Source organism: Streptomyces sp. NPDC001634 (genome assembly GCF_040298185.1).
Lineage (GTDB): Bacteria > Actinomycetota > Actinomycetes > Streptomycetales > Streptomycetaceae > Streptomyces.
The window spans coordinates 75,230-132,900 of the sequence record NZ_JBEOZU010000014.1 but is presented as its reverse complement, the minus strand read 5'-3'; the positions used below and the strand labels follow the sequence as shown (position 1 = coordinate 132,900).

Here is a 57,671-nt window from a genome sequence, read left to right as displayed (position 1 = left end):
CCCCCCAGGTCGCCGATGCCGATGACCGACAGACCGTAGTGTGCCGAGACCCGGGCCACCAGGCAGATCATGAGCACCGTCAGCACCAGCGCGACCGCCATGTGCACGGCATGCTGCCGGAGACGCGTCCGCGCAGGTGAACGCGCCGCCATCACGAACGCGGCGGCGAGGAGCAGTACCGCGTCGACGACCACCAGCCACCACACCCGCCCGTCGTGCTCGGCGAGCGTTCCGAGGTTGAGCGTCGAGACGTCCTTGGTGCGCAGCACCTCGTCGAGCAGATGCGGCATGGGCAGCCCGAACGGTCCGTCCACCCGTCCGTTCCAGGTGGCGCCCAGACCGATGGTGAGCACCGGCCACATCAGATTGGGCAGCCCCAGAAGGATCACCGCCAACGTCTCGGCGGGATGCCCGCGCGTCGCCGCGACCACAAGGGCGATAACGACGCCGATGGCGACATAAGCAAGGAGCAGGGCCACCATGGCGTAGGCGGCCGGGCGCACCGACTCCTGGAAGCGCAGCAACCGGGCCGGGAGTGGGGCCCCGCGCGACACCAGCAGGGCGAGGACCAGCACGCCCGCCAGCCACAGGAGCCCGAAGAGCACGGTCGGTGGCAGGTCCGTCGTGTAACCGATCGTCGGCCGGATGCCGAACAGGTCACCGATGTCGCCGATGGTCCCGTTGCCGAGCGGGACCGTGAAGGTCTGGCGGGCTGCGAGCGCGAGTCCGACGAGCGCCACCAGCCACAGGACGGCGATCCGGGCGGCCCAGCCCGCCAGTTCGGGCGCGCCTGCGACGGCCCGGTGCCGCAGCGGGCGCAGGAATCCGGCGGCGATCACCAGCGCTCCGGCGAGCGTCACCGACAGCGGCATCGCCGTGAGGCCCGCCCGGGTGTCGGCGAGCGCACCGGCGTCGCCCGCCAGCTTCACGGTGCCGCCGACGGCCACGACGACCGTGGCCACGACCACGCGGGGGAACCCGTTGTCGGGGATGTCGGTCCCGCCCGCCGCCCACAGCCCGAGCGCGGCGAACACTCCCATGACGACCAGCCCGGCCAGCACCGTCGCGACGGCCTGGACCCAGCCGTGGGCGGCGACCGGCGGGCCGCCGGTGCGGGCGACGTCCGGGGGGAACGAGGTCGGGGCACTCACCCTGCCACGCTAAGCAGCCCTCCCGCACTCCGCCTGCCGGACGGGCCGACCGCGTGCGGCGCCTCCCTCCGCCGACAGGACCGTCTCCGCTTGCGAGCGGTCTCCGACTCCGGCACACAATGGGCTCGTTGTGCAGGTAAGTAGTGCATGTCGACTCAAGTGCCGCGTGCCTCCACGCCGGGAAGAAGTGCTCGTGAGTGCCGAACCGCCGCCTTCCGGCCGCCCCAAAGGACCTCCCCCCGGCCCTTTGTCGGGCCGTGCGGAACCGCCGCCTTCCGGTCGCCCCGCAGGACCTCCGCCGGGCCCCTTGTCGGGCCGCCCGGAACCGAGCCCCACGCAGCCCGACGGCCGTGTGCCGCCCGGCCCTCCCGGCGGCCCCTCAGGGCCCCCGCCGGGCGCCGGTGAAAACGGCGGCGGCCCGCACCGCCCCTGGTGGAAGTCGGCGCCCCGTGTGGCCCTGATCACCGCACTGGCCGTCGCCGGTGTGGCCCTCGGCCTCGTCCTCACCCGTTCCGGCGGCGGTGGCGGCACCCCCGCCAGGGGCGAGGTCTTCCTTCAGGCCGCCGACAAGACGGGCCCGGACCCGTTCACGGAGTCGTCGGCGACCAACAGCTCGGCGGCCCCCGAAACCCCGACCCCGGCGGGCCCGACTCAGTCCGCCAACGTGACGCGCGCCGTCGACGGCGCCGCGCCCGGCCTCTACGGGGGCACCCGCAACTCCGCGAGCTGCGACACCGACAAGCAGATCAGGGCGCTGCAGGCCGACCCGGCGAAGAACGATGCCTTCGCGTCGGTCCTGGGAATCCGGCCGTCAGCCGTCCCCGCCCATCTGCGCTCGCTCACGCCGCTGCGGCTGCGTATGGACACCCGGGTGACCAACCACGGCTACCAGAACGGCAAGGCGACCAGCTACCAGGCGATCCTGCAGGCCGGCACCGCGGTCCTCGTCGACGGACGCGGCGTGCCCCGGGTGCGGTGCGCCTGCGGCAACCCGCTCACCCCGCCGGTCGCGCAGAAGTCCACGCCGAAGCAGACGGGCGACCACTGGGCCGGGTTCCGGCCGCAGAACGTGGTGGTGGTCGATCCCGCCGCCACGGTCGTCGACGTGTTCGTCCTGTTCGACGTCGACCACAACGACTGGTTCGACCGCCACCGCGGCGACCACACGGGCCGGCACGACCAGAAGACGCATCCGCCGGTGAGCGCGACCCCGTCGGTGAGCGTGTCGACCCCGGCTCCCACCACCTCGCCCTCGCCTTCTCCCACGTCCTCGTCCCCCACCGCACCGTCGTCGTCCCCGCCGCCGACCTCTCTGTCCCCGTCCGCGTCGACGACGCCGCCGCCCACGGAGTCCGCGACCACGTCGCAGCCGACGACCTCCTCCGCCGCCGGGGCACCTCCCACGGCGCAACCGACGACTTCCTCGGCCGCCGGGTCACCCCCCACCTCCGCGTCCGCGGGCACCACCACCCAGTCGGCCTCCTCCCTCGGCACGGCCACCGGTGCCTCCGAGCTGTCCGTGACGACTTCCGGGACCTGATGGCCACGCGGACCTCCGCTTCACCCAGGGCAGAACGCCGGCCTCTTCCCGTGGCGCCCGGTGTCCCTAGGCTGAGGAGGTGAGCAATCATGCGCCGAACGAAGCCCGCGTCATTCCCCTGCGTCCGCAGAGCGCCCCGCCCCGCACAGGCGGCGTGACCCGGCCTCCGGGGACCCCCGCGCCCAAGGAGCCCCTGTGGCGCGACCTCGTCGGTGACGTGCTGCGCCGCGAGCGGCTCGCCCAGGAACGTACGCTCAAGGACGTCGCGGAGGCGGCCCGGATCTCGATGCCGTACCTGTCCGAGCTGGAGCGCGGCCGCAAGGAGGCCTCCTCCGAGGTCCTCGCCGCCGCGGCCCAGGCACTGGGACTCGGCCTGTCCGACCTGCTCTCGCTCGCCCAGGACGAGCTGGCACGGCACGCGCGCGCCGGGATGGTCCGGGGCCGGACGTCGCCGACGTCGCAGTACGACGGTCTGTGCCTCGCCGCCTGACCGACTCGCGGACGTCCGGCCCCGGCGCGCCGGGGTCAGACGAACGCGAGCCGTCGGCTCAGCACTTCGTCGGCCAGCCCGTACGCCACGGCCTCCTCGGCGGTGAACACCTTGTCCCGGTCCATGTCGGCCCGCAGGGTCGCCACGTCGTGGTGCGTGTGCCGGGAGAGGACCTCCTCCACCTGCGCGCGGATGCGGATCATTTCCTTGGCCTGGAGGCTGAGGTCCGAGACCGTGCCCTGCCGGCCGCCCGCGGCCGGCTGCCCGAGGAGCACCCGGGCGTGCTGGAGCACGAACCGTCGCCCGGGGTCTCCGCCGGCCAGGAGCACAGCCGCCGTCGAAGCCGCCTGCCCCACGCAGAACGTGGAGATAGGGGCCTGCACGAACGTCATCGTGTCGTAGATCGCCATCAGTGAAGTGAACGATCCCCCGGGCGAGTTGATGTAGATCGAGATCTCGTGTTCCGGGTTCGACGACTCCAGATGCAGGAGTTGCGCGATGACGACGTTCGCGACCCCGTCGTCGATCTCGGTGCCGAGGAAGATGATCCGCTCCGAGAGCAGCCGGCTGAAGACGTCGTACGACCGCTCGCCCTGCGCGGTCCGCTCGACGACATACGGAACCGTGTACGACCCCATGTCACAACCCCATCCGTCGGCGCGAGGCGGCCGGGCGGACGTCGGCGAGCGACTCCACGACCCGGTCCACCATCCCGTACTCCCTGGCCTGTTCGGCCGTGAACCAGCGGTCACGGTCGCCGTCCCGCGAGATCGTCTCCTCGCTCTGCCCGGTGTGCTCGGCGGTGATCCGCTCGATGGCCTTCTTGGTGAACTCCAGGTTCTCGGCCTGGATCTCGATGTCCGCGGTGGTGCCGCCGATGCCCGCCGACGGCTGGTGCATCATGATCCGCGCGTTCGGCAGCGCAAACCGCTTGCCGCGCGTCCCCACGGTGAGCAGGAACTGGCCCATGCTGGCGGCGAAGCCCATCGTCAGCGTCGACACGTCGTTGGGGATGAGCCGCATGGTGTCGTAGATGGCGAGCCCGGCGGTGACGGACCCGCCCGGGCTGTTGATGTACAGGCTGATGTCGGTGCGCGGGTCCTCCGCCGACAGCAGGAGCAGCTGCGCGCACACGCGGTTGGCCGACGCCTCGTCGACCTGCGTGCCCAGGAAGACGATCCGCTGGGAGAGCAGTTGTGTCGCCAGGTGGTCGTCGAAGCGGCTGGGCGGAGTGTCGCCCTCCTCCGCGCGGGGCGAGAGCGTGGTGAGTGGAGGCAGTGGAGTCATCGGGTCTCCTTGTCGCAGGCACGGATGCCGTTGACTCCACTCTTGACCTCCGACGATCGCCGGATGCGGTATCTCTGCCCGCGGCAGATTCGCTACCGGCAGAGCAGCCGGCTCATTCCTTCTCGCGCAGTTGCCGGAAGAAGGCCCGGACGTCGTCGACCAGCAGATCGGGCTCCTCCATCGCGGCGAAGTGCCCGCCGCGGTCGAACTCCGTCCAGCGCACGATGTTCTCGGTCCGCTCCGCCTTGTGGCGCAGCGGGATCTGAATCTCGGCGGGGAAGACCGCCAGTGCTGTCGGCGCCGTGGACGGCTCGGTGGGCGCGGCGGCCCGGCCTGTGGCATGCGCCCGCTCGTAGTAGATCCGGGCCGAGGAACCGGCGGTTCCCGTGAGCCAGTACAACATCACGTTCGTCAGCAACCGGTCCCGGTCGACGGCTTCCTCGGGCAGGTCCTCCGAGTCCGTCCACTCGCGGAACTTCTCGATGATCCAGGCGAGCTGACCGACCGGCGAGTCAGTGAGTGCATATGCCAGTGTCTGCGGCCGGGTGGAGTGCAGCAGAGCGTACGCCGACGCGTCACCCATCCATGCGGACCAGCGGCGCCACGAGGTGAGCGTGCGCTCCCGCTCCTGGGCGCTGAGCGAGGCCAGCTCCTCCTCGGTGGGCTCGCTCGTCGCCTGCGCGCCCGGCAGCAGATTGAGGTGGACGCCGATCACCCGGTCCGGGTGCGCGCGGCCCAGTTCGCGGGAGATCGCCGCGCCCCAGTCCCCGCCCTGCGCGCCGAAACGCCGGTAGCCGAGCCGGTCCATCAGCTCCACCCACGCATCGGCGATCCGGCCCGCCTCCCAGCCGGTGTCCCGGGTGGCCCCCGACAGTCCGAAGCCGGGGATGCTCGGCACCACGACATGGAACGCGTCGGCGGGATCGCCTCCGTGGGCCGCCGGGTCGACGAGCGGCCCGACCACGTCGAGGAACTCGACGATCGAGCCCGGCCAGCCGTGCGTGATGATCAAGGGGGTGGCATCCGGCTCCGGGGAGCGGATATGGGCGAAGTGGAGGTGGGCCCCGTCGATCTCCGTCGTGAACTGCGGCCACTCGTTCAGCCGTGCCTCGGCGGCCCGCCAGTCGTATGCGTGGCGCCAGTACCGTACGAGCTCCCGCAGATAGTCGCGGGGAACCCCGTACGCCCATCCCACGCCCGGCAGCTCGTCGGGCCAGCGGGTACGGTCGAGGCGGTCGTGGAGATCGTCGAGGTCGCTCTGGGGGATCGCGAGACGGAAGGGCCGGATGCTCTCGGCGGGCGATGACGTCATGGTCGGGATGCTAGTTCGGGGCGCTGGCACCACCATCCGGATTCATGCGCGGCCCGGCCGATGAGTTTCGGCGAGAGGATCGGTCGACACAGGTGACCGCGTCCCACGCTCCAGGAGGTACTCATGGCCACCGAAGGATTCACCACCTGTCTCTGGTTCGACGGCCAGGCCGAGGAGGCCGCGCACTACTACGTCTCGATCTTCAAGAACTCCAGCATCGGGCGGATCGGCCGCTACACCGAGGCCGGACCCGGCCCCGCCGGCTCCGTGATCGCCGTCGACTTCGTGGCCAACGGCCACAAGTTCGTCGCGCTGAACGGCGGCCCGCAGTTCAAGTTCAACGAGGCGATCTCCTTCCAGATCTACTGCGAGAACCAGGAGGAGATCGACTACTACTGGAACAAGCTCACCGAGGGCGGCGGCGAGCCGGGCCCCTGTGGCTGGCTCAAGGACAAGTACGGCGTGTCCTGGCAGGTCATCCCGGACGGGCTCATCGACATGATCGGCGACGCGGATCCCGAGAAGGCGGCCCGCACCACCCGGGCGATGCTGTCGATGGGCAAGCTCGACTTCGCTGCTCTGAAGAAGGCGTACGCGGGCGAGTGAGCACCTCCGGCAGCCTGCCGGCGTCGCAGAAGCAGGAGCTGCATGATGGGGCCGCCCCGCAGGAGGGGCGGCCCCGGGCCGCTTCCGCCGGGGCTAACCGGCCAGCGCCGCCACCTCGGCGGCGCTCAGCGTTCGCCCGTACACCCGGAAGTCGTCGACCGCGCCCTTCAGATACGGGTCCGCGTACTGCGACCTGCCGATGTACCCGGTGCGGATGTGGTTGCCGAAGTACCGCGGCTCCACGGTCATGTGCGCGTTGCGGCCCACCTCCGTGCCGTCCACGTACAGCACCGCGGTGCCGCCGCCGTACGTCACCGCCACGTGCACCCAGCGGCCGCTCGGCAGGGGAGCGGCATCGATGCGCTGCTCGGCGCTCGCGCCCCCGGCGGTGATGGCGTACCGGAGCGTTCCGTCGCCGCTGAGCGGGGTCAGGAACATATTGGCGGTGACACCCGTGCCCAGGTCGAAGATCCGGCTCCAGGCGCCCGGCTGCCCGTCCAGCCTCACCCAGGTCGCGATCGAGTACGCGGAGGCGCCCGCCAGCAGGTCCTCGGCCAGGACGACATGTCCGTCGGAGCCGTCCAGCGCGACCGCCCCCTCGATCCGGCCCGAGGCCGACCAGCCTGCGCCGCCCGCCAGTTGGGCCGTTCTGCCGTTGCCGGTCGCGTCGGCCGCCGCCGTCCCGGATGTCTCGTCGAAGCGGTGCCAGGCCGCGAACTCCGGGGGAGGCGACGGGGGCAGGCCGGTGAGCCAGTACACGTTGTAGTGCTGGTGGTGCACCCGGGCGATCGGCAGCAGCGTGACGTCCTCGCCGTCGGCGCGCGCGGTGAAGCGCAGCGGGTCCGTGGACTCCTGGCGCACGGACGCCACCTCCAGGCGCGGCAGCCACGGGTTCGCCGTGTCGCCGTACGCCCCCGCCAGGACCACCGGACCGTGCAGCACCGCCCGTACATCGGGGTCGTCCGGGGTGGACTCGACGACCGTGCGCATCGGCAGCGACACCTCGACCCGGTCGCCGGTACGCCAGGTCCGCTCCAGCGTCAGCCGGCTCCCGGGCTTCGGGCGGTCGGACAGGGGGCGGCCGTTGAGGGTGGCGCGTGCGCCGTCCGCCCAGGCCGGAATGCGGATCGCGAGCCGGTGCGCGGCTCGTCCTGCGGTCACGGTCAGGGTCGTGGACGACCGATCCGGGAACCCGGTGGTCTGCCGCCAGGTGATGCCCTTCTCGCGCCAGACGACCTCGGACGGGATGAACAGGTTGACCAGCAGGCTGCGGGCGTCGTGCGAGTAGACCGTGTCCGCGAACTTGGCCTGCGTCTCCATGCCGGTGCCGTGGTCGCAGGAGAAGTTGTCGTAGTCGGTCGAGTAGACGTCGGGGTCCGGGCCCATGAAGGACGGCTGCTGTTTGAACGCGCCGGGTGCCAGGCCGGTGTAGTAGATGTTGAAGCCGTGCTCGGAGTCCGGGTCCTGCTCGCCGAGCATCTGGTTGAACAGGGTCCGCTCGTAGTAGTCGAGCAGATCGGTGCGGTCCGGGGCGTGGAAGTGCAGCAGCCGGGTCAGTTTGAGCATGTTGTAGCTGTTGCAGTTCTCGCAGGTGTCGTTGGACAACTGGCCCGCGATGACGTCCGGTTCGTGGAAGGCCTCGCCGTTGCTGTTGCCGCCGATGACGTAGGTGTGGTGATCGGTGACGATCTGCCAGAAGTTCTCGGCGATCGTACGGTAGCGGTCCGGGCGGCCCTCCTCCCACAGCCGCAGCGCTCCGACCACCTTGGGGATCTGGGTGTTGGCGTGCAGCCCGGCGAGCCTGTCCTCGTTGCGGGCCAGCGGGTCGAAGACACGGGCGTGGGTGAAGCGTTCGGCGACATCAAGCCACCTGGTGTCGCCGGTGAGCGCGTGCAGATCGGCGAGGACGTCGTTCATGCCGCCGAACTCCGTCTCCAGGACGCGTTGCATCTGCTCGTACGACAGCTTCGCGGTCCGTTGGTCGACCCACTTGCCCTGGCGGAGCACGACGTCCAGGGCCTGGTGGTTCCCTGCCAGCCGGTACTGCTCGACCAGACCCGCCATGATCTTGTGGATGGTGTAGTACGGCGCCCAGACCCCGGTGCCCGCCTCCAGCCGGTCGAAGAAGCTCTCGGGGAACGCCGACAAATACCCGGTCCCGAAGCCCGCGGCGGGCGACGCGGCCTGGCATTCGGCGAGCGCGGCCACGAGCCGGCGGCCCTTGTCGCGCAGTGCCTGATCGCCCGTGTTGGCGTAGGTGAGGGCGAGACCCGAGAGGAGATGGCCGGTCGAATGCCCGCGCAGCTCCACGTTCGGTCCCTCCCAGCCCCCGCACGGCTGGGCGCTGCCGGCGAGGCCGACGTTCGTACGGAAGGTGTGGAGCAGCCGGTCGATGTCGACGAAGCGCAGATAGGCGGAATTGCGGTGCTGGTTGTCGCGGAACGGGCCGTCCAGCAGCGTCACCGCGTCGAGGGGAAAGGGCCGGGTCGGTGCGACGGCGTTTCGGATGGTGGCGCGGGTTGCGGCCCGGGCGGTTCCCGCGCCGGTTGTGGCCAGGGCCGTCGTCGCCGCGACCGCGCCCGTGGCGGCGAGTAACTGGCGTCTGCCGAGAGGTGGGTTCATCACCAAGTCCTCCGCATGTCGGAGGCGGGGTGGTGGTGTCCCTCCACTACCCCGCACTCGTTCGAAATACCGAATGATGTGCGACATGCTGTGCAGGGCTCCACGCTAGGCACCTGACGGTTGATGTCAACAGGGCCTGGAGAGACGGATGGTGAGCGGTGCGCCGTCAGTTCAGGTGCGCGGCGATCGTCCCGGTGATCTCCCGTGCGATCCGAAGGATGCCGGGCGAGCGGACCGGGCACGGTCTCGGGGTCGATGTCGTCGGGGTCAGACAGAAGTGCAGGTAGTCGTCGTCACGGTGCAGGGCCGTGCGGTCGCGGGCCGACTGGGTGCAGTACTCCGGGTGGTCGTGCTCGTACGGGGTGCACGGCAGGTACTGCGCCCAGGTGTAGCGGCCCGAGGACGGGCTGACCGTGCCGCCCGCGTCGGAGACGAGGTCACCGGAGTCGCGCGCCTGCTTCTGGTACATCTCGTTCACGCGCCGGACCCGGTCGGGTGTGATCGGATCGGGTCCCTGCAGCACCCAGACGATCCTGGGCCGCCCGGCGCCGCCCGCCGCGTCGATCTGCCGGGTGAGCTTCGCGGCGTCCGCGGCGTACCGCGTGAAGTACTCGGTTCGCGCCGAGTCGTAGGTGATCCCGTCCATGCAGGGTGTGTAGCCCCACGAGTTGCCCCAGAACTGGAGCACCACGAAGTCCGGGTGGGTCGCGCGCACCAGCGCGGCCGCCTTGTCCGCGGCAGGCACGAGCGACCGCTCCGCGACGCCCTCCAGGTAGTCGCACAGCGTGGTGCCCGAATAGGGGGCGCTCGTGTACGTCGCATGCAGCTCGCTCTTCAGCTGTCGCCCCAGCACCTTCTGGTTCTCCATCGCGATCGAGTCGCCCAGGTAGAGCACGGTGGGAGCCTTGGCGGGGTCGGTGCCCGGCGTGGCCACCGCCCGTTGGTGTGTCGTGGCGGAGGCCCCCGGGATCTCGGGCGCGGGCGGTGCCGCCTCGGGCCCCGACACCGGATCCCCGCATGCGCCGAGCAGCAGCCCGGCCATCAGCACCCCCACGATCCACGGCTTCCGCATGCCGCAACTCCCGCCCCGACCGCCGAAAGGGCTCCCCAGGCAAGCACAGCCGGGCACCAGGGGGAAGACGTACGACGGCCGAGCCTGGTCTGCCGGCTGCGTCCTTGCCTTGCCCAAGTCCCGTACCGCCGCCTGGAGTTCGGCTCCGCAAGGCTCGCTCGCCGGTACGCAACTTTCCAACGCCTCGCAGGGGCCGGGAAAGGACTGCTGCACATGCGGACGTACGCCAACCCCGTGATCGGCGGGTTCCACCCCGACCCCAGCGTGTGCCGCGTCGGCGCGGACCACTACCTGGTGTGCTCCAGCTTCGAGTACTTCCCCGGCGTCCCCCTCTTCCACAGCCGGGACCTGGTGCACTGGCGGCAGATCGGCAACGTCCTCGACCGGCCCGGGCAGTTGGTCCTGCCGGACGGTGTGCCGGCCTCGGCCGGCATCTACGCGCCCACCATCCGGCACCCCGACGGCCGCTTCTACGTGATCACCACCGAAGTCGGCGGCAGAGGCAACTTCATCGTCACCAGTGAACGCCCCGAGGGCCCGTGGTCGGATCCGGTCCCGGTCGGCCTGCCCGGCATCGACCCCGATCTGGCCTGGGACGAGGACGGGTCGTGCTGGTGTGCCGTCGCCGGCGTACAGGTCGCCCGGATCGACCCGGCGACCGGCGCCGTACTGGAGGGCCCACTGCCCGTCTGGTCCGGTACGGGCCTGCAACATCCAGAGGCTCCGCACCTGTACCGCATCGGCGCGTGGTGGTACCCGATGCTGGCCGAGGGCGGTACGGCGCACGGGCACAGCGTGTCGATCGCCCGCGCCCGCTCCCCGCGTGGACCCTACGAACCGGCTCCGGCCAACCCGATCCTCTCCCACCGCAGCACCGATCTGCCGATCCAGTGCACCGGCCACGCCGATCTGGTGTCGGCGCCCGACGGCACCTGGTGGATGCTGCTGCTCGGCACGCGGCCCCGCGGCTACTTCCCCCACTTCCACGTCCTGGGCCGTGAGACCTTTCTGACCCCGGTGGAGTGGGTCCACGGGTGGCCCCGGGTAGGGCCGGTGCGGGAGCGTCACCCGGCCCCGGCGGCCTGGCATCCCGTCGAACCCCCGCCGGAGCGGGACGACTTCGACACCGCGGACCCGGCGCAGTACTGGATCTCCCCGCGTCGCAGGCCGGAGGGCTCCTGGTCGTTGCAGGAGCGGCCCGGGTGGCTCACTCTGACCGCCACCGGGAACTCCCTCGACCGCGCGGGCCACACGTTCCTCGGCCGCCGGCAACAGCACCCCGACTGCCGGGTGGTCGTCCGCATGGATCCCGGCTCGGGCCGGGGCGGCCTCTCCGTTCGCATGGACGAGGCCCATCACTACGACATCGAGGTGAGCGGGGGAGCGGTGAGCGTGCTGGCCCGCATCGGGCCGCTGCGGCAATGCCTGGCGCGTCAGCACGTGCCGCCGGGCGAGGTGACCTTGGCCATCGGCATCCGTACGACCGGGGTGCTGCCGCCCACCGTGTCAGCCGCGGACCGGGCGGCGGACGACGCGCTCGGCGTCAGGCCGGGCGGCCCGGACACGATCACCTTCTCGCTCGGCGGGCCGACTCCCGTAACTCTGGCCGAACTCGACGGCCGCTACCTCTCCACTCAGATCGCCACCGGGTTCACCGGCCGGGTGATCGGCATGTACGCCACCGAGGGCAGCGTGGCCTTCGACTGGTTCGAGTACGAGCCGGCCGCCGGATCCCCGGCATAGGGCCCGGCAGTCGTCCGAAAGTTTCGAAGCCTCCGCCGCACGGAGCAGTGCCGTCACCGGTTGGGGCCGCCCCGGATGCCGGTACGTCCCGGGCCGGGTACCCGTGGAACATGCGTTTCCTCGGCGAGCTGGACCAGCGGCTGTTCACCCGGGTCGCCACCGCCCGGGTCCCCGGCGCCGATCCCGCGCTCACCCGGCTGAGCCGCTCCGCCGACCACGGCCGGCTGTGGCTCGGCGCGGCGACCGGGCTCGCGGCGCTCGGCGGCCGCACGGCCCGGCGCGCCGCCCTGCGCGGGACCGGTTCGCTGGCGCTCGCCTCGCTCACCGTGAACACCCTCGTCAAGTGGAGCGCCCGGCGCCCGCGGCCGCTCCTCGAGCTCGTACCGCAGATCCGCCACCTCACCCGCCAGCCACACACCACCTCCTTCCCCTCCGGCCACTCCGCCTCGGCCGCGGCCTTCGCCACCGGCGTCGCTCTCGAATCCACCCGCTACGGCGCGCTGATCGCCCCCGTTGCCGCGGCCGTCGCCTTCTCGCGGGTCTACGTCGGCGTGCACTATCCGGGGGACGTCCTGGCCGGGATGGCGATCGGGGCCGGTGCGGCGGTGCTCACCTGCCGTTGGTGGCCGCCGCGCCAGGTGAACCCCGAGCGGGAGCGGCCACCGGCCCGGGCCCCCGCCCTGCCCGACGGCGACGGGCTGGTCGTCTTCATCAACAGCCGCGCCGGAACCGGCGCCCCGGCCGCCCCGCTGCCGCCCGCGGTCCTCCTTGCCGAACTGCTGCCCCGGGCCGAACTCGTCGAGCGCGGCCCGGACGACGACTTCGCCGCGCTCCTGGACCGGGCGGTGCTCCGTGCAGTCGAGCTGGGCGGTGCGCTGGGTGTCTACGGCGGCGACGGCACCGTCAACGCGGCGGCCCGGGCCGCGGCCCGGCACGGGCTGGCCCTCGCGGTGTTCCCGGGCGGCACCCTCAATCACTTCGCGCTCGACGTGGGCGTACCCCACCTGGAGGACACCGCGAGCGCCGTCGTCCGCGGCGAGGCGGTCGCCGTGGACATCGCGGTGGCGGCACCCTTGGCGTGCGAGGCGTCCGATACGGACATCGAGTTCCTGAACACCTTCAGCATCGGCCTCTACCCCGACCTGGTCCGCCTGCGCGAACGGCTGGAGCGCCGCTGGGGCAAACGGCCCGCCGCGGCCCTGGCGCTCATCCGGGTGCTGCGTATCGCGACCCCCGTCGACGTGCGCCTGGGCGGGCACCCCCGCCGTCTGTGGCTGCTCTTCGCGGGCAACGGCCGCTACGTCCCCGACGGCTTCGCGCCCGCCTTCCGGCCACGGCTCGACGACGGATTGCTCGATCTGCGCCTGATCGAGGGCGATCACCGGCTGGCCCGTACCCGCGTGGCGGTCTCGGCGCTCCTCGGGGCCCTCGGACGTTCCCGGGTCTACCGGGCCGAGCGGGTGCCCTGGGTGCAGGCCGACGGCCTCCGGGGTACGGACACTTTCGCCTACGACGGCGAGGTCGCCCCTGCGGCCGGCGCGTTCCGGCTGGAGAAACGGCACCGCGCGCTCGTGGTCTACCGCCCGGCCGTCCCGGGGAACGAGATCGCCCAGCAGGCACGGCTCGCCGCGCTCGCCGCCCGGTACCGCAGACAGCGGAGGGGCCGCCGTTTCCCTGCGAACGGCGGCCCCTCGGTCCCGGAGGAATGATCACACGGTGATCACATGTGGACGACCGGAGCGGCGTCGGCGTGGGGCTGCCGGGCGCCGCGGCGGTAGAGCAGGAACGCGATGACCGCACCCGCGGCGAAGAACCCCGCCGACCACCAGAAGGCGGTGGTGTAGCTCTCGATGGTCGCCTGCGCCCGGACCAGCTTGCTGGTGGCGTCCTTGCCGGCCAGGTAGTCGGTCGCGGCGCTCGCGGCCAGCGTGTTCAGCAGGGCCGTACCGATCGAACCGCCCACCTGCTGCATGGCGTTGACCGCCGCGGAGGCGACACCCGCGTCCTCGGCCGCCACTCCGCCGGTGGCGAGCTGCATCGCGGGCGGCATCACCAGGCCGAGGCCCACGCCGATCACGACCAGCTGCGCCAGCACCGCGGTCGCGTAGTGCGAGCCGAGTCCGATGCCGGTCAGCCAGGCCATACCGGCGGCGGCGACGGCGAAGCCGAGCGGGATGACGGCCTTCGGGCCGATCCGCGGCAGCAGCACCGTGGTGCCGAGCTGCGCCGTCACCATCAGCGCCCCGACCATCGGCAGGAACGCCACACCGGTCTTCGTCGGGCTGAAGCCGAGGTTCAGCTGGAGGTAGTAGGTGAGGAAGAGGAACACGCCGAACATGCCCGCGCCGGTGATCAGCACCGCGAGGTACGAGGCCGCGCGGTTGCGGTCGAGCAGGATGCGCAGCGGGAGCAGCGGGTGTGCGGCGCGGGTCTGCCACCAGGAGAAGGCCGCGAGCAGCACGCCGCCCGCGATCAGGAAGCCCCAGGTCTGCGGGGAGCTCCAGTCATGTGTCTCCGCGTTGGAGAAGCCGTAGACCAGGGCGAAGAGTCCGCCGGCGACCAGGACCGTGCCCGGCACGTCCAGCTTGGAGTTCGCGGCGTCGCGGTGGTTGTCCAGCAGCAGCCAGCCGCCCGCGAAGGCGACGACAGCGATGGCCACGTTGACGTACAGCGTCCAGCGCCAGTCCAGCGCGTCGGTCAGGATGCCCCCGAGCAGAAGGCCGACCGCACCACCTGCGCCGGCGATCGCGCCGTACACGCTGAAGGCCCTCGCCCGCTCACGGGCGTCCGTGAACGTCGTGTTCAGCAGTGACAGCGCGGCCGGTGCGAGCAGCGCGCCGAAGGCGCCCTGCAGGGCGCGGGCGGTGACCAGCATGCCGAAGCCGGTCGCGGCGCCGCCGAGTGCCGAGGCGGCCGCGAAGCCGACGACGCCGACGAGGAAGGCGGGCTTGCGCCCGAACAGGTCCGCGATCCGTCCGCCGAGCAGCAGAAGGGAGGCGAACGCCAGCGCGTAGGCGGTGACGATCCACTGCCGGTTGGCGTCGGAGAAGCCCAGGTCCGCCTGGGCGGAGGGCAGGGCGATGTTCACGATGGTGGCGTCCAGCACCACCATCAGCTGGGCGATCGCGACGACCGCCAGGATCCACCACCGCTTCGGCGAAGCGGTCGGCAGCGCGTCCACGGCACCCGTGCGGGTGCCGTCCTTCACCGTCTGGGACATGGGAGAACCACTCCAGGGAAAGTCGCTCGGTCAAACGGCTCATAAACGAAACCGTTTCGTACACCTGGAGGCTAAACCCCTTCGAGCGAAACGGCAACGTTTCGATCCTGTGGGTCCGGTCTCCGGTCCGGTGGCGCTTCCATTCCTTGACGGGAATATAACCGCAGGGGCATATTGGGCTCGTGGCCGATGCCTCCCTGTGGACCGCCCTCGCCGATCCCCACCGCCGGGCCATCGTCGCGCTGCTCCTGGAGCGACCGCGGCCCGTCGGTGAGATCGTCGAGGCGTGCGGTCTGAGCCAGCCGAGTACGTCGAAGCACCTGAAGGTGCTGCGCGACGCGGGCCTGGTGCGCGTACGACAGGACGCGCAGCGCCGGGTGTATGCGCTGGACCCGGCCCCGATCGCCGCACTCGACGCCTGGCTCGCCCCGTACCGCGCGCTCTGGAACAGCAGTCTGGACGCTCTGGGCCGGCGCCTCGACGAGACATCGGACGACCCGCAGGCCCCCTCCCCGAAGGACTGATCAACCATGGCCGCCGACCTCACCGGCACGTACCTCACGCTCGACGACGGCCGTCCCGCCGTCCGCTTCAGCCGCGTCTACGATCACGCGATCGACCGCGTCTGGCGGTTCGTTACCGATCCCGACGAGCTCGCCCAGTGGTTCCCCTCCCGCGCGGACTTCGACCTGCGCCCCGGCGGCACCGTCAGGTTCAGCGGGGACCCGAACATGCCCGAGTCGACCGGCACGGTCGTGGCCGTCGACCCGCCCCGGCACCTCTCCTTCGAGTGGGGCGGCGACGAGCTGCGCTTCGACCTGGAGGAGCTGGACGGCAAGCGCACCCGCTTCACGCTCACCAACGTCCTGGGCGAGGAGAACACCGCCGCCCGCAACGGCGCCGGCTGGGAGGTCTGCCTCTCGGCCCTGGACGCCAAGGCCCGCGGCGCGAGCTTCGAGGGCCCGCACGCGGGGATGAGCGCCCCCTGGAGGGAGTACTACGAGGCCTACGTGGAGGCCGGGATCCCGTCGGGCGCGCCCATTCCCGGCGCGGACGCCTGACCGCTCAGGCCATCTGCCTGCGCACCAGCTCGTGCAGGCGCCCGCTGGTGTCCGCGAGAAGCTGCGTCGGCGGGCCCTGCTGGGCGACCTTGCCGTCCTCCATCACGATGACGCGGTCCGCGTCCAGCACGGTGGAGAGGCGGTGGGCGATCACGATCCGGGTGGCGTTCAGGGCGCGGGTGCTCTCGATGACCCTGCGCTGGGTTTCGTTGTCCAGGGCGCTCGTCGCCTCGTCGAAGAACAGGATGCGCGGCCGGCGGATCAGCGCCTGCGCGATCATCAGACGCTGGCGCTGGCCGCCGGAGATCGCGCCGCTGCCCTGGACGATGGTGTGCAGCCCCATCGGCATCCGCTTGATGTCCTCGGCGAGGCCTGCCATCTCGGCCGCCGCCATCGCCTCCTCGGGCGTGTAAGGCTCGGTGCCGCAGATGACGTCAAGAATCGAACCGGTGAACGGCTGCGCGTGCTGGAGCACCACCCCGCACTGACGGCGCACCGCCGACTGGTCGAGCGCCGCCAGGTCCTGGCCGTCGTACAGGACACTCCCGGAGACCGGTTTGTCGAAGCCGATCAGCAGGCGCAGCAGCGTGGACTTGCCGCAGCCGCTCGGCCCGACGATCGCCACGAACTCGCCCGGTTTCACATCGAAGGACACGTCGTCCAGGACCAGGGGGCCGTCGTCGGCGTACCGGAACGAGAGCCGGCGCGCCTCGATGCCGCCGGACAGAAGGCCCGGCCGCGTGCTCGCCGTGCGCACCTCGGGCATGGCGTCCAGCACCGGCTTGATCTCCTCGAACAGTGGCAGCGCCGCCACCGCCGAGACGAACGCACCGGTCAGCTGGGTGACCGAGGTCAGCAGCATGGTCACCGACGTGTTGAACGTGAGGAAGCCGGAGGCCGACAGCGCGCCTCTCGCCGGGCCCGCGAGGAGCATGAACAGCAGCAGGGAACACAGCGGCAGATAGACCGCGCCCAGAACGGTGGTGAGGTTCTTGATCCGGCCGACCTTCTGCTGCAGTTCACGGCTGTGCGCGAACTCCCGCGCCCAGGCGGCGTACGCATAGTTCTCGGCCGCCGCGACCCGCAGCTTGGGCAGGCCGCGCAGGGTCTGGAACGCCTGGTTGTTCAGCTTGTTGGTGAGCTGGACGAGCCGTCGTTGCCAGCGCACCTGCCACAGTCCGAGCCCCAGGAACACGGCGGCGATCACCACGAGCATGCCCACCGCGGCCAGCGCCATGGGCACGCTGTACCAGAGCAGCAGCCCCAGGTTCATCGCGCCCACCGTCACCGACTGCGCCACCGTCGGACCGACCCCGGCGAGCAGCCGGCGGATCGCGCTGACGCCCATCGCGGCGCTTGCCAGCTCTCCGGTGGAGCGCTCGGCGAAGAACTTCGTCGGCAGCCTCAGCAGCCGGTCCCAGACCGCCGGCTGGAGCGTCGCCTCGATGCGCCCCTCCAGACGCAGGATGGTCAGGTTCTCCAGCAGCATGAACGCCGCCGCCACCACGCCGGAGACCATGATGGCGAGGCAGACCTGGACGATCAGTCCGGTCTGCGCCTTCGGCACGTACTCACCGAGCACCTTGCCGGTGGCGATGGGCACCAGCGCGCCGATCGCGACGGTCACCAGACCGCTGAGCAGGAGGCCGACGAGGTCGCCGCGCGTACCGCGCATGCTGAACCGCAGCAGCCGCAGCGGACCCAGCCGCTGGTCGGGCAGCGGACGGTAGAACATCACCGCACGCGGTTCGAACTCCGCCGCGTTCGCCTTCTCGATCGGCGTCTCACGTCCCGACGACGGCTGGACGGCGACATAGCCGCCACGCCGCCACAGCAGGGCGACCGGCGCGCCGGACAGGGCCCGATGGCCCACCAGCGGGCCGACGTTGTCGTGCCACCAGCGCCCGTCGAGCCGTACGGCCCGGGTACGGACGCGCGAGGCGATCGCGATGCGCTCGACCGGGTCGAGGCGGTCGCTCTCGGAGCCGCTCTGCGCGGGCTCGGCGAGCGTGATTCCCGTCGCGCCCGCCACCAACTTGCACGCCGCGTAGGTGGCGTCGGCGTCGGCCGCCGTCGTGCGCTGCGCCGACGACTTGCCGATCGAGGCGAGCAGGGTCCGGTCGGCCTGGGCGCGGACCGCCTCACCCGCCTTGATTCCCGCGGCCGTACGGGTCTCGTGCGTGCGCTCCAGTTGCTCGATCCACCGGTCGAGGGCGGCAAGCAGCCGGTACTGCTGGTCGACCATGGCCTGCCAGACCGCGGGGTCCATCAGCAGATCGGCCGCCGCCTCCGCCCCGTACAGCGCCCCGTACTGGACACTGCCCGGCGGCACCTGCATCCAGAACACGTCGTCGTCGGTGATGTCGGCGGCCCGCTCGGTGGCCATCGGCGCCTGGAAGAGGATCGACAGACCGCGGCCGACGCCCAGGGCGAGGGCGTACTCCAGGGGACTCGTCGTCGGCGGCACGTACTGCGGGTTGCCGTACTCGTCGTACGACCAGGTCTGTGTGTCGACCGGCTGGTACAGCTCGCGCAGCTGGATACGGCGCACCACGCAGTCGCGCACCGGCCGGGCGACCAGGGTGTGCTGGGGGCCGGCGACCGGGCCGAGGAGCAGGGAGCCGGCCTCCAGACGGCCGAGGTGATGCCAGTGGCCCTGTACGGCCGCGTCCACCGCGAACAGGTCCAGCGCGCCGGACGCGACCAGCCACAGGACCTGCGGCCCCTCCAGGTCGAGCCGGCCCATGCCGGAGCAGTCGATCGGAGCGCCCATCCCGCCGAGGGCGCCCAGGACGACGTCGCCCTCGTGAACCGCCGTCATCTCATCGCTCCCTGACCAGCTCGGCATACGCCCCGCCGGCCGCCACCAGGGCGGCGTGCCGCCCGCGTTCCACGATCGTGCCGTGCTGGAGCACCACGATCTCGTCGCTGTCGCGCACGGTGCTGAGCCGGTGCGCGATCACCACGCAGGCGCAGCCGCGCTTGCGCAGATTGTCGATCACGGTCTGCTCGGTCTCCGCGTCCAGTGCGCTGGTCACCTCGTCGAGGACGAGGATGCTGGGGTCGCGCACCAACGCCCGTGCGATCTCCAGGCGTTGGCGCTGCCCGCCGGAGAAGTTCCGTCCGTCCTGCTCCACCCGGCTGTGGATACCGCCCGGACGGCGCATCACGACCTCGTACAGGGCCGCGTCCCGCAGCGCGGCGACCACCGCGTCGTCCGGGATCGACGGGTCCCACAGCGCCACGTTGTCGCGGACCGTGCCCTCGAAGAGGAAGACGTCCTGGTCGACGAAGGAGACGGAGGCGGCGAGCGCGCCGCGCGGAATGTCCTCCAGGCGCTGTCCGTCGATGCGGATCACGCCCTCCCACGGTGCGTACAGGCCCGAGATCAGCCGGGACACCGTGGACTTGCCGCTGCCGGAGCCGCCCACCAGCGCCACCTGCTGTCCGGGGCCGACCGTCAGGTCGAAGCCGCTCAGCAGCGGCTTGTCGAGCGGGCTGTAGCCGAACGTGATGTTCTCCAGCTCGACATGGCCGTGCAGCCGCCGGGTCGACTCCCGGCCGCCCGAGCGGCCGTAGAGCGGGTCGGCCCGGAAGCTCTCCACGTCCTTGAGACGGGCCACGTCCGCGGCGAAGTCCTGGATGCGGCCCGCGACCCCGTTCAGGCGGGTGACCGGTGCGGTGAAGCGGGTCACCAGCGACTGGAACGCGACCAGCAGGCCCACCGAGATATGGCCCTCGACCGCGCGCATACCGCCGATCCACAGGATCAGCGCGCTGTTGAGCGTGGCGAGCGTCGGCGCGACCACGCCCAGCCAGGCGCTCGGCACCCCGAGCCGCTGCTGCTCCTCCAGGGTCGTGGCGTGCTGTCCCGCCCACTTGCGGAAGTAGCCGTCCTCGCCGCCGGTCGCCTTCATCGTCTCGATCAACTGCAGGCCGGTGTAAGCCGTGTTGGTGAGCCGGGCGCTGTCCGCACGCAGCTTCGCCGTGCGCGTGGCCCGCAGCCGTACGACGACCCGCATCGCCACCACGTTGAGCAGCGCCACGCCGATGCCGACGAACGTCAGCTGGGGGTCGTACGTGTACAGCAGCACCGCGTAGAGCACGACGACGATCGCGTCGACGCCCGCCGCCGCGAGATCACGGGCCAGGGTCTCGGCGACCGCGTCGTTGGACTGGAGCCGCTGCACCAGGTCGGCGGGGCTGCGCTGGGCGAAGAACGTCACCGGCAGCCGCAGCAGATGGCGCAGGAAGCGGGCGCTGGAGAGCGTGGAGGAGATGATCCGGCCGCGCAGCAGATTCGCCTGCTGCAGCCAGGTCAGCACGATCGTGAGCACCACACAGGCCGCCATGGACGCGAACAGCACGCCCAGCAGCGAGGTCTGCCCGCCGATCAGGAACATGTCGATGTACGTGCGGCTCAGCGCGGGCATCGCCGCACCGACCGCCACCAGCAGGAGACTCGCCAGGACGGCGGCGGGCATCGTGCCCGAAGTGCCGCGCAGCCGGGCGGGCATGGCGCCGAGCACGCCGGGTCTGCGGCCGCCCTTCTCGAAGCCCTCGCCCGGCTCCATCACCAGGACGACTCCGGTGAAGCTGGTGTCGAAGTCCTCCATCGGCACGAAACGGCGGCCCTTGCCCGGGTCGTTGACGTACACGCCCCGGCGGCCGAGGCGGCGCCCCATACCGTCGTAGACGACGTAGTGGTTGAACTCCCAGAAAAGGATCGCGGGAGCCTTCACCTCCGCGAGCGCGGCCGTGTCCATCTGCATGCCCTTGGCCGTCAGGCCGTAACTGCGGGCAGCCTTGAGGAGGTTACTGGCACGCGAACCGTCGCGGGAGACGCCGCAGGCGATGCGCAGCTCTTCCAGTGGGATGTGCCGGCCGTAGTGGCCGAGGACCATGGCAAGCGAGGCGGCGCCGCACTCCACGGCTTCCATCTGCAGCACGGTGGGCGTACGGACGGGCCTGCGCCTGCCCTTGGGGACGGGGCGCTTCTGCGGCGCGGCGCGGCGTCTGCCCCGTACCGGAGGCAGAGTGTCCTGGGGAGCGGTCACGGCAGGAGCCAATCGATGGGACGCTGATCGGCCATGCGGATCGAACCCGAGGCCAGGGTCATGGAGGAGAGCGTGAACGGCGGGCCGTCCGCGGACGACCACCGGTAGCCGCTCTTCGTGCCCGACGACGTGTCGAGCCGCACGAGTACGGCCACCGGGCGGCCCTTCCTGGTGAACTGCTCGCCCAGCTGGCTGTCCCCGAGGAACTCGGCGATCTGCTGCGGCGACTGGGCCGTGCGGTCCACGGACTTCACATGGCCGCGCAGCACGCCGTACGACTGGGCCGGCACCGACTGGACGGTGAGGTCGACGGAGGCGTTCGCGGGGATGGACGCGGCATTGTCGGCGGGGACGTACACCGTTGCGTACAGCGGGTCCGATGCGTGGGCGACCTTCTCCACGGCGGCGACATTCGCCCCGGTCTGGATGATCTGGCCGATGGTGGCGGCGAGCGCGGTGATACGGCCCGCGGCGACCGTGCGGACGACCGAGTCGCCCTGACTCGTACGGACCTTGAGGACCGGGGAGTTCGCGGGCAGTCGCTCGCCCTCCTGAGCGAGGATCGCGGTGACCTGCCCGGCCACGGGGCTCTGCAGGATGTAACTGCCCTCCCCGTGCGTGAGAATGGCGGGCGCGCTGACGGTGGAGGCCACCGAGCCGGTGACGGCCCAGACGGACGCGGCGGCCATGACGACCACCGTCACCGAGAGGGCGAGCCAGCCCTGGGGACGCGCGAAACGCACCGGGAGGTCGAGCTCTTCGGGCGACTGCAGCTTGGCGAGGGCCTGCCTACGGAACTGCACGGAACTTCCCTCACCTGTCGGAGAGATTTACGGCATCCGAGAGTCCCGGAACCGGGAGGCAGTTCCGGGACTCAACGGCACAGAGGTGCGATCAGAGACCGGCGACCAGCTGGGTGACCGGGGCGGTGTTCAGGCCGGTGACACCCTCGACGGTGCCGACGGCCGTGCCGGCCAGGCCGGAAACCGGGGCGACGCCGTCCACCAGGCCGGTGACGGTGCCAACGGCGTTCAGCTGCAGGCCACCGGAAACGGCGTCCAGCTCGGCGTCCGAGATCTCGGCGGTCTCAACCTGGGGGGTGGAGTTCATGATGGAACTTCCCTTCGTATGGATATTCACAAGGGGGAGAGCGGCCCCCCTCTGGGGACAGACGGTCGGCCGCGGTCCGCGGGCGCCGGGCACCCGTTGCCGGGCCCCTTCGGGTGGCTCCCGCGGTGCAACGGATCAAAGCACGCCGACGCGCGGCGACTCCAATCAACCAGCCCTCTCACCAGGGCAATTGATGTCGCGAAGCGTCGATCCGTGCAGGCGTGCGCACGCCTTGGCGGCGACTTCTTCACATGCTGCATGGCATCGGCGCACACGGCCCCTTGCCGCCCCGATCCCGAATGGGACAGTCCCGGCACAACGGCGCGACCCCCGGCGCACGACTGTGCAGATCCGTGGTGCACGGTGACTCGCTTGCGCATTCGATGTGCAGATTCCCCGAAGCCGGGATTCCGCTCCGCAGGGGAAACCGACGGTTACCTGTCGGTAGCAGATCGTGCTCGTGCTGGGGCTAACCCAGCAGGGCGTACACCGTGCTCGCCCGCGCCGCGATGTCCCCCGAGCCCTCCGCGGACATCGTGATGTCCGCGAAGGCCATACGCCGGCCGAGCTTGCCGAGGACGGCCTCCACCAGCACGTCCGCGTCCATGACCGCGCGCTGGAAGCTCGTGGACTGCTGAACCGTCGTCATCGGTACGAAGCCGCCGCGCGCCGCCGACACCGCGATCACCGTCGCCGTGTCGGCCGCGGCCATCAGCGCCTGCCCCGACAGTCCGCCGCCCTCCCGGGCCAGCCGTGTGGACCAGGGCAGTCGCAGTACGGCCCGCCGGCCGTCCAGCTCCACGACCGTCAGGCCCAGTTCGAGCACCCAGGGGGCGAAGTTGGCGGAGAGGATCTTGTCGGCTTCGGCTGGCGTCATGCGTGATTCCTTCCCCTGCCGGCGTCCCCGCAGACGTCTTTGCCACCTATTTCACGCTTTCGCATACGCCAACTCGGCCAGTTGCAGTGAGGTTTGAACGACCCACGTGACGCGTGCGTATCAACAGGCATCCAGGCGCCCCCAGTCAGCTGCCGGACGGCGGCAATGGACCCCGTCCCCAGGAGGTCAAGAAGTTGAGTCACAAACGCGTACCCAAGCGCAAGGCCGCGATCGCAGTCGGAGGCGTGGCGGCGCTCGGAGCTGCGGCCCTTCTGCTGCCCAACGCCATGGCGTCTCAGACGGACTCGTCGAACAATGCCACCCCCAAGACGTTCAAGGCGAACGACGTCTCGAACCTCGCCTCGAAGATCGCGGCCCAGTTGGGTGATGCCTTCGCGGGGTCGTACTACAACGCCGACAAGCAGCAGGTCGTCATCAACGTGGTCGGCAACGACAGCAACGTCGTCAACACCATCAGAGAGGCGGGCGCGGTCCCCAACCAGGTGCAGAACAGCACCGCCACGCTGCAGTCCGCGGCCAGGACGCTCAAGGCCAGGGCGACGATGGCCGGCACCGCCTGGTCCGTCGACCCCAAGACCAACGAGATCCGGGTCACCGCAGACAGCACGGTCACCGGCGGCAAGTGGGACAAACTGGTGTCGACGGTCAAGAGCCTCGGCTCGAACGTGGCGACCGTCAAGAAGTCCGCGGGCACGTTCAAGACGTTCGTGTCGGGCGGCGATGCGATCTTCGCCCAGGCCAACGGTGGCGGCGTCCGCTGCTCCCTCGGCTTCAACGTGACCGCGAAGGACGGCAGCCCCGCCTTCCTGACGGCGGGTCACTGCGGGGTCGCGGCGAAGCAGTGGTCCGACTCCCAGAACGGCCAGCCGATCGCCACCGTCGACCAGGCCACCTTCCCCGGCAACGACTTCTCGCTCGTCAAGTACAACGATCCCAACACCCAGGCGCCGAGCGAGGTCAACGTCGGCAACGGCCAGACGGTCCAGATCACCAAGGCCGCGGACGCGGTGGTGGGTACGCAGGTCTTCCGGATGGGCAGCACCACCGGTCTGCACGACGGAACCGTCACCGGCCTCGACGCCACCGTCAACTTCCAGAGCGAGACCGTCCCGGGCGGCGTCGACACCGTCAACGGTCTCATCCAGACCAACGTCTGCGCCGAGGCCGGCGACAGCGGTGGCTCCCTGTTCACCCAGGACGGCAGCGCGGTCGGTCTGACCTCGGGCGGCAGCGGCGACTGCACCGCCGGTGGCGAGACCTTCTTCCAGCCGGTGACCGCGGCGCTCCAGGCGACCGGCGCGACGCTCGGTGCGGGCGGCGCGGCCGGTGCGGGTGGCGCGGCGGGCGCGGGCGGCCAGAGTGCCAGCCCCGGTGACACCGCGAGCCCCGGCGGCCAGAGCGGTGCCGGTGCCGGTACTGGCGACCAGAGCGGTGCGGGTGCCGGTGACCAGAGCGGTGCGGGTACGCAGACGGGCGGCGCTGCCGACCAGTCCGGGCAGTCGACGGGCAATGGCGCGGCCGGGCAGTCGACGGGCAACGGTGCGGCTGACGGTTCCGGTCTGACGAGCCACTGACCCGGACGCGGTAGCGGTGTCACCGGGACAGTGAAACGGTCCGGCCCTCCGGCGGGAGGGCCGGACCGTTCTGTGTGCGTTCCGCACCGGGCATCCCGGCGATTCCGCGCCCGCCCCCAGCGTCATACGGGCGTTCGCGCCCGCAAAAGCAGCAACGCGACATCGTCCAGCCGCTCCTCGGCCGTCGCGGTGCCCGCCACCAGCCGGTCCGCCAGCTCCTCCAGAGGTTCGTCGCCGCCGTCGGCGAACCGCTCGCCCAGGTCCGCCAGGGAGTCCTCGATGTCCACGCCCGGGGACTCGATCAGCCCGTCGGTGTAGAGCGCGAGCACCGAACCCGGCGCCAGGGCGAACTCGCTCGTCGGATATCTGACCGGCCCCTGGATCCCGAGCAGCGGCCCCCCGGCCAGATCAAGCACACGGACCCGCCCGTCCGGCCGGCGCAGCAGCGGCGGCGGATGCCCCGCCCGCGCCATGACCACCCGCCCCCGCCCGGGATCGAGCCGCAGATACGCACAGCTCGCGAACAGATCGGAGCCCAGGTCGATCAGCAGCCGGTTGGTGCTGCGCATCACCTCCGCCGGCGACTGGCCGACGGCCGTGTACGCGCGTACGGCCGTACGGATCTGCCCCATCAGGCCTGCCGCCGTCACGTTGTGCCCCTGTACGTCACCGATCACCGCGGCCGCCCGGACGCCGGTGGGCACCAGGTCGTAGAAATCGCCCCCGATCTCCATGCCCTGGGTGGCGGGCAGATACCGTGCGGCCGCCTCGATGCCGGGCAGCGACGGCAGGGAGCTGGGCAGCAGCGCGGCCTGCAGCCCGTGTGCCAGCTGGTGCTTGGCGTCGTAGAGCACGGCCCGTTCCAGGGCCTGGGCGATCAGACCGCTGAGGCTGGTCAGCACCGCACGCTCGTCGGCCGGGAACGGATGCGGCTCGGCGTAGGCGAGAACGCAGGTGCCCACCGGGCGGCCCGAGGCGATGAGCGGCAGATATGCCCACGAGGCCATCCCGTCCTCCGTCCCACGCCGCCGCGGGTACAGGTGCTCCAGCTGCTGCCAGGAGTCGAAGAAGGCGGGCACCCCGGTGGCCAGGACGTGCGCGCCGGGGATCGGCTCGGTCAGTGGCGCGCCGTGCCAGCGCTCCACGACGGACGGGTCCGGATAGCCGCGGTGCCCGAGCACATGCAGCCGTCCGCCGTGCGAGCCCAGGATCACCAGGGCCGTGCTCCCCACGGCGGGTGCGATCTCGTCCGCGACGAGCTGCACCACGTCCTGCACGCCCACCGCCTCGGTGAGCGCGCTGGCCAGGTTGAGTATCTGCGACATCGTCACCAGGCGCGGCGGGCCTGCGCCCGGCCGGGGCCCGGCGTGGGTCATCTCGGAGACGGACCGTGCCCGGGCGATGCGCACGCTCAGTCCGTTGGTGCTCGGATACAGGCGGAAGGAGAGCCAGTCCCCGGGCGGGCGCAGCGCCACGAAGGACGTCACCTGCTGGCTGATCAGCGCGGCCCGGTAGCGGTCCTCGTACATCGGATCGTTGAGCCAGGGCACCGCGGTCCAGAGATGGGTCCCGACCAGGGTGCCCGCCGGGAGGCCCAGCATCTCGGCCGCGACCGGGTTCACATAGCTGATCCGCCCGTGCATGTCGAGCGCCGCCAGCCCGTACGGCAGCCGCGCCACCATCCGGGCCGCCTCCACCGCGCCGAGCGTGCCCAGCGTCGCCGTCAGCGGCAGGGCGGCGAGCAGATCGGGCTCGGGGCCGACCGGCCGGCTCTCGGCCGCGGCCCGCTCCAGGCGCTGGGCGAGCCGTTCACAGGCCGCCATCAGATGATCCCGGTCCCGGTCGGGCAGCTCCGGCGGACGGTGGCCGGGCCAGGTCACATAGACCGCGCCGTACTCGGTGTCCGGAGTGACCACGGGCATCGCGGCCAGGGCGAACGGGTACGGCAGCACCACCGCGATCCGGGGATAGCGATTCGCCATCTGTTCCTCGCCGCTCACCCAGATCAGCCGGCGCTCCCGCAGCGCCTCGGCGACCGGCATCGGCGCGCCCAGCCCGATCCGCTCCCAGGGGGCGGCGAACGCGCGGGGCAGTCCCGCCATGACAGCCATCTCCAGGACCGGCTCGTCGGGCGCCAGCAGATACACCCCGCCGGCGTGCGCGTGAACGTCGTCCAGCATGGCGGCCAGCGTCAGCGACAGCAGCGGGCGCCCCAACAGTGCCGGGGCGGCGGGCGGCTCCCGTGTGCGCGTCTGCCGGCCGGACACGCCGTCCACCTCCTCGCACGGGGTGTGCAAAGGGCCCCCTGGTCAAGGCTCCACCCTGGCGGAGCTTCGCGCACGGCGAGCGCAGGTGTGCGGGGCGACGGATACGACCCGCACCCGGGCTGTCACTTTTCGTCTGTGTGCGAGCGCCCGGAGGACCAGGGCCGACGGGCGGCCGTCACACTCCTGTTCGAGCCGTTCGGTAATCGGTCGCGCGCCCACCGTGTCGCGGACCGAGCCCTTCCGGCCGACTCGATCGCGTGACCCGATACCTTCGGCCGTTGACCCGTGACAGGCGCCCCTACGGCACTTCGTCGCAGGCCTGGGCCGGTCGGCACGGTCACAGGGGCTGCGCGAGCGCCGTGGAAGCGCTGTAATTGCGGACGTGGTCAGTGAGGGCGCTGCGCGACGCAGAACGAGAACGCTGCGTGCCGAACTTGCTCTCAAGACGCTCACCGCCGACCTCAATTCGCGCGAGCGTCTGCGTCGCGTACTCGAACAAGCGCTCGTCTTCTCCGGGGCGACGCTCGCGGCCGTCTACTCCCCGGACGAGGGCGGTGATCAGCTGTGCCTTTCTGAGTCCGTCGGCGTGCCCAGGACGCTGTACGGGCTGCGCGACACCTACTCGCTCACCGGCGGTGCCCCCGCGGCGGACGTGTACCGCTCCGGACAGCCCCTCTGGCTGACCCCCGACGACCTCGGCCGGTGCGCGGAGGCGCGCCGACTGCCGACACGGGACTTCTCGCTGGCCGTGCTGCCCCTGCGCGACGGCGGTTGCCTCGCCGCCGTGGGCGAGAGCCCGGACGGCTTCGACGCCGAGGACCGCGAATGCCTCCAGCTCCTCGCCGAGGCCGTCAGCAGCCCCGCACCGGCTCCGGCCGAGGCCGGTGAGCTGGCGGGCAGCGCCTTCAGCCTCGCCATGGACAGCGGCCGGGTCGAGGTCGACGACGAAATGCTGGATCTGTTCGGCATCGACCCGGACGAGTTCGACGGGAGGGTCGAGACCCTGCTCGCCCGGACCGTGCCGGAGGACCTGCCCTCCCTGATGTCCGTGGTCGAGGCCGACCACATGTCCATCGGCGACCGGGAGCTGGAGTTCCGCATCCTCCAGCCGTCCGGGGTGCCGAAGTGGCTGCGGCTGCGCGGGCGCATCCTGCCCGCCGGGGAGGGCCGCCCGGCGCGGCTGGTCGGAACGGTCGCCGAGGCCTCGAAGCTGCGCCCGGCCGTCAGCGACGTCACCCGCATCCAGCGGCTCGCCGCGGCCCTCGCCACCGCGGGCACCGTCCGCGACGTCGGCCAGGCCGTGGTCGCAGCCCTGCGCACACCGCTGCAGGCAGACCGCGTCGCCCTCGCCGAGCTGGAGTCCGACCGCCTCGTCGTCACCGTCCTGGACCCACCCGAACCGGAGGACTGGCCGGAGCTGTGGCGCACCGAGTGGCGCTCGGAGTGGCCCGACGCGCCCGTACGCGCCATGCCGACGCTGGCCACCGCGCTACGCGAGGGACGCGCCCAGATCTGGCCCGCCGGAACGGACCTGGAACCCGCTCTCGCGGACGTCGGCCCCGGGGGCCTCGCCGTGCTGCCGCTGCCCGCAGGCGGGCTCATGGCAGGCGCCTGCCTGGTCGGCTGGGACAACCCCCACGACTTCGCCCCCGACGAGCGCGCCCTGCTCACCGCCGTGGCGGGCCTCGCCGGACAGGCGCTGGTGCGCGCCCACGCCTTCGACGCCGAGCACGAACTGATCGGCATGCTCCAGCGCGCCCTCCTGCCGCGCCGGCTGCCCCGGCTGCCCGGTGGGGTCGCCGTGGCCCGCTATCTGCCCACCACCGCCGGCCTGGAGCTCGGCGGCGACTGGTACGACGTGATCCCGCTGCCCGACAACCACGTCGCCCTCGTGATCGGCGACGTCCAGGGCCACAGCGCCGGCGCCGCCACCCTGATGGGCCAGATGCGTACGGCCCTGCGCGCCTACGCCGCCGAGGGGCACACCCCGGACGTCGTCGTCTCGCACGCCAACCGGCTGCTGGTGGACATGGAGTCCGACCTCTTCGCCACCTGCTGCTACGTCGACGTCGACATGGAGGAGGGCACCGCCTGGTGCGTCCGCGCCGGCCACCTGCCACCTGTGCTGCGTCACCCGGACGGCCGTACGGAGATCGCCGAATCGGAGGGCGGACCGCCGCTCGGCGTCATCACCCAGGCCGAGTTCCCGATGAGCCAGCTGCGGCTGCCGCCCGGCACGGTCATCGCCCTGACCACCGACGGCCTGGTCGAGTCCGCCGACCTCGACCTCGAGGACGGCCTCGAACGGCTGGCCGGCGAACTGTCCTCCTCCGACCCCGGCCACCTCGGACTCGTGGCGGACGCCGTGCTCGCCGGGGCCAACCGCAGCGACGACGTCGCCCTGCTCCTCATGCGCTACGACGGCATGGCGCTTCGCCCGCTGCGCGAGAGCTGGACCGTATGGCGCGTCCCGGAGGCGGTCCGGCACGCCCGCAGGTTCACCCGTCGCACCATGCGTGCCTGGGGCGTGACGCAGGATCTCGACGCGGTGCTCCTCGTCGTCTCCGAACTCGTCACCAACGCCCTCGTCCACACCGACGGCCAGGTCCGCCTCGATCTCACCCTCCTGAACCACCGGCTGCGCATCGCGGTCGCCGACGCCTCACCGCGTACGCCGGTCAAGCCGACGAGCATCGGCTGGGAGGCGACGGGCGGCCGCGGCATCCTGCTCGTCGAGGCCATGTCGGCCACGTGGGGCACGCTGCCGGTCAGCGGCGGCAAACAGGTGTGGGCGGAGCTGGCACTGGAGGAGGCGCCGTTGCGGGAGCCCGTCTGACGTCAGGTGCCCTGTCCCGCCTGCTCGTCGCGCCCGCCGTGACACCCTGACCTCGTGCGCCTCCTTCTCATGTCCGACACCCACCTCCCCAAGCGCGCCCGGGAGCTGCCCGCCCAGCTCCTGGCCGAGCTGCCGCACGCCGATGTCGTGGTCCATGCGGGCGACTGGGTGGACGTCGCCACGCTCGACCTGCTCGAGAGCCGGTCCGCCCGGCTGCTCGGCGTCCACGGCAACAACGACGGCCCCGACCTGCGGGCCCGGCTGCCGGAAGTGGCCCGCGCCGACCTCGACGGTGTGCGCCTCGGCGTGGTCCACGAGACCGGCGCCGCCCAGGGCCGGGAACGCCGGTGCGCCGAACGCTTCCCCGACCTCGACGTGCTGGTCTTCGGACACAGCCACATCCCCTGGGACACCACCACGGAAACCGGCCTGCGCCTGCTCAACCCCGGGTCACCGACCGACCGCCGCCGCCGGCCCCACTGCACCTACATGACCGCGGCGGTGAGGGACGGCGCGCTGACGGACGTGGAACTGCACCGCCTGCCCCCGCGCACCGGATGACCGGAGGCCGGCCGCCGCACGGCCGTCGTCGGCTTCGGCGGCACCCGGAGAATCTCAGTGACCACCGCCGGAGCGGGCGCGCCTGAACCGGCGCACGCGCAGGAACACCAGGCCCGCCACGACGGCGGCCGCCGCCGCGCCCGCCAGCCGCTTGGCCACCGGAGCGCCCGCGGTGCGCAGGAGATCGATGGGTTCGGCCGCTGCGGGGCGCGCCTGCTCGGCGGCCGGGGCGGCGGCCGGTTCCGGTTCGGCGCGCTCCGCCGTTCCCTGCCCGTCCAGCTGGTGCGCCAGACGGGCGGCGAACTGTCCGACCAGCTTGTCACCCACCTCCGCCAGCACCCCGCGCCCGAACTGGGCCGGACGGCCCGTCACGGCAAGCTCGGTGCGCACCGCGACCGTCGTGCCGCCACCGTCCCGCGGTTCCAGCGTGCCGGTGACCGTGGCCCGCGCGGTGCCCTGACCCCGGGTCTCCCGGCCGCTCGCGATCAGCACCATCCGGTGCGCGTCCTCGTCCTGCTCCTCGAAGACGGCGGTGCCCCGGTAGGTCACGGTGACCGGTCCGACCTTCACCTTCACCGATCCGGTCACGGTCTTGCCGTCGTACTCCTCCACCGCCGCGCCCGGCATGCACGGCGCCACCCGCTCGATGTCGAGGAGCGTCCGCCAGGCGTCCTCGACGGGGACGGGGACGGGGACGGTGAACTCGTGGTGCAGCTCCATTGGTTCCTCCTCCGGATCCTCCTCACAGCGGCGCGGGACCGGTCGGGTGGATCGCCCCGGCCGTCGCCGCCAGCGGCGCCCCGCTGCCGCCCCACCGCAGCGCCACGATCTCGGCGGCGACGGACACCGCCACCTCCTCGGGCGTCCGCGCCCCGAGGTCCAGGCCGATCGGCGAGCGCAGCCGGGCGAGTTCGGGCTCCGAAAGCCCGGCCTCCGCCAGGCGCTTCATCCGGTCGTCGTGGGTGCGGCGGCTGCCCATCGCCCCGATGTACCCGGCCGGCCGGCGCAGCGCCTCCTCCAGCAGGGGCACGTCGAACTTCGGGTCATGGGTCAGCACGCAGATCACCGTGCGGTCGTCGGTGGCCGTGCCGCGCAGATATCGGTGCGGCCAGTCCACGACGACCTCGACACCCGCAGGGAACCGTTTCGGGGTGGCGAAGACCGGGCGGGCGTCGCAGACCGTGACCCGGTAGCCGAGGAAGTCGCCGATCCGGGCGACGGCGGCCGCGTAGTCGATGGCGCCGAAGACCAGCATCCGTGGAGGCGGCGCGAAGGAGTGCAGAAAGACGGTGACGTCGTCCTCGCGTCGCTCGCCGCGCGGACCGTAGTGCCGCTGCCCGGTGGCGCCCAGCGCGAGTTCGCCGCGCGCGTCCGCGGTGACCGCCACGTCCAGGCCCGTCGAGCCCAGTGACCCCGCCACCTCGTCCGGCCACACGGCGAGCGTGGCCCCCCGCCGCGCGGGGCCGTCGATGACCGTCGCCACGGTCACCGGACGGCCCGCGGCCACCGACTGAGCCACCGCGCCGAACGAGACGTCCTCCCGCGGGGTCACCCGCCGTACCAGCAGCGTGATCTCGCCGCCGCAGGTGAGCCCCACGGCGAACGCGTCCTCGTCGCTGTAGCCGAACGTCTCCAGCCGGGCCTCGCCGGACGTCACGACCTCCTGGGCCAGTTCGAACACCGCGCCCTCGACACAGCCGCCGGAGACGCTGCCCACCACCTCGTCGCCCGGGCCGACGGCCATTGCCGCGCCCGGCGCGCGTGGTGCGCTGCGGCTGACGGCGACGACCGTGGCGAGTCCGAACGGGGACCCCGCCACGTACCACCGGTGCAGCGCCGGGAGGATCTCACGCATCCTGCGCTCCCTCGGTCACGGTTCCGCTCCTCTCACCACCGCGGCAAGACGCTCCAGCGCGGCCAGGCTGTGCCCTTCGACGAACGCGTCCACGCTCGGCAGCGCGGCCGCCATGCCGGCCGCCAGGGGCGCGTAGCCGGGGCGCGCCTTGCGCGGATTGGCCCAGATCACGCGGTGCGCGAGCCGGTGCAGGCGGCGCATCTGGCCCGCCAGCAGGGCCGGATCGCCACGCTCCCAGCCGTCCGACAGCAACACCACTATCGCTCCGCGCGCCATGCCCCGCTGCCCCCACCGGTCGAGGAAGGCGCGCAGCAGCTCCCCGAGCCGGGTGCCGCCGCGCCAGTCCGGCACCGCCGCCGCGACCGCCGCCAGCGCCGCCTCCGGGTCCCGGTGGGCCAGCTCGCGGGTCACCCTGGTCAGCCGGGTGCCGATGGTGAAGACCTCGGTACTGCCGCCCCGTGTGGCGGCGTGCGCGAACCGCAGCAGGGCGTCCGCGTACGGGGACATCGAACCGCTCACGTCCACGAGCAGCACGACACGCCGGGGCCGGTCGGTGCGGGAGTGCATCCGTGGGCGCACGGGCTCGCCCCCGTGGCGGAGCATCTCCCGAACGGTGCGCCGGGGATCGACCGCGCCGCGCCGCGCCGGATGCCGCCGCGCGGTGCGCCTCGCCTCTGCGCGCAGAGTGAACGCGGCCAGCAGCCACCGCAGTTGCTCCCGCTCGGCCGCGGTCAGCCCGGCGAAGTCGCGGTGGCGGAGGATCTCGGTGCCGGAGGCGAGCGCGGGTGCCGCCGTGGTGTCCTCGGTGCGCGTGGTCGTACGGGGAGAGGGGCCCGCGTCCCGGACGGCCACCCGCAGCCGGGGCGGTGGCACCGCCCCGCCGTTGCCGCGGACGGGCGCGCCCCCGAAGTACGCGCCGAAGACGCGCTCGTAGCGCTCCAGGTCATCCCGGTCTGCGCAGAGGGTGAGCCGTCCGGCCCAGTACACATCGGAGCGGACCCCGGGCCGCAGCGCGTCCAGCGCGCGCAGGTAGCTCTGCACACGGTCCGGTCCGGCATCCACACCCGCCGCGCGCAGGGCGCGGGCGAAGCCGACGAGGACGGCGGGCGGGTCGGTGTCCATGTCACGCCCCGCGCGCCGCGAGAATCGCCGACAGGTCAAGGCCCCGGGCCCGCTCCATGTCCTCCCGGTACTTCAGCACCGACCCCAGGGTCGCCACCGCACGTTCCGCGTCCACCTCCGTCGCGCCCAGCGCGTCCAGCGCCTGCGCCCAGTCGATCGTCTCCGCGACGCCCGGCGGCTTCACCAGCTCCTCGGCGCGCAGGGCCTGCACCAGCGCCGTCACCTGCTCGGCCAGCCGGGCCGTCACCTGCGGCAGTCTGCGCCGGACGATGGCGAGTTCCCGGGCGAAGCCGGGATGGTCGAACCAGTGGTAGAGACAGCGGCGCTTGAGCGCGTCGTGGACCTCGCGCGTGCGGTTCGACGTCAGCACCACCACCGGAGGCTCCTCGGCCCGCAGCGTGCCGAGCTCGGGGACGGTGACCGAGAACTCCGAGAGCAGCTCCAGCAGAAACGCCTCGAACTCGTCGTCGGCGCGGTCGATCTCGTCCACCAGCAACACACAGGGCTGGGTCTCCAGGGCCTTCAGCAGCGGGCGGGCCACGAGGAACCGGCGGTCGTACAGCTCGCCCTCCAGTCGCTGCGGATCGCGGACCCCGGCCGCCTCCGCCGCCCGCAGATGCAGCAGCTGGCGCGGGAAGTCCCAGTCGTACAGGGCTTGGGAGGCGTCGATGCCCTCGTAGCACTGCAGCCGGATCAGCGGGGCGCCGAGCGCCTCGGCGAGAGCGGACGCGAGCGCGGTCTTGCCCACGCCCGCGTCGCCCTCGCAGAACAACGGCCGGTGCAGCCCGATCGCCAGGAAGCAGGCGACGGCCAGCCCTTCGTCGACGAGGTACCCCGTCTTCTCCAGGCGTTCGCGCACCTCCTCCGGGCCCATCGAGCCGTCACTCCGTCCCGGCCGCCGCAAGCACCGCCCGCCGGGTGAGCACCCGGGCGAGATGCGCACGGTACTCGGGCGTGGCCGAGGGGTCGGGCGACGGACGGGTCCCCTCGGCCGCCGACGCGGCTGCCCGGGCGACGGCATCCGTCTCCACCGGCGCCCCGGCCAGCGCCGCCTCCGTCGCCGCGGCCCGCAGGGGTGTCGAGCCCATGTTCGTCAGCCCGATCCGCGCCTCGGCGACATGCCCGTCGTCGCGCCGTACCAGCGCCGCCACGCCGACCACCGCCCAGGCCTGCGCGACCCGGTGGAACTTCTCGTAGTGGAAGCCCCAGCCGTCCGTCTTCGGCACCCGCACCTCCACGAGCAGTTCGTCGGGCCGCAACGCGGTCTCCAGGTAGTCGACGAAGAACTCCCGTGCCGGAATGCTCCGCCGCCCCTGCGGCCCCGCCGCGACCATCTCGGCGTCCAGGGCCAGAGCCACCGTCGGCAGATCACCGGCGGGGTCGGCGTGCGCGAGCGAGCCGCCGAGGGTGCCCCGGTGCCGTACGGCCGGGTCGGCGACTGTGGCGGTGGCCGCCGCGAGCAGTCCCGCGTGCCGACGCACCAGCGGATCCCGGACGACCTCGTGGTGCGTGGTCAGTGCGCCGATCACCAGTGCGTCGCCGTCCTCGCGCACTCCACGCAGGCCGGGGACGCGGCCGACGTCCACGACGAGCTCGGGGAAGGCGAGCCTAAGCCGCAGCAGCGGCAGCAGGCTCTGCCCGCCGGCCAGCACCTTCGCCTCGTCGCCCGCGTCGGCGAGCGTCCGTACCGCCTCCTCGACGCTTACGGGCCGGGCGTACTCGAATGCCGGGGGAATCATGCCGACACCTCCTGAAGGGCCTGCCAGACCCGCTCGGGTGTACAGGGCATCGGGACGTCGTCGACGCCCAGCGGGCGCAGCGCGTCGACGATCGCGTTCACTACCGCCGGGGTGGCCGCGATGGTCCCGGCCTCGCCGACTCCCTTGGCGCCGAGGGGGTTCGACGTGGCGGGCGTCTCGGTCCGGTCCGTCACGAAGTCCGGCAGGTCTGCGGCAGACGGCACGAGGTAGTCGGCCATGGTGCCCGACACCAGGTTGCCCTCGTCGTCGTACACCGCCTCCTCGTACAGGGCCTGCGCGATGCCCTGCGCGACCCCGCCGTGCACCTGGCCCTCGACGATCATCGGGTTGACCACCCGTCCGACGTCGTCGACGCACACGTACGACCGGATCGAGGTCCGCCCGGTCTCCGTGTCCACTTCGACCGCGCACAGATGGGTGCCGTGCGGGTAGGAGAAGTTCTCCGGATCCACGAGGTGCTCGGCGTTGATGGTCGGTTCCATCCCGTCGGGCAGGTCGTGCGACGAGAAGGTCTCGAAGGCGATCTCCTGGATCGTCCTGCGTGCCTCGGGCGAGCCCTTCACCGAGAACACCCCGCCCGCGAACTCCAGATCGTGCTCGCTCGCCTCCAGCAGATGCGCGGCGACCTTCCGGGCCTTCTCCACCACTTTCACCGCGGCCCGGTGCACGGCCGCCCCGCCGACGACCAGCGACCGCGACCCGTAGGTGTCCATGCCCTGCGGGGCCGCCTTCGTGTCGCCGTACACGACCTCGACGTCCTCGAACGGCACCCCCAGCACGTCGGCGGCGATCTGGCTCCAGGCCGTCACATGCCCCTGCCCGTGCGGGCTGGTGCCGGTGACCACCTCCACCTTGCCGGTGGGCAGCATGCGGATGCTCGCGGCCTCCCAGCCGCCGGCCGCGTACCTCAGGTCCCGCAGCACCCGGCTCGGTGCGAGCCCGCACATCTCCGTGTACGTCGACACGCCGATGCCGAGCCGTACCGTGTCGCCGCGTTCGGTGCGCTTCTGCTGCTCGGCGCGCAGGTCGTCGTACCCGAACAGCGCGAGCGCCTTGTCCGTGGCGGCCTCGTAGTTGCCGCTGTCGTAGGTCAGGCCCGCCACCGACGTGTACGGGAACTCCTCGTGCCGTATCCAGTTGCGCCGCCTCAACTCGACCGGGTCCAGGCCCAGTTCGGCGGCCAGCTCGTCCATGATCCGTTCGATGGCGAACGTGGCCTCCGGGCGCCCGGCGCCGCGGTAGGCGTCGGTTGGCGTCCGGGTCGTGAACACACCGGTGCAGGTGAAATCGTAGGCGTCCATCTTGTAGATCGCCGGATACATGAAGGCGCCGAGGATAGGGACGCCGGGCGTGACGAGCATCAGGTACGCGCCCATGTCGGCCAGCAGGTCCACCTTCAGACCGAGCAGCTTCCCCTCGCGGGTGGCCGCGATCTCGATGTCCTGGATCATGCCCCGGCCGTGATGGGTCGCCAGATAGCCCTCGGAGCGGGACTCGGTCCACTTCACGGGGCGTCCGAGACGGCGCGCCACGGCCAGCGCGATGGCCTCCTCGCCGTACACCTGCAGCTTGGAGCCGAACCCGCCGCCCACGTCCGGGGCGATGACACGCAACTTGTGCTCGGGGACGCCGGTGACCATGGCGAGCATGATCCGCAGGATGTGCGGGATCTGAGTGGCCGAATGGACGGTGTACTCGCCGGACGCGGCGAGCGGGGTGACCACGACGGCGCGCGGCTCCATCGCGTTGGGGATGAGCCGCTGCTGGTGGTAGCGCCGTTTGAGGACGACCTCGGCGCGCTGCTTCACCGTGTCGTAGTCCTCGCCCGTCTTCAGCGGCCAGACGTAACAGCGGTTCGTGCCCTTGTCCGCGTGGACCAGCGGGGCGTCCTCGGCGAGCGCCGCCTCCAGGTCGAGCACCGGCGGCAGGGGCGTGTAGTCGACCTCGACGGCCTCCAGCGCATCGGCGGCGGCGTACCGGTCGCGGGCCACGACGACCGCCACGGGGTCGCCCGCGTGGCGCACCTCGTCCACGGCGACAGGCGGATGGCCCGGCAGCACGATGTCCTCGGTCACCGGCCAGGCGCAGGGCAGCGAGCCCAGCCCCTCCGCGAGGTCCCGGCCGCTGAACGCCGCGACGACACCCGGCCGTTCGAGCGCGGGGGAGACGTCCACCCGGTCGATGCGGGCGTGCGCCATGGGGCTGCGCAGGATCGCCAGGTGCAGCAGACCGGTCACCTGGATGTTGTCGGTCCAGTTGGTCTGCCCGGTGACCAGCCGAGCGTCCTCCTTGCGCAGCCGGGCGCGGCCGACCTCCCGCTCTGCGGTCTCCGTCATGATCCGACCTCCTCCCCGGAAGCGGCGAGGACCGCGCGCACGATGTTCTGATAGCCGGTGCACCGGCAGAGGTTGCCCTCCAGGGCATGCCGTACCTCGTCCGGGGTCGGTGCCGGGTTCTCGCGGAGCAGATCCCGGGCCGCCATGATCATGCCGGGGGTGCAGTAGCCGCACTGCAGGGCGTGCCGCTCATGGAACGCCTTCTGCAGCGGATGCCACTCCCCGTTCCGGGCGAGTCCCTGGACGGTGGTCACTTCGCTCCCTTCGGCCTGGACGGCGAGCACCGAGCAGCTCTTCACCGTCTCCCCGTCGAGGTCGACCGTGCAGGCGCCGCAGTTCGAGGTGTCGCAGCCGATGGGGGTTCCGGTGAGACCCAGCCGGTCCCGCAGATAGTGGACCAGGAGGAGACGGGGTTCGACCTCGTCCTCGTATGTGGTTCCGTCCACCTTCACCGCAATACGGGTCATGTGCCCTCCCAGAGCGCCAGGTGAGGGATGTCAGCCGGTTTGCGTGACGTGCGTCACTCTAGGACCGTGGGCCGGGGGCGGGGAGTGGCGCGACGCGATTGGTTGACGGTTAATCCGTTGCCGTCGCAGGCGGGGGCCTGCTGCACTGCCCTCGACCATTCGTCGAGGCCGAGGAGCGGCAATGCGCACAGCGTTCATGTCCACCCAGGAAGGAACCACTCCCATTTCGAAGGACATGACGTTTCGTGCACACGCTGAACCTGGGAATCCTGGCGCATGTAGACGCCGGTAAGACGAGCCTCACCGAGCGGCTGCTGCACACGGCCGGCGTGATCGACGAGATCGGCAGCGTCGATGACGGCAGCACGCAGACCGATTCGCTCGCGCTGGAACGGCAGCGCGGCATCACCATCAAGTCCGCCGTCGTCTCGTTCGTGCTCGACGACGTCACCGTCAATCTGATCGACACCCCCGGTCACCCCGACTTCATCGCCGAGGTTGAGCGGGTGCTGAACGTGCTCGACGGCGCCGTGCTCGTCGTCTCGGCCGTGGAGGGCGTCCAGGCGCAGACGCGCGTCCTGATGCGGACCCTGCGGCGGCTGCGGATTCCCACGCTCGTCTTCGTCAACAAGATCGACCGGCGAGGGGCACGGGAGAAGGGCGTGCTGCGGGCACTTACCGAACGCCTCTCGGCGCCCGTCGTACCGATGGGGCGAACCGAGGGACTCGGCACCCGCGAGGCGCACTTCGTCGCCCGGACGGTCCCGTCCGCGCTCGACGTGCTCGCCGACCACGATGATGCGCTGCTGTCCGCGTACGTCGAGGACGCCGTCTCCCACGACCGCCTGCACTCGGCTCTCGTCACCCAGACCCGCAAGGCGCTGGTACATCCCGCGTACTTCGGTTCCGCCATCACCGGCGCGGGCGTGGACGCGCTGATCTGCGGCATCAGGGAACTGCTGCCCGCCGCCGGCGGCGCCCCCGACGAGCCGTTCTCGGCCACCGTGTTCAAGGTCGAGCGCGGCCCGGCCGGGGAGAAGGTGGCGTACGTGCGGATGTTCACCGGAATGCTCCGCATCCGCGACCGCGTCCCCTTCGGCGACGGCCGCGCGGAGGGCAGGGTCACCGCGATCAGCGTCTTCGACCACGGCAAGGACGTCCGCGACGACGTCCTGCCCGCGGGCCGGATCGGCAAGCTGTGGGGCCTCGCGGACATCAGGATCGGGGACGACATCGGCGTACCGAGGAAGGCGTACGAGCACTTCTTCGCGCCGCCGACGCTGGAGACCGTGGTCGTGCCGGGGCCCGGCGTCGACACAGGATCCCTGCACCTTGCGCTCACCCGGCTCGCCGAGCAGGACCCGCTGATCGACCTCAGGCACGACGAGGTGCGGCAGGAGACATCCGTGTCGCTCTACGGCGAGGTGCAGAAAGAGGTCGTCCAGGCCACGCTCGCCGACGAGTTCGCCCTGGCGGTCACCTTCCGGGAGACGACCCCGCTGTGCATCGAGCGGCCGGTCGGTACGGGAGCGGCCGTGGAGTTCAACAAGAAGGACCCGAACCCCTTCCTCGCCACGGTCGGCCTTCGCGTCGATCCCGCCCCCGTCGGCTCGGGCGTGGACTTCCGCCTGGAGGTGGAGCTCGGCTCGATGCCGTATGCCTTCTTCAAGGCCGTCCAGGACACCGTGCGGGAGACGCTCGGACAGGGGTTGCACGGCTGGGAGGTCACCGACTGCACCGTCACCATGACCCACTCCGGCTACTCGCCCCGGCAGAGCCACGCCCACCAGGGCTTCGACAAGAGCATGTCGAGCACGGGCGCGGACTTCCGGGGACTGACCCCGCTCGTGCTGATCGAGGCGCTGCGCCGTGCGGGCACCCGGGTCCACGAGCCGATGCACAGCTTCCGCATCGAGGCCCCGGCGGACACGCTGGGCGCTCTGCTTCCGGTGCTGGCCGCGGTGCGGGCCGTGCCGGAGACGACCGAGACGCGGGGAACGGTCTGCATCCTGGAGGGCGTGGTCCCGGCGGCCCTGGTCCACACTCTGGAACAGCAGTTGCCCGGTCCGACCCGGGGCGAGGGAGAGCTGGAGAGCATCTTCGGCCACTACGCACCGGTCTCGGGCGGATCGGTGCCGCAGCGGCCGCGCACCGATCACAACCCGTTGAACCGTAAGGAGTACCTGCTGAACGTGACGCGCCGGGTCGGCGGATGAGTCGCAGGGACGCCCGGGTGTCAGCCCGTCGGCGGCGTGAGCGAGGCGATCCAGGCACGGATCGCCTCGGCCGTCGTCCGGGCGTGTTCCTCGAGCATGCTCAGATGACTGCCGGGGACGTCCGCCGTGTCGTGGGCGCCGGGCCAGGCGGACCGCCACCGCTCCGGCATGTCGGGCAGCGGCTCCGTGGCGCGCACCAGCAGGGTGGGGACGCCCGTCGGTTCCGGTTGCCAGCCGCGGAACATCCGGGTGTACGCGCCCAGCGACAGCAGCGTCAGATCGTCCACCGCGCTGTCGAACCGCTCGCCCACCGCCACCGGGATGCGGGCGGGCAGGGCCAGCAGCCAGGACTCGGCCTCCCGGTCCGGGGTGATGTGGTACGAGTCCAGGAGGACGAGCCCGGCCGGGGGAGTGCCACCGGCCGCCAGACGCGCGGTCGTCGCGTGCGCGGCAGAACCGCCCATGGAGTGGCCCACGACGACGTAGGGGCGGTCGCCGAGGTGGCGCCGCACGGTCGCGGCGTGCAACCCGGTGAGCGTCGTCAGGTCCCGCGCCACCGCCTCCCCGTGGCCGATCCCGGGATGCCGCAGCTCGAACACGTCCCGCTCGCCGTCGAAGCAGGGGGCGAGTCCCGCGTGCCACGGCCGGCCCAGGTTCGTGGCGAAGCCCGGTACGCAGACGATCGCCGGGCCGCCCGCCCCGGCGGCCAGCCGCAGCGGTGCGAGGGCGTGCCGGTCACTGTCGCCGGGGCCGAAGTCGGGCGCGCCCAGGGACGCGGTGACCAGCAGGTGCATCGCGGAGACCACGTCACCCGTCGCGCAGACCCGGCGGTAGAGGGCCGGCAGGGAATGGGCGGGGCGGGGGCTTTGGGCAGGGATCCGGTGTGTCGGCGGGGCGGGCCGGACTGGTGGTACGACGCCGGCCGGGTCCTTTTCCGGGGCCGCAGGCCCATCGGCGGCGGACCCATCGACCGCAGGCCCGTCGCCTTCGTCCGTTGCCGCCCGTTCGGGCAGTGCCCCACTCAACTCCCTGTACACATGGTCCGCGAGCTCTTCCACACCGGGCCAGTCGTACGCGACCGTGGCTGCCAGCTGTATCCCGGTGAGCAGGCTCAGCCGGTTGCGCAGCAGCACGCTCATCAGCGAGTCGAAGCCCAGCTCCGGGAAGCCGCGGTCCACGGCACTCACGTCCGTGTGGCCGAGCACCGCGGCGACCTCGGTACGGATCAGCTTCCGCAGGGCGGGCACCCGCTCGGGCAGGGGCAGCGCCGCCAGCCGTTGCCGCCATGCCCCGGCGGTGCCCTCCGGCTCCCCGTCCCCGGCCGCCGACCCGGACGAGGCCGTGCGCCGCGCAGGACGCAGCAGTCCGAGGAGCGGCGGCGGAACGGGCGCCCCGGCGGCCGCCGCACCCGCAGAACGGTCCAGCGGCAGCGGCGCCAGGACCGGTAGGGGGCTGCCCAGCGCGGCATCGAACAGCGCGAGGCCCTGCTCCGGGGAGACGGTACGCACCGCGCCCCCGCGGAGCCGGTCGGTGCGCGCCGCCATCCCGTCCTCGTCGGCCCACGGTCCCCAGACCAGCGACAGTGCGGGCAGGCCGAGCGCGGCGCGGTGCCGGGCGAGCGCGTCCAGGAAGGAGTTCGCCGCCGCGTAGCTGGCCTGGCCGGGGTTGCCCAGCAGCCCGGCGGCCGAGGAGAACAGCACGAAGTGCGACAGGGGCAGATCCTTCGTCAGCTCGTGCAGATACCAGGCCGCGTCGGCCTTCGGGCGCAGCACCGTCGCCAGTCGCTCGGGCGTCATCGCTTCCAGTACGCCGTCGTCGAGGACCCCGGCCGTGTGCACGACGGCGGTGAGGGAGTGTGCGAACTCCTTGATGACAGCCGCGAGTTGGTGCCGCTCGGCGGTGTCGCACGCGATCAGGTCCACGTGCGCGCCCGCACGCTCCAGCTCATCGCGCAGTGTCCGTGCGCCGGGTGCCTGTGGCCCGCGGCGGCCGAGGAGGACGAGATGCCGTACTCCGTGGTTCGTGACCAGATGCCGGGCCAGCAGCGCTCCCAGTGAACCGGTGCCGCCTGTTATCAGGACGGTGCCCTCACCCAGTGGGGCGCCGACGGGTGACCCTGCGGTCGCCGTCAACCGTGGAGCGCTCAGCAGGCCGCCATGGATGGCCAGTTGGGGCTCACCGGTCGCCAAGGCGGCGGGCAGCAGCCGCAGCGACTCGGCCCGGTCGTCCACGTCCACGAGGATCAGTCGGCCGGGGTGTTCCGCCTGCGCGGCCCGTACCAGTCCCCAGACCGTGGCGGCCGGCAGGTCCGGTGCCTCGGCGGTGGCACCCCGCGTCACCACGACCAGCCGCCCGGAACCGGAGAGCCGGGTCCGCAGCAGGTCCAGGGCCCGGGCGGCGAGCACGTGCGCGGCGGTGGCCGGGTCTGCGTCCTCGGCGCAGGCGGACAGGGAGACCATCGCCACCCCGGGTGCGTCCGCGGGCGGGAGGACCGCGCCCAGGCCCAGGTCGTCGGGGTCCGTCACCGCCGGGACGGGGCCCTCGGCGGGGACCGGAACACCGGACCACCGCAGACGGTAGAGCTCTCCGGCCAGGGGGGCGCCGCTTTCCGGGACCGGACGTGTGGTCAGCGACTCCAGCGTGGCCACGGGTGCGCCCGAAGGATCGGCGAGGTCGACGGAAACCACGTCCGGGCCGAACGTCCTGATGCGCACGCGCAGTTCCGTCGCCCCGGTGGCGTAGAGCGTCATACCGCGCCATGCGAACGGCATCCGGGCCGTGCCGCCGGGGGGCTCGGCGAGCAGCCCGGCGTGCAGGGCGGCGTCCAGCAACGCCGGATGCAGGCCGTGGCGGAGGGCCCGAACCCCCGGCACCGGCCCGACTTCGGCGAACACTTCGTCGCCCCGCCGCCACAGTGCCGTGACGCCGCGGAACGCGGGCCCGTACGCATGACCGGCGGCGGCCAGTGTCTCGTAGGCGCCGGTGACGTCCACGGGCGTGGCATCCGGCGGCGGCCAGGCAGCCGGAGCGGCCGCCCGGTCCAGGACGGCCGGGAGGGCCGGGCCGAGCCGCCCGGTCGCATGGTGCGTCCAGGAACCGAGCGCGCCGGACTCCTCCGGCCGCGAGTGCACGTCCACGGTACGGCGACCGGTGCCGTCCGGCTCTCCCACGGCGACCTGGATCTGGATCCGGTCCCGGTCGTCGTCGGGCAGCGGGAGCGGGGCCAGCAGGGCGAGGTCCTCCAGGACGTCGAGACCGCAGGCGTCGCCCGCGTGCAGCGATAGTTCGGCGAACGCGGAGCCCGGCACCAGGGTGCGCCCGGCCACGACGTGATCACGCAGCCACGGCTCGGCCGCGCCGGACAGCAGACCGGTGCACAGCAGCCGCTCCGTGCCCGGCACGGTGAGCGTGTGTGTCAGCAGCGGGTGGCCGGATCCGCCGGAGGGCCCGGCGGCGGTGTCGTCCAGCCAGTACCGCTGCCGCCGGAACGGATAGGTCGGCAGGTCGGCCCGGCGGGCGCCGCCGGCGGCGTACACCCGGTGCCAGTCGACCGGCAGCCCGTGGACGTGGAGCCGCCCCAGTGAGGCCAGCAGCGTCCGCGGCTCGGGTTCCGTGGCGCCCCGCCGGGCGGCGGCCGTGAACAGCAGTTCCTCGCCGGCCTCCGCCAGGCCCGTCATCGCCAGGGCCGTGAGCTGAGCTTCGGGGCCGACCTCGGCGAACGCCGTCACCTTTCCCTCGTGCGCCAGCCAGTTCAGGGCGTCCCCGAACCGCACGGCCTCCCGGGCGTGCCGGACCCAGTACGCGGCCGACCGCAGCTCGTCCCCGGCGGCCGGGCGCCCGGTCAGCCCCGATACCAACGGGATCCGCGGCACCCCGTACGCCAACCGGTCCGCGACTCGGCCGAACTCGGCGAGCATCGGCTCCATCAGCGGGGAGTGGAAGGCGTGGCCGACCCGCAGCCGGGAGGTGCGCCGTCCCCGTACGGCGAACCGTTCCGCGAGGGCGAGCACCGGCCCCTCCGCGCCCGAGACCACGACCGCGCGCGGGCCGTTCACCGCAGCGATCGCGACCCCGTCGGCCAGTTCGCGCGTCACCTCTTCCTCGGTGGCGTCCAGCGCCACCATGGCGCCGCCCTCGGGCAGCTCCCGCATCAACCGCCCTCGGGCCGCCACCAGTTCGACGGCGTCCGCCTCGGACAGGACCCCCGCGGCATGGGCCGCGGCCAGTTCGCCGACCGAGTGCCCGGCCAGGACATCCGGGCGCACGCCCCAGGACTCCAACAGCCGGAAGGCGGCCACCTCGAAGACGAACAGGGCCGCCTGGGCGAAGTCCGTACGGTCCACCAGCCGGCCCGTGTCCGTACCCCACAGCACGGAACGCAGGGGCCGCTCCAGATGGGCGTCGAAGCGATCGCACAAGCTGTCGAAGGCGGCGGCGAAGACCGGGAAGGCCTCGTACAACTCCCGCCCTATGCCGGGCCGTTGGGCGCCCTGTCCGGTGAACAGCAGGGCCAGCCGGCCGGCCGCGCGAGGCGTGTGCCGCGGACCGGACACCGCCAGGGCATCCAGCTCCCCGAGCAGCGTCTCGCGGTCGTCGGCGGGTACGGCGGCCCGGTGCGGGAGCGCGGCCCGGGCGGTGGCGAGAGTGAACGCCACGTCCAGAGGGGCCAGTTCGGGCCGCTCGCGCAGCGCGGCCGCCGTCCGCGCGGCCTGGGCCCGCAGGGCGTCCGGGCTCGCGGCGGACAGCAGCAGCGGGGGCGTCGCCTCCCTGCGCGGGGACGCCGCACCTCGGGACGCCGTGGCCATGTCGTCCTCGGCCTGCTCCAGGATCACATGCGCATTGGTCCCGCCGATCCCGAACGCCGACACCCCGGCCCGCCGAGGACTTCCGGGCGCGGGACGCCACTCCTCCTCCCGTGTCAGCAGCCGTACGGTGCCCGCTGACCAGTCGACCCCGGGCGAGGGCTCGTCGGCGTGCAGGGTGCGGGGGAGCAGCCCGTGCCGCATGGCCAGGACGGTCTTGATGACACCGCCGACACCCGCCGCGGCCTGGGTGTGTCCGAGGTTGGACTTCAACGAGCCGAGCCACAGGGGGCGTTCGGCGGACCTGCCCGGGCCGTACGCGGCCATCAGTGCCCGGGCCTCGATCGGATCGCCGAGCGCGGTGCCCGTGCCGTGCGCCTCCACCGCGTCGACGTCCGCCGGGGCAAGGCCCGCGTCGGCGAGCGCCGCACGGATCACGCGTTGCTGCGCCGGGCCGTTGGGTGCGGTCAATCCGTTGGACGCGCCGTCGGAGTTGACGGCAGAGCCGCGCAGCACGGCCAGCACCGGATGCCCGTTGCGCCGGGCGTCGGACAGCCTCTCCAGCAGGACCAGTCCGGCCCCCTCGCCCCATGCGGTACCGTCGGCCGCCGCCGAGAACGGTTTGCACCGGCCGTCCGGGGCCAGCCCGCGCAGCCTGCTGAACGCGATGAACGGGGCGGGCGTGGCCATGACGGTCACCCCGCCGGCGACCGCCAGAGAGCACTCACCGCCCCGCAGGGCCCGCGCGGCGGTGTGCATCGCCACCAGCGACGACGAGCAGGCGGTGTCCACGGTCACGGCGGGACCGCGCAGACCCAGGGTGTACGCGATCCGCCCGGAGGCCACGCTGCCCGCCGAACCGAGGGCGAGATGGGCCTCCAGCTCGTGCGCGCCGCCGTGCAGCAGACGGCCGGCGTAGTCGTCGTGCATCACACCGACGAAGACGCCGGTGTCGCTGCCGCGCAGGCCCGACGGGTCGAGGCCCGCCCGCTCCAGCAGTTCCCAGGCGGTCTCCAGGAGCAGCCGCTGCTGCGGATCCGTGGCCAGCGCCTCCCGGGGCGACATACCGAAGAAGGTCGCGTCGAAGTCGGCCGCACCGTGCAGGAATCCGCCCCGGCGGGTGACGGAGGTGCCCGGGCGGTCCGGATCGGGGTCGTACAGCTCCGCCGCGTCCCAGCCGCGGTCGGCAGGGAAATCGGAGGTCGCGTCGGTGCCGTCCGCGACAAGCCGCCACAGGTCCTCCGGGGACTCCACTCCGCCCGGAAAGCGGCACGCCATGGCCACGACGGCGATCGGCTCCCCGGGTTGTGTACGAGCCCCCGCATCGGCGTCGCCCGCGGGTGACGGGTGGTCGTCGCCGCGCAGCGCCTCGCGGACCAGGGCCGCCGCGGCCATGGGCGTGGGATGGTCGAACACCAGGGTCGCGGGCAGCTCCAGACCGGTCGCCGCGGCGAGCCGGTCGCGCAGCAGCACCCCGCCGAGCGAGGTGAGCCCGAGCGCGGTGAAGGGCTGGTCCCGGTCCAGCTCGTGCGCGGGAACGCCGACCGTGCGTGCGGTCTCTTCGAGTACGACGTCCAGGACGGCATCGGGCACCGCCGTCAGCCGCTCACGCAGCGCGGACCTGGCAGCCGTACCCTCGGCGGCCAGTCGCTGCGCCAACTGCTCGGCGAGCTCCGGGCGGGCGGTCTTGCCCGACGGGGTACGGGGGACGGCGGCGGTCTCGTGGATCTCGTCCGGCACCTTGAAGGCGGACAGTCGCTCCCGGCAGTCGGCCAGTGCCCGCGGCACGTCAACCCCGTGGGGTCCGGGGACGACGAAGGCGACCGGCACCTCGCCCAGCACGTCGTGCGGCCGGCCGACGACGGCGGCGTCGACGATGTCGGGGCGGGCGAGCAGCACCTGCTCGACCTCGGACGAATTGACGTTCTGGCCGCCCCGGATGATGAGTTCTTTGACGCGTCCGGTGACCCGGAGATGTCCGTGCGCCACGCGGCGGCCGAGGTCGCCGGTGCGGTACCAGCCGTCGGTGAACGCCTCCGCGGTGGCCTCCGGCCGGTGGTGATAGCCGGTCATCAGCGCGGGGCCGCGCACCCAGATCTCCCCCTCGTCCCCGTCGGCGACCTCGGCACCGGTGGCCGGATCGGCCACCCGCACCGTCAGCCCGGGCAGGGGCGGGCCGCTGGAGTCGTCCCGGGGCCCGTCGAGCCGGCTGACCGCGATCTTGCCGCATGTCTCGGTGGAGCCGTAGCCGTCGAGCAGGGGAGCACCCAGCAGCTCCTCGACCTCGGCCCGCAGCTCCGGCGGACACGGCGCGCCCGCAGTCACGCACACCCGGAGCGAGGAGGGCAGGGTGACCGGCGCCTCCCGCAGCGACTCGGCCAGCAGCCGGTAGGTGGCGGGCACCCCGGCCAGGACCGTGAACGGCTGCCCCGCCAGTGCCTTGGCCACATGCGCGCCCCGGTCCAGCAGGTGGGCGCTCGCACCGACCGAGACCACGCCCAGCAGACACAGCGAATGGGCGTAGCAGTGGAACATCGGCAGGGGCCACAGCACCCGGTCGTCCTGGCACAGCCCGTACGCCGGCACATAGGCCGCTGCCACCGACCACAGGGCGGAGCGCTGGGTGGAGACCACACCCTTGCTCTCCCCGGTGGTGCCCGAGGTGTAGAGGATCCAGGCGGGTTCGTCGAGCCCCAGGTCGTCCCGGGGCGCCGCGCCCGGTTCCGTTCCGGTCAGGTCCTCGAACAGGAGCGCGTCGGCGGGCGACCCGGCCGGGAGGGCGTCCGTGCCCGCGACCACCACCCGCACCCCGGGCCGGTGAGCCGTCAGCCGGGCCACCTGTGGCAGCAACGGTTCCTCGGTGACGACCACGACCGCGCTGCTGTCGTCGAGGAAGTGGGCCAACTCGTCCGCCGACGCACCGGGGTTGAGCAGCACGCCGACCGCCCCGGCCCGGAGCACGCCGATACAGCTCTCCACCAGCTCGACCCGATTGCCCAGCAGGATCGCGATCCGGTCGCCGTGTCCCAGCCCGAGGCCCGCCAGATGCCCAGCCAGCCGGCCGGAGCGCTGCTCCAACTCCCGGTAGGTGACGGCCCGACGGGCGTCCCGGTAGGCGGTCTTCCCTCCCAGCCGAGCCGCGTGCTCCCGCAAGGTGCCGGGCAGTGCACGCACCAACTCGCCCCGGAAATCCGCCATCCCCACCCCTTCGATCGCGGCTGTGCTCCTGGCAACCGTACGGCAGTCGAAGCGCGTTCACTGTTGCCGCGCGCGGGTGGTGCACGGGTGTTGACGTACTTCGTGAATCGGCCTGATTGTAATGTACATGGCGAAGTTACGCGTGCGTATGCTCGGCGTTCTCGTGTCACTCACCGGCGTCCTCGCGGCGACGGGCCTCCGGCCCGCGACCGCCGCTTCCCTTCCCGACTCCCTCTGGTTCGACGCCCAGGCGTCCGCCACCCTCACCGTCCAGGGCGGACGCTTCACCGACGGCCTCGGCCGCGAGGTCGTCCTGCGCGGCTACAACGTCTCCGGTGAGACCAAGCTGGAGGAGAACAGCGGACTGCCGTTCGCCTCGGTGGCCGACGCCAAGAAGTCGGCGACCGCCCTGCGCACCCTCGGCGGTGGAAACACGGTCCGCTTCCTGCTCTCCTGGGCCCATGCCGAACCCGTGCGCGGCCAGGTCGACACGGCGTATCTGGCCGCGGCCACCGACCAGATGCGCGCGTTCCTGGACGCCGGCATCCGGGTCTATCCCGACTTCCACCAGGACCTCTACTCCCGCTACCTCTTCAACCAGGGGAGCTGGTACACCGGCGACGGCGCCCCCAAGTGGGCAGTGGACGCCGGGAGTTATCCCCAGGAGTCGTGCGGGATCTGCCTCTTCTGGGGCCAGAACATCACCCAGAACCAGGCGGTGACGAAGGCGTCGTACGACTTCTGGCACAACGCCTACGGCGTGCAGGACGCCTTCCTCGCCACCGCACAGACCATCATGACATTCGTCCAGCAGCATCTGACCGGCGACGAGTTCGCCGGCGTCGTCGGCTTCGACCCGTTCAACGAGCCCCACGCGGGCACGTACGACTCCGGGCAGACGAGCCGCACCTGGGAACAGAACGTGCTCTGGCCGTTCTACGCGAAGTTCCGCGCACGTATGGACGCGGCGGGCTGGCAGGACAAGCCGGCCTTCGTCGAACCGAACCTCTTCTGGAACGCCAACATCTCCTCCCAGAAGCAGGAGGGCGGACTCCTCGACGCGGGCACGATCGGCCCTCGCTATGTCTTCAACACCCACTTCTACGACCAGAAGGCCATCTCCGGCATCCTCATGTGGGGCAAGGCGGGGGACGGGCAGTACGCGAGTGATTTCCAAGCCGTGCGCGACCGGGCCGCCGCTCTGGGCACGACCGCGGTCGTCAGCGAGTTCGGCCATCCGCTGAGCGGTTCGGTCTCCGACAAGGCGCCCACTGTGGTGAAGGCGATGTACCAGGCGCTCGACTCCCGCCTGTCCGGCGCGAGTTGGTGGTCGGATCCGGCCGACTCCGGACCGGTGCTGTCCGGCACGCAGTGGCAGTGGGACATCTACAACGGCCGCCACCACGAGCTGATGAACGGCAACCCCGGCAAGGTCCTCACCTCCGGGGACGCCTGGAACGACGAGGACCTCTCGGCGGTGGCCCTCGACGACTCGGGCACCCCGGTGCTGCGGCAGGACTCCCGCCTGCTGGACCGGCTCTACCCGAGCGCCACCGCAGGAACGACGGTCGCCTTCACCTACGAGGACCGCTCCCGGGACGGCTCCACGACGCTGACCTGGAACCCTGTCCCCGGCTCGCTCCCGAACGTGGCGCAACTCGTGGGCTCGGGGCAGTACGGCCTTCTGGTGTGGCGCTCGAACGGTTCCGCGGCGCCGACGGAACTGCATCTGCCGGCCTCCTTCCCGGCCGCCTCCACCACGGTGGTCTCCGACCTCGGCACCGCGGCGGGCCTGCCCGCCTACACGAGGTCGACCCCGGTCGGCGTGGCGAACGAACCCGGCGGCGCGGGCAGCAAACGGCTCCTGCTGACCGCCTCGGACACCGGCACCGTGCACTACGCGCTGGTTGCGAACGGGGCGACGGCTCCGTCCGCGTCCCTGCTGAGCGCGGCGCGGACGGAGCTGTCGGCGTGGGCGGCGAAGAAGGTCAGCTAGCGGACGGGCCCGTCCAGTCCGCCGGGATGTGCGCCAGGCGCACGCGCTGCGGGTGGTCGCCGACCGGGACCGAGACGACCTTCTGGCCCGTCGCGAAGTCGATCGCGGTGACCTGGTCGGCGCCGCTCTCCGAGATGATGCAGTCCTTGCCGTCACCGCTCACCGTCGCCCAGTACGGCTTGGAGGCGGTGACGAGCGGGCCCTCCTGGAGAGTGGCACGGTCCACGACGGTCGCGTAGTCGTCCATGGTCCCCGCGACGCACAGCTTGGTGCCGGACGGGTTCATCGAAATGCCGTGGTGGCGCGAGTCGTTGACCCACGTCGTACGGTCCTCGCTGGTCGCCGGGTTCTTCGGTAGGGTCTTCACCCGGGTGATCTTGTCGGCGGCCACGTCGTACTCCAGGAAGCCGTTGAAGAACGACACCTGGAAGTACAGCTTCGACTCGTCGGGGGTGAAGACCGCGGGCCGTACCGCGTCGGAGAAGTCCTTGAGCCCGATCGCGTCCAGCCGGTCCCGCATGTCGATGATCTTGACCTGCTTGTAGGTGTTGGCGTCGACGATCGTGATGTGGCGGTCGCCCTTCGTCCAGTCCCAGGCCGGGTCGTCGAGCGATGTGTTGACGTCGCCGATCGCCATGTTCCAGATGTACTTGCCGTCCTTGGTGAAGATGTTCTCGTGCGGTTTGTCGCCGGTGGCGAACTCACCGAGTTCCTTCCCGGTGTTGATGTCCAGCACCTGCACCTTGTTCGCGGTCGAGGCCGAGACCGCGACGCGGGTGCCGTCGGGGGAGACGGCCATGTGGTCGGCGCGGTAACCGGCCACCGGAAAACGCCAGTTGATCTTCCCGGTGGCGAGGTCGATCGAGACGACGTCGGCGAAGCTGGGCCGGGAGACGACCATCGACTTCCCGTCCGGTGTGGAGTACATGTCGTCGACGAACTGGTCGTGCCCCTCGCCGACGCTGTTGCGGATGGCCATGAAGTAGATCCACTTGATGGGATCGGCGTTGATCGCCGCTATCCGCTCCGCCTTGTCCGGGATGACGTTGATGCGGCCGATCTTGCCGAAGTCGCCCGTGGAGTTGATGACGTCGGCGGTGCCGTCCCAGTTGTTGCCCACGAACATCACCTCGCGCAGCGCGGCCGAGGAGTCCTGCGCGGAGGCGGCGGACGCCGTGCCGCCGGCGGTCAGGGCGAGGGCGGCGGCGATGGACATGAGGTGCCGGGGTCGGAGGACAGACATAAGAGGTCCCGTCTTTGGTGGGGGCATGACAAGGAAGCGCTGGTCAGGACGCCTCGGAATCTGAATACGCCAGCTTTCAGAGTGGACTTACTGGAAAGTAAGGAAGGGGCGGCCTTCTGCACAAGAGCCTGTGCACGACAAAATTGACCGACAGGCGAACAGATCGTCGAGCAACGAGGGGGAGCGCGGGTGGCGGGCAGGCTCAGACAGCCGACGGGCCGGTACGGCGGCAAGTCGGCCGAGGAGCGGCAGGCCGAGCGGCGCCGGCGGTTCCTGGATGCCGCGCTCCAGCTCTTCGGCGACAGCCCCGGCTTCCGGTCCACCACGGTCGCTGCGCTGAGCGAGGCGGCGGGCCTGTCGACGCGACAGTTCTACGAGGAGTTCCACACGCTCGAGGACGTCCTGGCCGCGCTGCACCTCCTGGTCAACGACTGGGCCGAGCAGGCCGCGGCCGCCGCCCTCGCGGAGGCGCACGACCTGCCGCTCGCCGAGCGCGCCGCCGCGGTCTTCCGGGCGTACGCGGCGAACGTCACCTGCGATCCGCGCAGGATCCGTATCACCTTCGTCGAGATCATCGGAGTCAGCCCGCGGCTGGAGGAGCAGCGGCTCGAACGCCGTTCCCGCTGGATCGCCTTCATCTGCGCCGAGGCCGCCGAGGCCGCTGTGCGCGGCGAGGCGGCGCCGCGCGACTACCGGATCGCGGCGACGGCGTTCATCGGCAGCGTCAACGGACTGCTGCACGACTGGCGGGCCGGGTGGGTGGACGCGACCCTGGACGAGATCGTGGAGGAACTGGTCCGGCAATTGCTCGGGATACTACGGCCGGCCGGGTGGCTTCCGGGCGCCTGAGAGGGCGTCGAGGTGTGCGGGACGCCTGTGGGCGGCGGGGAGGATCCCGAGGCGGCGCGCTGCTGTTGGGCGCGGGCGTCGCGAGTGCTCGGTGGCTACGACGACGCGCGGGCGGTGGCCGCCCGCGCGATGCAGAAGAACGGCAGGACCGACAGGCCGAGGACGAACGACCCGCTGGACCTGGGCCCTCGCCGCGACGACGGCCGTCGCCGCGGTCGCGCTCATGCTGCTCCTGTCCGGCCCGGCCGCCCCGCCGGCCGTGGCCGCACCTCGCCCCCTCGCCGTCCGGGTCGGCTCCACGCCCGTCCTCCTGAAGGAAATCGCCGACCGCGCGGCCGCGGGGCACGGCTCGCTGCCGCTGCGTCAGGGCACCCACGTCCAGACCTGGAGTCTGGGCCTGACCAGCGGTGCCGGATCCTGGCCGCCGATCACGCTCCCCGAGGAGCGGGTCGTCCGCTGGAAGGCCGACGGCAGCCACACGGAACTCGTCGTGGCCACCGATCCGCGTCGGCCGGGCAGGCCCGTCATCACCGACACCGGCGGCACCCCGCGCACGGTCGAGGACGGCCATGTCCTCAGCCGGAAGACGTACTGGCCCAGCTGGAGCGATGCCCCGCCACAGGCGGAGCCGCCGCACACGGCCGCCGCCCTGCGCGCCTACCTCGAGGAGATCGACACCACGACGACCGTCAACGGCACGCCCGAACTCCTTCAAGCAGTCTCCGAGTTGCTCGACAACTGGACGCTGGGATCGCGCGAGGACGTCGCCCTGCTGCGCGTCCTCGCCGACGCGAAGGGTCTGCGTCCGGTCGGTGCGGTCACCGACCGGCTCGGCCGCCCGGGGCAGGCGTACGTCTTCTACGACACCGGCCACGCCGATCGCCGGATGCTGATCCTGGATCCGGTGACCGGCGCCGTACTCGGGCTGGAGACCACCGCGACCAAGGGCGAGCCCGAGTTCGGGCTCAGGACCGGTGAGGTGCTGGGGTACAGCGCCTGGATGCGGTGATCACAGCCCGAGTTGCCGCTCGGCCGCGGTGACGGTCTGCTCCAGCAGCGTGGCGATCGTCATCGGGCCGACGCCGCCCGGCACCGGGGTGATCAGTGCGGCCCGGGTGACGGCGGTGTCGAAGTCGACGTCGCCGACATTGCCCAGGTTGTACCCGGCGTCGACCACCACGGCACCGGGCTTGACGTCCTCGCCGCGGATCAGCCGGGGCCGCCCCACCGCGGCCACCACGATGTCCGCCTGCCGGACGACCGACGAAAGGTCTGCGGTACGGGAGTGGCAGTACGTCACCGTGGCGTCGCGGCCCAGCAGCAGCATGCCGACCGGCTTGCCGAGGATCGCGCTGCGGCCCACCACGACCGCGCGCTTCCCGGCCGGGTCGACGTCGTACTCGTCGAGCAGTCGCATGATGCCGCCGGGTGTGCAGGACCGGAAGCCGGGCAGTCCGAAGCTCATCGCCGAGTACGAGCTGAGGGTGACGCCGTCGACGTCCTTCTCGGGCGCGATCGCCTCGAACGCCGCCCGCTCGTCGATGTGTTCACCCACCGGGTGCTGGAGCAGGATGCCGTGCACGGTCGGGTCGGTGGACAGCGCGGTGAGGGTGTCGACGAGTTCGGCCGTCGTGGTCGCGGCGGGCAGACCCACGTGCCGCGACGCGATACCGGCCCTGCGGCAGCGGTTCTGCTTCATCCGCACGTAGGTCACGGAGGCGGGGTCCTCGCCCACCAGCACGGTCGCGAGACAGGGCGTGACCCCGGCGCCTTCCGTCAGGTCGGCCGCGCGCGCGGCCGTCTCCTCGACGATCCGCCGGGCGAGACCGGTGCCGTCCATGAGCCTGGCCTGGGTCATGAGCCACTCCTGAGCGTTGTGGAAAATCGCCCAGGCGCGCGGCTGAGACGGCAGATGCCGGGCCGCTCCCCGGTGGTGCTCCACCTCAGCGCCAGTCACGGCCGGGGTGATCGTACCGCGGCCACAGGAAGTCCAGGTCCAAGCGGCTGTCGTCGCCGGGCTCGTCGAGTCACCGATGCCGGCCACGACGCCTTCGAGCGGCACGCCGTGGCGCAGGACAAGGGTGAGCATGCCTTGCTCGAAGCACTGACCGCAGAAGTGAGGCGGACGCTCGCAGAGCTGCCGCGGTGACCGGCCGTGGCCGCCGGGTCCGGCCCTGGCGGCCCAGTGCCGCCCCTGCAGAGAAGGTCCAGGAGAGCCGCGAGCTGACCTGGACCCTCATGGCCGGTGCCTTCCTACTCGTCCCACGCCTGGATGAGAATCTGCCGGGCGATCTTGCCGCCCCGCAACGACACCATCGAACTCGCCAGCACCCGGACGCCGTCCTTGTACTCGCACGACTCGGTGAAGGCGACGTGGTCGCCCTGAACGACACACCGGTCCAGGTGGTGGGTCATGTCCCGGCTGTAGATGTCGTTGAGCATCTCACCGACCTGGTCCCGGCCGTGGACGATCTTCGGGTGGCTGGGCTGGGTGTTGCGGTCGACGACGCGTATCTCCGCGTCGTCCGTGTAGAGCGACAGCAGAGCCGCCGCATCGCGTCCTTCGATGCCTCGGCGCAGGGCTTCCGTGTCGAAGGCGGTGGCCGGCGCGGTGCCCATGATGGCCTCCTTCCAAGGCCGCGGGCCCGGGGGCGGCGGGCCGCGAAGGCCTCTCCTTCGAGCCTCCCCCCGGTGCAGTGCCCTCGGCAAGCGCAGCCGGACCTGTGCACCTCCCGGGTGAGCGCGCGCCGGGTCCCGTGACCGCCCGCGGCCCGGTGCCGTTGCTGAAGGCATGATCTCAACACGACGCATCGTCGCCGCCGTTGGTCTCGCCGTCGGCGTCACGGGCCTCGCCGCGCCGCTGGCGAACGCTTCCACCGCCGACGTCCGGGACGCGGGCAAGCCGAACCCGGTCGCCCTGCTCGACTCACTGGCCCGCAGCGACATCCCGGCGCAGCACAAGGACGAGGTCCCGCGGCCCTCCAGCCAGCTCGCGGGACTGAACCACCTGCGCGACCTCAATCAGCTGCACCAGGCCACCGACCTGGCAGCGCCCGTCACCGGGCTGGCCCAGGCCGCCGTGTACTAGAACGTCCCGCGACGCCCCTCCGGGCCCCCGGCCGTGAGCGCCGGGGGCCTTGACATTCCCGGACACCGGCCGGAGCATCGCGAGAGATCGGTGAATGAGAGTTCACAGCGCGAACAGACTCATCCACCGTGGTCCGCAGGCGTACCGTCGTAGCTACGTACCCAAGGAAGCCGCCATGCCCATCACCCGCGAACTCCTCATCGGCGGCAAGGACGTGCCCGCCGCGTCCGGCCGCACCACCGTCGATGTCGCCCCCTACACCGGTGAGGTGTATGCGACGCTCGCGGCGGCCGGGCCGGAGGATGTGAGGCGGGCCGTGGACGCCGCGGACGCGGCCTTCCCCGCATGGTCGGCGCTCGCGCCCTTCGCGCGCCGGGCCATCTTCCTCAAGGCGGCCGACCTGCTGGACGCCCGGGGCGAGCAGGTGGCCGAGATCATGGCGCACGAGGCGGGCGGCACCCGCCCGTGGGCCTACTTCAACGTGGCGCTGGCGGCGAACATCCTGCGCGAGGCGGCGGCCGCGATCACCGCGCCGCGCGGTGAGGTGCTCAACGCCCAGGAGGAGGGCGCGCTCGGGCTCGCGGTGCGCGAACCGCTGGGCGTGGTGGCCGCGTTCGCGCCGTGGAACGCGCCGGTCATCCTCGGCGTACGGGCAGTGGCGGCGCCCCTTGCCGCGGGCAACACGGTGGTCGTCAAGCCGAGTGAGGACGCGCCGATCGCCTGCGGGCTGCTCGTCGCCGACGTACTGCGCGAGGCCGGGCTGCCGGCCGGGGTGCTGAACGTGGTCACCAACGCCCGCGAGGACGCCGCCGAGATCGCCGAGGTGCTGATCTCCGACGAGCGGGTACGGGCGGTGAACTTCACCGGCTCGACCGGTGTGGGGCGGATCATCGGCGAGCTCGCGGCACGTCATCTCAAGCCCGCCGTCCTGGAGCTGGGCGGAAAGAACGCGGTGATCGTGCTCGACGACGCCGACGTGGACTACGCTGTCAACGCGGTCGCCTTCAGCGTCTTCATGAACGCCGGACAGATCTGCATGTCGGGCGACCGGATCCTCGTCCATGAGTCGCTTGCCGACGAGTTCACGCAGAAGTTCACCGCGAAGGCCGCCGCCCTGCGGGCGGGTGACCCGACGCATCCGCGGACGGTGGTCGGTCCACTGGTCAGCGCCTCGGCCGCGCAGCGGGTGGCCGGACTGGTCGAGGACGCCGTGGCCAAGGGGGCCAAGGCCCTCATCGGCGGCGAGCCCGTGGGTGCGGTGCACCCGGCCACCGTCCTCACCGATGTGCCGAAGGACGCGGACCTGTACTTCACCGAATCCTTCGGACCGGTCTGCGTACTGGAGACGTTCGCCGACGACGATGCGGCGGTCACCCTCGCCAACGACACCGAGAACGGCCTGACCTGCGGCATCATCACCGAGAACGCCACCCATGGCCTGGCTGTCGCACGCCGGGTGCGCACCGGCATCGTGCACATCAACGACCAGTCGGTGGCCGACGAGCCGCACGCACCCTTCGGCGGTGTGAAAGCCTCAGGCTACGGCCGCTTCGGCGGACGGTGGGGCATCGAGGCCTTCTCCAACACCCGCTGGGTCACCATCGCCACCCATCACGCCCACTACCCGTTCTGAACCACGTCCCGGGAGAATTCACTCCGTCGTCGGTGGACTGGGGCGCGGTCAGGTCCGCGATGGTGGCGCCGCTGCAGCTGACGTCGCGGAAGTCGGCGGCGGCGAGGCCGAGACGCGCGGCCACCAGTGCCGGGTAGTTGTGGTCGGAGCGGTCGCAGCCGGCCGGTGTCCCGGTCCGGTCGGGGATCTCCGGGCCGGCTGTGTAGGAATCGCCCAGGGCGACGTACGGGCCCTTGGGGGGCGCGGGGTCGGACCCGTCGCCGTGCCGGTCGATACCGATCGCGGCGCCGACAACGCCGCAGACGAGCACCCCGGCCGGCCCGGCTCGTACGGAAGTCTTCATCGATGTGTCCTGTCCGGTGCGTGACGTGGCCCCGCGCCGACGTGCACCGGAGGAGGTGCCGTCGAAAGCTCGGCCGGGGGAGTGGCGGCTGGGGCGGCCGAGCGGACGCGAGGAAGGCTTCGGTGTCCTCGGGCCCGGCTCCGGACGGGGGGATGGGCCGGGGCCGGGCCCGAGGACGGCGCCGTCCCCGTCCCCACGGGATGCGGCGCGCCGGGGCCGCCACCGCTCGAGGCGGCCCCGGTCGTAGGGCCACGCGGGGACGCGGGCATTCGATGGATTGCTTGAGTTAGGCAAGCATTCATGACTTACTTGAGTCAAGCAACGGAATGTTGTCGCCGGTGTACGGCAGGTGCAGC

The 57,671-nt window shown here is 72.0% G+C and carries 41 protein-coding genes and 1 riboswitch (1 of these 42 cut by a window edge); of the genes, 16 read left to right on the top strand and 25 right to left on the bottom strand.

Annotated features, from left to right (window positions below):
- Nucleotides 1-1,151: the 5' portion of a streptophobe family protein gene (locus ABT186_RS12035; RefSeq protein ID WP_351231485.1), read on the bottom strand. It extends 136 nt beyond the left edge of the window; 1,151 of the gene's 1,287 nt are visible here — the first part of the coding sequence; the start codon lies at nt 1,149-1,151; its stop codon lies off the left edge, out of view.
- A 193-nt stretch (nt 1,152-1,344) separates the two neighbouring features.
- Here ABT186_RS12035 and ABT186_RS12030 point away from each other — a divergent pair, with 193 nt between their 5' ends.
- Nucleotides 1,345-2,691: a DUF6777 domain-containing protein gene (locus tag ABT186_RS12030; protein WP_351924827.1), complete on the top strand. Its 1,347-nt coding sequence runs from the start codon at nt 1,345-1,347 to the stop codon at nt 2,689-2,691.
- A gap of 79 nt (nt 2,692-2,770) precedes the next feature.
- Nucleotides 2,771-3,181 carry a helix-turn-helix domain-containing protein gene (locus ABT186_RS12025; RefSeq protein ID WP_351237647.1) on the top strand — a complete coding sequence of 137 codons (411 nt, stop codon included), beginning with the start codon at nt 2,771-2,773 and terminating at the stop codon, nt 3,179-3,181.
- A 35-nt stretch (nt 3,182-3,216) separates the two neighbouring features.
- Here ABT186_RS12025 and ABT186_RS12020 read toward each other — a convergent pair whose 3' ends face one another.
- The 3 genes from ABT186_RS12020 to ABT186_RS12010 form a co-directional block, all read right to left on the bottom strand.
- Nucleotides 3,217-3,819 (bottom strand): ClpP family protease, encoded by a 603-nt coding sequence (locus tag ABT186_RS12020; protein WP_351237649.1) that lies wholly within the window; start codon nt 3,817-3,819, stop codon nt 3,217-3,219.
- Nucleotide 3,820: 1 nt separating this feature from the next.
- Complete coding sequence (locus ABT186_RS12015; protein WP_502973188.1) at nt 3,821-4,459, bottom strand: ClpP family protease; 639 nt, start codon at nt 4,457-4,459, stop codon at nt 3,821-3,823.
- A 121-nt stretch (nt 4,460-4,580) separates the two neighbouring features.
- A complete protein-coding gene (locus ABT186_RS12010; protein WP_351237653.1) occupies nt 4,581-5,780 on the bottom strand; it encodes an epoxide hydrolase family protein in 1,200 nt (399 codons plus the stop codon).
- 123 nt (nt 5,781-5,903) lie between these two features.
- On the opposite strand from ABT186_RS12010, the gene ABT186_RS12005 reads away from it, so the two are divergent.
- The gene (locus tag ABT186_RS12005; protein ID WP_351924825.1) at nt 5,904-6,386 is read left to right on the top strand and encodes a VOC family protein; all 483 of its coding nucleotides are present in this window, start codon (nt 5,904-5,906) and stop codon (nt 6,384-6,386) included.
- A 93-nt stretch (nt 6,387-6,479) separates the two neighbouring features.
- On the opposite strand, the gene ABT186_RS12000 is transcribed toward ABT186_RS12005, so the two are convergent.
- Both ABT186_RS12000 and ABT186_RS11995 read right to left on the bottom strand, forming a co-directional pair.
- Nucleotides 6,480-9,008 carry a glycoside hydrolase family 127 protein gene (locus ABT186_RS12000; protein ID WP_351924823.1) on the bottom strand — a complete coding sequence of 843 codons (2,529 nt, stop codon included), beginning with the start codon at nt 9,006-9,008 and terminating at the stop codon, nt 6,480-6,482.
- A 166-nt stretch (nt 9,009-9,174) separates the two neighbouring features.
- On the bottom strand, nt 9,175-10,080 hold the full coding sequence (locus tag ABT186_RS11995) for an SGNH/GDSL hydrolase family protein (protein WP_351229132.1): 906 nt from the start codon (nt 10,078-10,080) through the stop codon (nt 9,175-9,177).
- A 213-nt stretch (nt 10,081-10,293) separates the two neighbouring features.
- On the opposite strand from ABT186_RS11995, the gene ABT186_RS11990 reads away from it, so the two are divergent.
- Nucleotides 10,294-11,823 (top strand): glycoside hydrolase family 43 protein, encoded by a 1,530-nt coding sequence (locus ABT186_RS11990; RefSeq protein ID WP_351924821.1) that lies wholly within the window; start codon nt 10,294-10,296, stop codon nt 11,821-11,823.
- 110 nt (nt 11,824-11,933) lie between these two features.
- Complete coding sequence (locus ABT186_RS11985) at nt 11,934-13,532, top strand: bifunctional phosphatase PAP2/diacylglycerol kinase family protein (RefSeq protein ID WP_351924819.1); 1,599 nt, start codon at nt 11,934-11,936, stop codon at nt 13,530-13,532.
- Nucleotides 13,533-13,543: 11 nt separating this feature from the next.
- On the opposite strand, the gene ABT186_RS11980 is transcribed toward ABT186_RS11985, so the two are convergent.
- On the bottom strand, nt 13,544-15,043 hold the full coding sequence (locus ABT186_RS11980; RefSeq protein ID WP_351229138.1) for an MFS transporter: 1,500 nt from the start codon (nt 15,041-15,043) through the stop codon (nt 13,544-13,546).
- A 182-nt stretch (nt 15,044-15,225) separates the two neighbouring features.
- Here ABT186_RS11980 and ABT186_RS11975 point away from each other — a divergent pair, with 182 nt between their 5' ends.
- Together ABT186_RS11975 and ABT186_RS11970 are read left to right on the top strand one after the other, a co-directional pair.
- Nucleotides 15,226-15,567, top strand: a complete 342-nt coding sequence (locus tag ABT186_RS11975) for an ArsR/SmtB family transcription factor (protein ID WP_351924817.1) — start codon at nt 15,226-15,228, stop codon at nt 15,565-15,567.
- A gap of 6 nt (nt 15,568-15,573) precedes the next feature.
- The gene (locus ABT186_RS11970; protein WP_351924815.1) at nt 15,574-16,104 is read left to right on the top strand and encodes an SRPBCC family protein; all 531 of its coding nucleotides are present in this window, start codon (nt 15,574-15,576) and stop codon (nt 16,102-16,104) included.
- A gap of 4 nt (nt 16,105-16,108) precedes the next feature.
- Here the strand turns inward: ABT186_RS11970 and ABT186_RS11965 are convergent, their stop codons facing one another.
- The 5 genes from ABT186_RS11965 to ABT186_RS11945 all read right to left on the bottom strand — a co-directional run bounded on the left by ABT186_RS11965 (nt 16,109) and on the right by ABT186_RS11945 (nt 23,148).
- Nucleotides 16,109-18,925, bottom strand: a complete 2,817-nt coding sequence (locus ABT186_RS11965) for an NHLP bacteriocin export ABC transporter permease/ATPase subunit (protein WP_351924813.1) — start codon at nt 18,923-18,925, stop codon at nt 16,109-16,111.
- A gap of 1 nt (nt 18,926) precedes the next feature.
- Nucleotides 18,927-21,161 carry an NHLP family bacteriocin export ABC transporter peptidase/permease/ATPase subunit gene (locus tag ABT186_RS11960; protein ID WP_502973186.1) on the bottom strand — a complete coding sequence of 745 codons (2,235 nt, stop codon included), beginning with the start codon at nt 21,159-21,161 and terminating at the stop codon, nt 18,927-18,929.
- A complete protein-coding gene (locus ABT186_RS11955; protein ID WP_351229142.1) occupies nt 21,158-21,964 on the bottom strand; it encodes an HlyD family efflux transporter periplasmic adaptor subunit in 807 nt (268 codons plus the stop codon). Before ABT186_RS11955 ends, ABT186_RS11960 begins: the two co-directional genes overlap by 4 nt.
- Before the next feature lie 91 nt (nt 21,965-22,055).
- A complete protein-coding gene (locus tag ABT186_RS11950; RefSeq protein WP_351229143.1) occupies nt 22,056-22,271 on the bottom strand; it encodes a type A2 lantipeptide in 216 nt (71 codons plus the stop codon).
- Between the two features lie 469 nt (nt 22,272-22,740).
- Nucleotides 22,741-23,148 (bottom strand): PaaI family thioesterase, encoded by a 408-nt coding sequence (locus ABT186_RS11945; protein WP_351229145.1) that lies wholly within the window; start codon nt 23,146-23,148, stop codon nt 22,741-22,743.
- Nucleotides 23,149-23,342: 194 nt separating this feature from the next.
- Here ABT186_RS11945 and ABT186_RS11940 point away from each other — a divergent pair, with 194 nt between their 5' ends.
- Nucleotides 23,343-24,743: a S1 family peptidase gene (locus tag ABT186_RS11940; protein WP_351924811.1), complete on the top strand. Its 1,401-nt coding sequence runs from the start codon at nt 23,343-23,345 to the stop codon at nt 24,741-24,743.
- A gap of 122 nt (nt 24,744-24,865) precedes the next feature.
- On the opposite strand, the gene ABT186_RS11935 is transcribed toward ABT186_RS11940, so the two are convergent.
- Nucleotides 24,866-27,019, bottom strand: coding sequence for a SpoIIE family protein phosphatase (locus ABT186_RS11935; RefSeq protein WP_502973187.1), 2,154 nt, complete (start codon nt 27,017-27,019; stop codon nt 24,866-24,868).
- 373 nt (nt 27,020-27,392) lie between these two features.
- Between ABT186_RS11935 and ABT186_RS11930 the strand changes: the two genes are divergently transcribed.
- Both ABT186_RS11930 and ABT186_RS11925 read left to right on the top strand, forming a co-directional pair.
- Nucleotides 27,393-29,846 (top strand): SpoIIE family protein phosphatase, encoded by a 2,454-nt coding sequence (locus tag ABT186_RS11930; protein ID WP_351229149.1) that lies wholly within the window; start codon nt 27,393-27,395, stop codon nt 29,844-29,846.
- 54 nt (nt 29,847-29,900) lie between these two features.
- Nucleotides 29,901-30,407, top strand: coding sequence for a metallophosphoesterase family protein (locus ABT186_RS11925; RefSeq protein ID WP_351229151.1), 507 nt, complete (start codon nt 29,901-29,903; stop codon nt 30,405-30,407).
- A gap of 54 nt (nt 30,408-30,461) precedes the next feature.
- On the opposite strand, the gene ABT186_RS11920 is transcribed toward ABT186_RS11925, so the two are convergent.
- From ABT186_RS11920 to ABT186_RS11890, 7 genes are read right to left on the bottom strand one after another with little or no spacing between them, the layout of a single operon-like run.
- Complete coding sequence (locus tag ABT186_RS11920; RefSeq protein WP_351924809.1) at nt 30,462-31,127, bottom strand: SRPBCC family protein; 666 nt, start codon at nt 31,125-31,127, stop codon at nt 30,462-30,464.
- A gap of 22 nt (nt 31,128-31,149) precedes the next feature.
- Nucleotides 31,150-32,262 (bottom strand): XdhC family protein, encoded by a 1,113-nt coding sequence (locus tag ABT186_RS11915; protein ID WP_351229155.1) that lies wholly within the window; start codon nt 32,260-32,262, stop codon nt 31,150-31,152.
- A 15-nt stretch (nt 32,263-32,277) separates the two neighbouring features.
- Nucleotides 32,278-33,384: a vWA domain-containing protein gene (locus tag ABT186_RS11910; RefSeq protein WP_351924807.1), complete on the bottom strand. Its 1,107-nt coding sequence runs from the start codon at nt 33,382-33,384 to the stop codon at nt 32,278-32,280.
- Between the two features lies 1 nt (nt 33,385).
- A complete protein-coding gene (locus ABT186_RS11905; RefSeq protein WP_351924805.1) occupies nt 33,386-34,258 on the bottom strand; it encodes an AAA family ATPase in 873 nt (290 codons plus the stop codon).
- A gap of 7 nt (nt 34,259-34,265) precedes the next feature.
- Complete coding sequence (locus ABT186_RS11900) at nt 34,266-35,123, bottom strand: FAD binding domain-containing protein (RefSeq protein WP_351924803.1); 858 nt, start codon at nt 35,121-35,123, stop codon at nt 34,266-34,268.
- Nucleotides 35,120-37,480 carry a xanthine dehydrogenase family protein molybdopterin-binding subunit gene (locus tag ABT186_RS11895; protein WP_351924801.1) on the bottom strand — a complete coding sequence of 787 codons (2,361 nt, stop codon included), beginning with the start codon at nt 37,478-37,480 and terminating at the stop codon, nt 35,120-35,122. Before ABT186_RS11895 ends, ABT186_RS11900 begins: the two co-directional genes overlap by 4 nt.
- The gene (locus tag ABT186_RS11890; RefSeq protein ID WP_351924799.1) at nt 37,477-37,947 is read right to left on the bottom strand and encodes a (2Fe-2S)-binding protein; all 471 of its coding nucleotides are present in this window, start codon (nt 37,945-37,947) and stop codon (nt 37,477-37,479) included. Before ABT186_RS11890 ends, ABT186_RS11895 begins: the two co-directional genes overlap by 4 nt.
- Nucleotides 37,948-38,192: 245 nt before the next feature.
- Here ABT186_RS11890 and ABT186_RS11885 point away from each other — a divergent pair, with 245 nt between their 5' ends.
- Entirely contained in the window at nt 38,193-40,163 is a 1,971-nt protein-coding gene (locus tag ABT186_RS11885) for a GTP-binding protein (RefSeq protein ID WP_351924797.1), read from the top strand.
- 20 nt (nt 40,164-40,183) lie between these two features.
- Here ABT186_RS11885 and ABT186_RS11880 read toward each other — a convergent pair whose 3' ends face one another.
- Nucleotides 40,184-48,163, bottom strand: coding sequence for an alpha/beta fold hydrolase (locus ABT186_RS11880; protein WP_351924795.1), 7,980 nt, complete (start codon nt 48,161-48,163; stop codon nt 40,184-40,186).
- A 127-nt stretch (nt 48,164-48,290) separates the two neighbouring features.
- Between ABT186_RS11880 and ABT186_RS11875 the strand changes: the two genes are divergently transcribed.
- A complete protein-coding gene (locus ABT186_RS11875; RefSeq protein WP_502973185.1) occupies nt 48,291-50,159 on the top strand; it encodes a cellulase family glycosylhydrolase in 1,869 nt (622 codons plus the stop codon).
- Here the strand turns inward: ABT186_RS11875 and ABT186_RS11870 are convergent.
- Nucleotides 50,152-51,402 carry a YncE family protein gene (locus ABT186_RS11870; RefSeq protein ID WP_351924791.1) on the bottom strand — a complete coding sequence of 417 codons (1,251 nt, stop codon included), beginning with the start codon at nt 51,400-51,402 and terminating at the stop codon, nt 50,152-50,154. The two genes, ABT186_RS11875 and ABT186_RS11870, sit on opposite strands and share 8 nt — an antisense overlap.
- Nucleotides 51,403-51,591: 189 nt before the next feature.
- Between ABT186_RS11870 and ABT186_RS11865 the strand changes: the two genes are divergently transcribed.
- Nucleotides 51,592-52,251: a TetR/AcrR family transcriptional regulator gene (locus ABT186_RS11865; RefSeq protein WP_351924789.1), complete on the top strand. Its 660-nt coding sequence runs from the start codon at nt 51,592-51,594 to the stop codon at nt 52,249-52,251.
- Between the two features lie 91 nt (nt 52,252-52,342).
- Entirely contained in the window at nt 52,343-53,260 is a 918-nt protein-coding gene (locus tag ABT186_RS11860; protein WP_351924787.1) for a CU044_5270 family protein, read from the top strand.
- Here ABT186_RS11860 and ABT186_RS11855 read toward each other — a convergent pair whose 3' ends face one another.
- Both ABT186_RS11855 and ABT186_RS11850 read right to left on the bottom strand, forming a co-directional pair.
- On the bottom strand, nt 53,261-54,109 hold the full coding sequence (locus ABT186_RS11855) for a bifunctional 5,10-methylenetetrahydrofolate dehydrogenase/5,10-methenyltetrahydrofolate cyclohydrolase (RefSeq protein ID WP_351237914.1): 849 nt from the start codon (nt 54,107-54,109) through the stop codon (nt 53,261-53,263).
- Nucleotides 54,110-54,130: 21 nt separating this feature from the next.
- Nucleotides 54,131-54,218: riboswitch (ZMP/ZTP riboswitch) on the bottom strand.
- A gap of 286 nt (nt 54,219-54,504) precedes the next feature.
- Nucleotides 54,505-54,870, bottom strand: coding sequence for a nuclear transport factor 2 family protein (locus ABT186_RS11850; RefSeq protein WP_351924785.1), 366 nt, complete (start codon nt 54,868-54,870; stop codon nt 54,505-54,507).
- Nucleotides 54,871-55,042: 172 nt separating this feature from the next.
- Here ABT186_RS11850 and ABT186_RS11845 point away from each other — a divergent pair, with 172 nt between their 5' ends.
- Entirely contained in the window at nt 55,043-55,339 is a 297-nt protein-coding gene (locus tag ABT186_RS11845; protein ID WP_351237880.1) for a hypothetical protein, read from the top strand.
- A 175-nt stretch (nt 55,340-55,514) separates the two neighbouring features.
- Complete coding sequence (locus ABT186_RS11840; protein ID WP_351237881.1) at nt 55,515-56,972, top strand: aldehyde dehydrogenase family protein; 1,458 nt, start codon at nt 55,515-55,517, stop codon at nt 56,970-56,972.
- Here ABT186_RS11840 and ABT186_RS11835 read toward each other — a convergent pair.
- Nucleotides 56,935-57,315: a hypothetical protein gene (locus ABT186_RS11835; RefSeq protein ID WP_502973184.1), complete on the bottom strand. Its 381-nt coding sequence runs from the start codon at nt 57,313-57,315 to the stop codon at nt 56,935-56,937. The two genes, ABT186_RS11840 and ABT186_RS11835, sit on opposite strands and share 38 nt — an antisense overlap.
- Nucleotides 57,316-57,671: the final 356 nt, after the last annotated feature.

Coding starts and splice junctions, on each gene's coding strand:
- ABT186_RS12020 (WP_351237649.1), bottom strand. CDS start 3,819: ATGGGGTCGTACACGGTTCCGTATGTCGTCGAGCGGACCGCGCAGGGC.
- ABT186_RS12010 (WP_351237653.1), bottom strand. CDS start 5,780: ATGACGTCATCGCCCGCCGAGAGCATCCGGCCCTTCCGTCTCGCGATC.
- ABT186_RS12005 (WP_351924825.1), top strand. CDS start 5,904: ATGGCCACCGAAGGATTCACCACCTGTCTCTGGTTCGACGGCCAGGCC.
- ABT186_RS12000 (WP_351924823.1), bottom strand. CDS start 9,008: ATGAACCCACCTCTCGGCAGACGCCAGTTACTCGCCGCCACGGGCGCG.
- ABT186_RS11995 (WP_351229132.1), bottom strand. CDS start 10,080: ATGCGGAAGCCGTGGATCGTGGGGGTGCTGATGGCCGGGCTGCTGCTC.
- ABT186_RS11990 (WP_351924821.1), top strand. CDS start 10,294: ATGCGGACGTACGCCAACCCCGTGATCGGCGGGTTCCACCCCGACCCC.
- ABT186_RS11985 (WP_351924819.1), top strand. CDS start 11,934: ATGCGTTTCCTCGGCGAGCTGGACCAGCGGCTGTTCACCCGGGTCGCC.
- ABT186_RS11980 (WP_351229138.1), bottom strand. CDS start 15,043: ATGTCCCAGACGGTGAAGGACGGCACCCGCACGGGTGCCGTGGACGCG.
- ABT186_RS11970 (WP_351924815.1), top strand. CDS start 15,574: ATGGCCGCCGACCTCACCGGCACGTACCTCACGCTCGACGACGGCCGT.
- ABT186_RS11965 (WP_351924813.1), bottom strand. CDS start 18,925: ATGACGGCGGTTCACGAGGGCGACGTCGTCCTGGGCGCCCTCGGCGGG.
- ABT186_RS11950 (WP_351229143.1), bottom strand. CDS start 22,271: ATGAACTCCACCCCCCAGGTTGAGACCGCCGAGATCTCGGACGCCGAG.
- ABT186_RS11945 (WP_351229145.1), bottom strand. CDS start 23,148: ATGACGCCAGCCGAAGCCGACAAGATCCTCTCCGCCAACTTCGCCCCC.
- ABT186_RS11920 (WP_351924809.1), bottom strand. CDS start 31,127: ATGGAGCTGCACCACGAGTTCACCGTCCCCGTCCCCGTCCCCGTCGAG.
- ABT186_RS11915 (WP_351229155.1), bottom strand. CDS start 32,262: ATGCGTGAGATCCTCCCGGCGCTGCACCGGTGGTACGTGGCGGGGTCC.
- ABT186_RS11910 (WP_351924807.1), bottom strand. CDS start 33,384: ATGGACACCGACCCGCCCGCCGTCCTCGTCGGCTTCGCCCGCGCCCTG.
- ABT186_RS11905 (WP_351924805.1), bottom strand. CDS start 34,258: ATGGGCCCGGAGGAGGTGCGCGAACGCCTGGAGAAGACGGGGTACCTC.
- ABT186_RS11900 (WP_351924803.1), bottom strand. CDS start 35,123: ATGATTCCCCCGGCATTCGAGTACGCCCGGCCCGTAAGCGTCGAGGAG.
- ABT186_RS11895 (WP_351924801.1), bottom strand. CDS start 37,480: ATGACGGAGACCGCAGAGCGGGAGGTCGGCCGCGCCCGGCTGCGCAAG.
- ABT186_RS11890 (WP_351924799.1), bottom strand. CDS start 37,947: ATGACCCGTATTGCGGTGAAGGTGGACGGAACCACATACGAGGACGAG.
- ABT186_RS11880 (WP_351924795.1), bottom strand. CDS start 48,163: ATGGCGGATTTCCGGGGCGAGTTGGTGCGTGCACTGCCCGGCACCTTG.
- ABT186_RS11875 (WP_502973185.1), top strand. CDS start 48,291: ATGGCGAAGTTACGCGTGCGTATGCTCGGCGTTCTCGTGTCACTCACC.
- ABT186_RS11870 (WP_351924791.1), bottom strand. CDS start 51,402: ATGTCTGTCCTCCGACCCCGGCACCTCATGTCCATCGCCGCCGCCCTC.
- ABT186_RS11855 (WP_351237914.1), bottom strand. CDS start 54,109: ATGACCCAGGCCAGGCTCATGGACGGCACCGGTCTCGCCCGGCGGATC.
- ABT186_RS11850 (WP_351924785.1), bottom strand. CDS start 54,870: ATGGGCACCGCGCCGGCCACCGCCTTCGACACGGAAGCCCTGCGCCGA.
- ABT186_RS11845 (WP_351237880.1), top strand. CDS start 55,043: ATGATCTCAACACGACGCATCGTCGCCGCCGTTGGTCTCGCCGTCGGC.
- ABT186_RS11840 (WP_351237881.1), top strand. CDS start 55,515: ATGCCCATCACCCGCGAACTCCTCATCGGCGGCAAGGACGTGCCCGCC.
- ABT186_RS11835 (WP_502973184.1), bottom strand. CDS start 57,315: ATGAAGACTTCCGTACGAGCCGGGCCGGCCGGGGTGCTCGTCTGCGGC.